The sequence below is a fragment of the Stenotrophomonas sp. YJH_SMC_12-1 genome (assembly GCF_059370935.1).
Window position 1 is genome coordinate 224,373 of the sequence record NZ_JCAFUD010000006.1, and the last position, 55,579, is coordinate 279,951.

Annotated in this window: 49 protein-coding genes and 1 other RNA gene (1 of these 50 running past the window's edge); 24 read left to right on the top strand and 26 right to left on the bottom strand. The window is 66.8% G+C overall.

All coding sequences use genetic code 11. The features are described 5' to 3' along the window. Nucleotides 1–365: 365 nt before the first annotated feature. Entirely contained in the window at nt 366–1,241 is an 876-nt protein-coding gene (locus tag AC5P8Y_RS12980) for a LysR family transcriptional regulator (protein WP_038645894.1), read from the bottom strand. 102 nt (nt 1,242–1,343) lie between these two features. Here AC5P8Y_RS12980 and AC5P8Y_RS12985 point away from each other — a divergent pair, with 102 nt between their 5' ends. Together AC5P8Y_RS12985 and dbpA are read left to right on the top strand one after the other, a co-directional pair. After that, nucleotides 1,344–2,423: a YeiH family protein gene (locus AC5P8Y_RS12985; RefSeq protein ID WP_111108667.1), complete on the top strand. Its 1,080-nt coding sequence runs from the start codon at nt 1,344–1,346 to the stop codon at nt 2,421–2,423. 85 nt (nt 2,424–2,508) lie between these two features. Next, on the top strand, nt 2,509–3,885 hold the full coding sequence (dbpA, locus tag AC5P8Y_RS12990; protein WP_005409269.1) for an ATP-dependent RNA helicase DbpA: 1,377 nt from the start codon (nt 2,509–2,511) through the stop codon (nt 3,883–3,885). 174 nt (nt 3,886–4,059) lie between these two features. On the opposite strand, the gene AC5P8Y_RS12995 is transcribed toward dbpA, so the two are convergent. From AC5P8Y_RS12995 to AC5P8Y_RS13010, 4 genes are all read right to left on the bottom strand, one after another. After that, nucleotides 4,060–4,596 (bottom strand): adenine phosphoribosyltransferase, encoded by a 537-nt coding sequence (locus tag AC5P8Y_RS12995; RefSeq protein ID WP_005413028.1) that lies wholly within the window; start codon nt 4,594–4,596, stop codon nt 4,060–4,062. Between the two features lie 515 nt (nt 4,597–5,111). Next, a complete protein-coding gene (locus AC5P8Y_RS13000; RefSeq protein WP_049433255.1) occupies nt 5,112–6,677 on the bottom strand; it encodes a protein adenylyltransferase SelO in 1,566 nt (521 codons plus the stop codon). 32 nt (nt 6,678–6,709) lie between these two features. Next, nucleotides 6,710–7,399 carry a glutathione S-transferase family protein gene (locus tag AC5P8Y_RS13005; protein ID WP_005409266.1) on the bottom strand — a complete coding sequence of 230 codons (690 nt, stop codon included), beginning with the start codon at nt 7,397–7,399 and terminating at the stop codon, nt 6,710–6,712. A 183-nt stretch (nt 7,400–7,582) separates the two neighbouring features. Further along, a complete protein-coding gene (locus tag AC5P8Y_RS13010) occupies nt 7,583–7,792 on the bottom strand; it encodes a cold-shock protein (protein WP_004153307.1) in 210 nt (69 codons plus the stop codon). 301 nt (nt 7,793–8,093) lie between these two features. On the opposite strand from AC5P8Y_RS13010, the gene AC5P8Y_RS13015 reads away from it, so the two are divergent. After that, a complete protein-coding gene (locus AC5P8Y_RS13015) occupies nt 8,094–8,582 on the top strand; it encodes a YaiI/YqxD family protein (RefSeq protein WP_033834916.1) in 489 nt (162 codons plus the stop codon). Between the two features lie 6 nt (nt 8,583–8,588). On the opposite strand, the gene AC5P8Y_RS13020 is transcribed toward AC5P8Y_RS13015, so the two are convergent. Then, nucleotides 8,589–9,467, bottom strand: coding sequence for a pseudouridine synthase (locus AC5P8Y_RS13020; protein WP_049433256.1), 879 nt, complete (start codon nt 9,465–9,467; stop codon nt 8,589–8,591). Nucleotides 9,468–9,592: 125 nt separating this feature from the next. On the opposite strand from AC5P8Y_RS13020, the gene AC5P8Y_RS13025 reads away from it, so the two are divergent. The 3 genes from AC5P8Y_RS13025 (at nt 9,593) to AC5P8Y_RS13035 (ending at nt 13,483) form a co-directional block, all read left to right on the top strand. After that, nucleotides 9,593–10,141: a YaeQ family protein gene (locus AC5P8Y_RS13025; protein ID WP_005409263.1), complete on the top strand. Its 549-nt coding sequence runs from the start codon at nt 9,593–9,595 to the stop codon at nt 10,139–10,141. Further along, complete coding sequence (locus AC5P8Y_RS13030) at nt 10,138–11,322, top strand: BaiN/RdsA family NAD(P)/FAD-dependent oxidoreductase (RefSeq protein ID WP_033834918.1); 1,185 nt, start codon at nt 10,138–10,140, stop codon at nt 11,320–11,322. Before AC5P8Y_RS13025 ends, AC5P8Y_RS13030 begins: the two co-directional genes overlap by 4 nt. Before the next feature lie 91 nt (nt 11,323–11,413). After that, the gene (locus AC5P8Y_RS13035; protein ID WP_005413024.1) at nt 11,414–13,483 is read left to right on the top strand and encodes an EAL domain-containing response regulator; all 2,070 of its coding nucleotides are present in this window, start codon (nt 11,414–11,416) and stop codon (nt 13,481–13,483) included. Nucleotides 13,484–13,589: 106 nt separating this feature from the next. Here AC5P8Y_RS13035 and fabV read toward each other — a convergent pair whose 3' ends face one another. The 5 genes from fabV to tgt all read right to left on the bottom strand — a co-directional run bounded on the left by fabV (nt 13,590) and on the right by tgt (nt 20,143). Continuing rightward, complete coding sequence (fabV, locus tag AC5P8Y_RS13040) at nt 13,590–14,849, bottom strand: enoyl-ACP reductase FabV (RefSeq protein ID WP_049402540.1); 1,260 nt, start codon at nt 14,847–14,849, stop codon at nt 13,590–13,592. A gap of 770 nt (nt 14,850–15,619) precedes the next feature. Continuing rightward, nucleotides 15,620–16,600 carry a protein translocase subunit SecF gene (secF, locus tag AC5P8Y_RS13045; RefSeq protein WP_005409259.1) on the bottom strand — a complete coding sequence of 327 codons (981 nt, stop codon included), beginning with the start codon at nt 16,598–16,600 and terminating at the stop codon, nt 15,620–15,622. 16 nt (nt 16,601–16,616) lie between these two features. Next, nucleotides 16,617–18,473, bottom strand: coding sequence for a protein translocase subunit SecD (gene secD, locus AC5P8Y_RS13050; RefSeq protein ID WP_495202004.1), 1,857 nt, complete (start codon nt 18,471–18,473; stop codon nt 16,617–16,619). A gap of 61 nt (nt 18,474–18,534) precedes the next feature. Next, entirely contained in the window at nt 18,535–18,879 is a 345-nt protein-coding gene (gene yajC / locus AC5P8Y_RS13055) for a preprotein translocase subunit YajC (protein WP_005409257.1), read from the bottom strand. Between the two features lie 133 nt (nt 18,880–19,012). Continuing rightward, nucleotides 19,013–20,143 carry a tRNA guanosine(34) transglycosylase Tgt gene (gene tgt / locus AC5P8Y_RS13060; protein WP_111188651.1) on the bottom strand — a complete coding sequence of 377 codons (1,131 nt, stop codon included), beginning with the start codon at nt 20,141–20,143 and terminating at the stop codon, nt 19,013–19,015. A 166-nt stretch (nt 20,144–20,309) separates the two neighbouring features. Here tgt and AC5P8Y_RS13065 point away from each other — a divergent pair, with 166 nt between their 5' ends. Next, nucleotides 20,310–21,383 (top strand): type VI immunity family protein, encoded by a 1,074-nt coding sequence (locus tag AC5P8Y_RS13065; RefSeq protein WP_111188650.1) that lies wholly within the window; start codon nt 20,310–20,312, stop codon nt 21,381–21,383. A 174-nt stretch (nt 21,384–21,557) separates the two neighbouring features. Here AC5P8Y_RS13065 and queA read toward each other — a convergent pair whose 3' ends face one another. Beyond that, the gene (gene queA, locus AC5P8Y_RS13070) at nt 21,558–22,625 is read right to left on the bottom strand and encodes a tRNA preQ1(34) S-adenosylmethionine ribosyltransferase-isomerase QueA (protein WP_088497658.1); all 1,068 of its coding nucleotides are present in this window, start codon (nt 22,623–22,625) and stop codon (nt 21,558–21,560) included. A 210-nt stretch (nt 22,626–22,835) separates the two neighbouring features. On the opposite strand from queA, the gene AC5P8Y_RS13075 reads away from it, so the two are divergent. Next, entirely contained in the window at nt 22,836–24,332 is a 1,497-nt protein-coding gene (locus AC5P8Y_RS13075; protein ID WP_005409254.1) for an aminotransferase class III-fold pyridoxal phosphate-dependent enzyme, read from the top strand. A 183-nt stretch (nt 24,333–24,515) separates the two neighbouring features. Further along, nucleotides 24,516–25,109 carry an LOG family protein gene (locus AC5P8Y_RS13080; protein WP_033834411.1) on the top strand — a complete coding sequence of 198 codons (594 nt, stop codon included), beginning with the start codon at nt 24,516–24,518 and terminating at the stop codon, nt 25,107–25,109. A 19-nt stretch (nt 25,110–25,128) separates the two neighbouring features. Here AC5P8Y_RS13080 and AC5P8Y_RS13085 read toward each other — a convergent pair whose 3' ends face one another. After that, nucleotides 25,129–27,927, bottom strand: coding sequence for an EAL domain-containing protein (locus AC5P8Y_RS13085; protein ID WP_495202009.1), 2,799 nt, complete (start codon nt 27,925–27,927; stop codon nt 25,129–25,131). Between the two features lie 292 nt (nt 27,928–28,219). On the opposite strand from AC5P8Y_RS13085, the gene AC5P8Y_RS13090 reads away from it, so the two are divergent. The 5 genes from AC5P8Y_RS13090 to AC5P8Y_RS13110 all read left to right on the top strand — a co-directional run bounded on the left by AC5P8Y_RS13090 (nt 28,220) and on the right by AC5P8Y_RS13110 (nt 32,421). Next, complete coding sequence (locus AC5P8Y_RS13090; protein WP_495202010.1) at nt 28,220–28,738, top strand: RNA polymerase sigma factor; 519 nt, start codon at nt 28,220–28,222, stop codon at nt 28,736–28,738. Beyond that, nucleotides 28,735–29,754 (top strand): hypothetical protein, encoded by a 1,020-nt coding sequence (locus AC5P8Y_RS13095; RefSeq protein ID WP_111173267.1) that lies wholly within the window; start codon nt 28,735–28,737, stop codon nt 29,752–29,754. Before AC5P8Y_RS13090 ends, AC5P8Y_RS13095 begins: the two co-directional genes overlap by 4 nt. Before the next feature lie 40 nt (nt 29,755–29,794). Next, nucleotides 29,795–30,391, top strand: coding sequence for an IMPACT family protein (locus AC5P8Y_RS13100; protein ID WP_005409249.1), 597 nt, complete (start codon nt 29,795–29,797; stop codon nt 30,389–30,391). Continuing rightward, nucleotides 30,384–32,156, top strand: a complete 1,773-nt coding sequence (locus AC5P8Y_RS13105; RefSeq protein WP_033834408.1) for an ABC transporter transmembrane domain-containing protein — start codon at nt 30,384–30,386, stop codon at nt 32,154–32,156. The genes AC5P8Y_RS13100 and AC5P8Y_RS13105 overlap by 8 nt, the downstream gene beginning before the upstream one ends. 70 nt (nt 32,157–32,226) lie before the next feature. Further along, nucleotides 32,227–32,421, top strand: a complete 195-nt coding sequence (locus tag AC5P8Y_RS13110; RefSeq protein WP_005409247.1) for a hypothetical protein — start codon at nt 32,227–32,229, stop codon at nt 32,419–32,421. Between the two features lie 230 nt (nt 32,422–32,651). On the opposite strand, the gene AC5P8Y_RS13115 is transcribed toward AC5P8Y_RS13110, so the two are convergent. The 3 genes from AC5P8Y_RS13115 to AC5P8Y_RS13125 all read right to left on the bottom strand — a co-directional run bounded on the left by AC5P8Y_RS13115 (nt 32,652) and on the right by AC5P8Y_RS13125 (nt 36,468). After that, the gene (locus AC5P8Y_RS13115) at nt 32,652–33,776 is read right to left on the bottom strand and encodes a prephenate dehydrogenase (RefSeq protein ID WP_495202005.1); all 1,125 of its coding nucleotides are present in this window, start codon (nt 33,774–33,776) and stop codon (nt 32,652–32,654) included. Beyond that, nucleotides 33,773–34,681, bottom strand: coding sequence for a pyridoxal kinase (gene pdxY / locus AC5P8Y_RS13120; RefSeq protein ID WP_495202006.1), 909 nt, complete (start codon nt 34,679–34,681; stop codon nt 33,773–33,775). Before pdxY ends, AC5P8Y_RS13115 begins: the two co-directional genes overlap by 4 nt. Nucleotides 34,682–35,268: 587 nt before the next feature. Beyond that, nucleotides 35,269–36,468 carry an MFS transporter gene (locus AC5P8Y_RS13125; RefSeq protein ID WP_032966631.1) on the bottom strand — a complete coding sequence of 400 codons (1,200 nt, stop codon included), beginning with the start codon at nt 36,466–36,468 and terminating at the stop codon, nt 35,269–35,271. 72 nt (nt 36,469–36,540) lie between these two features. Between AC5P8Y_RS13125 and AC5P8Y_RS13130 the strand changes: the two genes are divergently transcribed. Next, nucleotides 36,541–37,338, top strand: coding sequence for an AraC family transcriptional regulator (locus AC5P8Y_RS13130; protein ID WP_049453731.1), 798 nt, complete (start codon nt 36,541–36,543; stop codon nt 37,336–37,338). A 60-nt stretch (nt 37,339–37,398) separates the two neighbouring features. On the opposite strand, the gene dnaJ is transcribed toward AC5P8Y_RS13130, so the two are convergent. From dnaJ to hrcA, 4 genes are all read right to left on the bottom strand, one after another. Further along, entirely contained in the window at nt 37,399–38,523 is a 1,125-nt protein-coding gene (gene dnaJ, locus AC5P8Y_RS13135; protein ID WP_005409242.1) for a molecular chaperone DnaJ, read from the bottom strand. Between the two features lie 154 nt (nt 38,524–38,677). Continuing rightward, the gene (dnaK, locus tag AC5P8Y_RS13140) at nt 38,678–40,600 is read right to left on the bottom strand and encodes a molecular chaperone DnaK (RefSeq protein ID WP_005409241.1); all 1,923 of its coding nucleotides are present in this window, start codon (nt 40,598–40,600) and stop codon (nt 38,678–38,680) included. A gap of 182 nt (nt 40,601–40,782) precedes the next feature. Continuing rightward, nucleotides 40,783–41,298, bottom strand: a complete 516-nt coding sequence (grpE, locus tag AC5P8Y_RS13145) for a nucleotide exchange factor GrpE (RefSeq protein ID WP_005409240.1) — start codon at nt 41,296–41,298, stop codon at nt 40,783–40,785. Between the two features lie 63 nt (nt 41,299–41,361). Beyond that, complete coding sequence (gene hrcA, locus AC5P8Y_RS13150; RefSeq protein ID WP_005409239.1) at nt 41,362–42,426, bottom strand: heat-inducible transcriptional repressor HrcA; 1,065 nt, start codon at nt 42,424–42,426, stop codon at nt 41,362–41,364. Nucleotides 42,427–42,542: 116 nt separating this feature from the next. On the opposite strand from hrcA, the gene recN reads away from it, so the two are divergent. Then, nucleotides 42,543–44,204, top strand: a complete 1,662-nt coding sequence (gene recN, locus AC5P8Y_RS13155) for a DNA repair protein RecN (RefSeq protein ID WP_164133492.1) — start codon at nt 42,543–42,545, stop codon at nt 44,202–44,204. Between the two features lie 110 nt (nt 44,205–44,314). On the opposite strand, the gene AC5P8Y_RS13160 is transcribed toward recN, so the two are convergent. Continuing rightward, nucleotides 44,315–45,232 (bottom strand): LysR family transcriptional regulator, encoded by a 918-nt coding sequence (locus tag AC5P8Y_RS13160; protein ID WP_033834401.1) that lies wholly within the window; start codon nt 45,230–45,232, stop codon nt 44,315–44,317. A gap of 97 nt (nt 45,233–45,329) precedes the next feature. On the opposite strand from AC5P8Y_RS13160, the gene AC5P8Y_RS13165 reads away from it, so the two are divergent. Further along, nucleotides 45,330–46,646: an SGNH/GDSL hydrolase family protein gene (locus AC5P8Y_RS13165; RefSeq protein ID WP_111188705.1), complete on the top strand. Its 1,317-nt coding sequence runs from the start codon at nt 45,330–45,332 to the stop codon at nt 46,644–46,646. Nucleotides 46,647–46,709: 63 nt separating this feature from the next. Here AC5P8Y_RS13165 and fur read toward each other — a convergent pair whose 3' ends face one another. Continuing rightward, nucleotides 46,710–47,117 (bottom strand): ferric iron uptake transcriptional regulator, encoded by a 408-nt coding sequence (fur, locus tag AC5P8Y_RS13170; protein ID WP_005409235.1) that lies wholly within the window; start codon nt 47,115–47,117, stop codon nt 46,710–46,712. Nucleotides 47,118–47,220: 103 nt separating this feature from the next. Between fur and AC5P8Y_RS13175 the strand changes: the two genes are divergently transcribed. Continuing rightward, a complete protein-coding gene (locus AC5P8Y_RS13175) occupies nt 47,221–47,613 on the top strand; it encodes an outer membrane protein assembly factor BamE (RefSeq protein ID WP_005409234.1) in 393 nt (130 codons plus the stop codon). A gap of 34 nt (nt 47,614–47,647) precedes the next feature. Here the strand turns inward: AC5P8Y_RS13175 and AC5P8Y_RS13180 are convergent, their stop codons facing one another. Further along, nucleotides 47,648–47,905: an RnfH family protein gene (locus tag AC5P8Y_RS13180; protein WP_005409233.1), complete on the bottom strand. Its 258-nt coding sequence runs from the start codon at nt 47,903–47,905 to the stop codon at nt 47,648–47,650. A gap of 3 nt (nt 47,906–47,908) precedes the next feature. Continuing rightward, entirely contained in the window at nt 47,909–48,334 is a 426-nt protein-coding gene (locus tag AC5P8Y_RS13185; protein WP_005409232.1) for a type II toxin-antitoxin system RatA family toxin, read from the bottom strand. Nucleotides 48,335–48,391: 57 nt separating this feature from the next. Here AC5P8Y_RS13185 and smpB point away from each other — a divergent pair, with 57 nt between their 5' ends. Next, nucleotides 48,392–48,895, top strand: coding sequence for an SsrA-binding protein SmpB (gene smpB, locus AC5P8Y_RS13190; protein ID WP_005409231.1), 504 nt, complete (start codon nt 48,392–48,394; stop codon nt 48,893–48,895). A 125-nt stretch (nt 48,896–49,020) separates the two neighbouring features. On the opposite strand, the gene AC5P8Y_RS13195 is transcribed toward smpB, so the two are convergent. Beyond that, a complete protein-coding gene (locus AC5P8Y_RS13195) occupies nt 49,021–49,593 on the bottom strand; it encodes a hypothetical protein (RefSeq protein WP_033834399.1) in 573 nt (190 codons plus the stop codon). Between the two features lie 219 nt (nt 49,594–49,812). On the opposite strand from AC5P8Y_RS13195, the gene ssrA reads away from it, so the two are divergent. The 3 genes from ssrA (at nt 49,813) to AC5P8Y_RS13210 (ending at nt 52,282) form a co-directional block, all read left to right on the top strand. Continuing rightward, nucleotides 49,813–50,166, top strand: a transfer-messenger RNA (tmRNA) gene (gene ssrA, locus AC5P8Y_RS13200). Between the two features lie 61 nt (nt 50,167–50,227). After that, the gene (locus AC5P8Y_RS13205; protein WP_180855062.1) at nt 50,228–51,718 is read left to right on the top strand and encodes a hypothetical protein; all 1,491 of its coding nucleotides are present in this window, start codon (nt 50,228–50,230) and stop codon (nt 51,716–51,718) included. 81 nt (nt 51,719–51,799) lie between these two features. Continuing rightward, the gene (locus tag AC5P8Y_RS13210) at nt 51,800–52,282 is read left to right on the top strand and encodes a hypothetical protein (RefSeq protein ID WP_049404576.1); all 483 of its coding nucleotides are present in this window, start codon (nt 51,800–51,802) and stop codon (nt 52,280–52,282) included. Between the two features lie 13 nt (nt 52,283–52,295). Here the strand turns inward: AC5P8Y_RS13210 and AC5P8Y_RS13215 are convergent, their stop codons facing one another. Then, nucleotides 52,296–52,757 (bottom strand): methyltransferase family protein, encoded by a 462-nt coding sequence (locus tag AC5P8Y_RS13215; RefSeq protein WP_049404577.1) that lies wholly within the window; start codon nt 52,755–52,757, stop codon nt 52,296–52,298. Between the two features lie 153 nt (nt 52,758–52,910). On the opposite strand from AC5P8Y_RS13215, the gene AC5P8Y_RS13220 reads away from it, so the two are divergent. Continuing rightward, on the top strand, nt 52,911–54,932 hold the full coding sequence (locus AC5P8Y_RS13220; protein ID WP_049397840.1) for an esterase/lipase family protein: 2,022 nt from the start codon (nt 52,911–52,913) through the stop codon (nt 54,930–54,932). A gap of 84 nt (nt 54,933–55,016) precedes the next feature. Further along, nucleotides 55,017–55,579 carry the 5' portion of a glyoxalase III HchA gene (hchA, locus tag AC5P8Y_RS13225; protein ID WP_033833105.1) on the top strand. It continues 310 nt past the right edge of the window, so the window shows 563 of its 873 coding nt (coding positions 1–563); its start codon is at nt 55,017–55,019; its stop codon lies off the right edge, out of view.

Sequence of the window (55,579 nt, forward strand, 5' to 3'; positions counted from 1 at the left end):
GTGGGTCTGCAGGACACGCCGTAACCCCCCCTCCGGGGTCCGGCCCAGCCGCTGGCGGCTGTGCGTTCGGGCACTTGCGAAGCAGTGCTTCGCAAGCAAAGCGCCCTCACCCTTGGGGGCTCGATGGCGCCATCCATGGCGCCAACGGTCCTGCAGACCCACACCGCCCCGCCCCTGACAGTTTCCCGCGATCTGTCGGAACGGCATTCTGCTCTGGTGGGTGTCGACCTTGGTCGACACAGCAGATCCAGGCCATGCGTGGATGAGCGCTGCAAGGCCTGTCGATCTGTCGGGGTCGCATCCCATTGCTGCGCAACGGGCTCTGACCCCTTCGTGGAATTCGCGCAGTGCAAGACCGATCCCTGCTACTCCACGTCCCCCAGCAGCGCCTGCAACCCCGGCAGCCACTGCTTGCCGGGATGCCGTACCAGCCACAGCGTGCGCTGCAGGGCCGGCAGCGGGGTTTCGAGCACGCGCAGGCGGCCCAGGGCCAATGGCTCTTCCAGCGCGTGACGCGAAAGACAGGCCAGGCCGAGGCCGGCGATGGCGGCCTGCTTGATTGCTTCGGTATTGCCCAGCTGCAGGGTCTGGGCGAAGCCACGCAGGTGCGGCAGCAGCGCCTGTTCGACGGCTTCGCGGGTGCCGGAGCCTGGCTCGCGCAGCAGCCAGCGTGCGCGGCGCAGTTCGTCCAGCGACCAGCTGGCGGGGGCATCGGCGGCAGCCACGATCACCAGCGGGTCCTGCTGCCAGGCGGTCACCTGCAGGCCGCGCTCGTGGCACGGGCCTTCGATCAGGCCGGCGTCCACGTCCAGGCGCTGCACGGCAGCGACCACGCCGGCACTGTTGTCGATGCGCAGGTCGACCTCGGCCTGCGGCGCCTGCCGCAGCAGTTCGGCGATGCGTGGCGGCAGCAGGTAATTGCCGATGGTGGTACTGGCGGCCAGCACCAGCCGCAGCGGTGCCCCCTGCGATGGGTCGCCGCCGGCGGCCAGCTGACGCTCCAGGTCGGCGGCGTTGACCAGCAAGGTGCGCGCCGGCTCCAGCAGTGCGCGGCCATGCCCGTTCAGCGCCAGACGGCGGCCGATGCGGTCGAACAGCGGGGTGCCGAAGTGCGCCTCCAGCTCCTGCAGGGCGGCGCTGCTGGCCGACTGCGAGAGCGCAATGGCCTGGCCGGCAGCGGTGGTGCTGCCATGGTCGGCTATGGCGACGAAGACCTGCAGCTGGCGCAAGGTCAGGCGCATGGCACTTACCTTCTTGATGGGTAGGTTTCACCAATATTATTCGTTTTACAGGTCAGCGACAGACGCGCACGCTTGCCCCATCACTCCAGCCTTGCCCCTGCCATGAATGCCCCTGCCCTCTCCCCCTGGTCCCTGCCCGCCTTGCGCCAACGCTGGCAGCCGCGTCTGCCCGGTCTCGTGCTGGTAGGCCTGATCGCGGCGGCGTCGCTGTATCTGGCCGAGCTTCCGTGGCTGCAGGCACATGGCTTGAGCGCGCTGACCGTGGCGATCGTCGCCGGCATCGTGGTTGGCAACACCTTCTACCCGCGGCTGGCACCGGGCAGCGCGGCCGGTGTCGGCTTCTCCAAGCACTGGCTGCTGCGCGCCGGCATCGTGCTGTACGGGCTGCGCCTGACCTTCCAGGACATCGGCCATGTCGGCGTCACTGGCGTGCTGATGGACGTGCTGGTGGTTGCCAGCACCTTCGGCCTGGCTTGCTGGCTGGGCGTGCGCGTGTTCAAGATGGAGCGCGAGGCAGCGATGCTGATCGGCGCTGGCAGCGCGATCTGCGGTGCGGCAGCGGTGATGGCCGCCGAGCCGGTGGTGCGTGGCCGCGCTGCGCATGTCACCGTCGCGGTCTCGACGGTGGTGGTGTTCGGCACGCTGGCGATGTTCCTGTACCCGGTGCTGTATGCGCTTGTGCAGTCGCACGGCTGGCTGCCAATGGACGCGCGGCAGTACGGCCTGTTCACCGGTGCGACGGTGCACGAAGTGGCACAGGTGGTGGCGGCCGGCCGTGCGGTCAACGAAGCGGCAGCTGACACGGCGGTGATCACCAAGATGGTGCGGGTGATGCTGCTGGCGCCGTTCCTGATCGCGCTGTCACTGTGGCTGGCCCGTGGCGGCAAGGCCAGCGCCGATGGCAGCAAGGCGCGCATCGTGGTGCCGTGGTTCGCGTTCGGTTTCGTGGCCGTGGCCGGTTTCAACTCGCTGCATCTGCTGCCGGCCGGCCTGCAGGCCGGGCTGGTGCAGCTGGACACGGTGCTGTTGGCGATGGCGATGGCCGCGCTGGGCCTGACCACCCACGTCTCGGCGCTGCGCCAGGCAGGCCTGAAGCCGCTGCTGCTGGCGCTGATTCTGTTCGCCTGGCTGCTGTTCGGTGGCCTGGCGATTCATCAGGGCGTGCTGGCGTTCCTGGGCTGAGGAAGAGCGTGCCGACCAAGGTCGGCACCCACATGGATGAAGGCCCTGTGGCAGGGACCTGCCGCGCGGACGGGTACAATGCGCCATGACTGACTTCTCGACCCTGCCACTGAGCCCGGCCCTGCAGCCCGGCCTGGATGCCCTCGGCTATACCACCCTCACCCCCGTGCAGGCGCAGAGCCTGCCGGCCATCCTGGATGGCCGCGATGTAATCGCACAGGCACCCACCGGCAGCGGCAAGACCGCCGCCTTCGGCCTGGGCCTGCTGCAGTCCATCGACCCCAGCCTGATCCGCGTGCAGGCGCTGGTGCTGTGCCCGACCCGCGAACTGGCCGACCAGGTCGGCAAGCAGATCCGCAAGCTGGCCACCGGCATCCCCAACCTGAAGCTGTTGCTGCTGGTCGGCGGCGTGCCGCTGGGCCCGCAGCTGGCCTCGCTGGAAGGCCATGACCCGCACGTTGTGGTCGGCACGCCCGGCCGCGTGCAGGAGCTGGCACGCAAGCGCGCGCTGAATCTTGGCGCGGTGCGCACGCTGGTGCTGGACGAGGCCGACCGCATGCTCGACATGGGCTTCGAGGAGCCGATCCGCGAGATCGCCGGCCGCACCCACAAGGACCGCCAGAGCCTGCTGTTCTCGGCCACCTTCCCCGACAGCATCCGCGCCATGGCGCGTGACCTGCTGCGCGATGCGGTGGAAGTGACCGTGGAAGGCGCCGACCAGGCACCGGCCATCCGCCACCTGTTCTGCGAGGTGGAACCGGCGCATCGCCAGAAGGCGCTGGCCGGCCTGCTGCTGAAGTACACGCCGGAATCGGCGGTGGTGTTCTGCAACACCCGCAAAGACGTGGACGAAGTAGCCAACTCACTGCAGCAGTTCGGCTTCTCCGCGCTGGCCCTGCATGGCGACATGGAACAGCGCGACCGCGAGGAAGTGCTGTTGCTGCTGGCCAACCGCAGCTGCAACGTGCTGGTGGCCAGCGACGTGGCCGCACGTGGCCTCGATGTGGAAGATCTGGCGGCAGTGATCAATTACGAGCTTCCGACCGACGTGGAAAGCTACCAGCACCGCGTCGGCCGTACCGGCCGTGCCGGTGCCAGCGGCCTGGCGATCAGCCTGGTGGCCGGCCGCGAGAAGACCCGCGCCGAAGCCATCGAAGCGCAGATGGGGCAGCCGCTGGACTGGCAGAAGACGCCGCTGGCAACCTCGCGCCCGGCCGAACTGCCGCAGGCCGCGATGCGCACGCTGCGGATCGACGGTGGCAAGACCGACAAGCTGCGCCCAGGCGACATCCTCGGTGCGCTGACCGGTGATGCCGGCCTGTCGAGCAAGTTCATCGGCAAGATCGCGATCTTCCCGACCCGCTCCTACGTGGCGATCGCCCGTGAGCAGGCCAACAAGGCAGTGGCCAAGCTGGAAGCCGGCAAGATCAAGGGCCGTCGTTTCCGCGTGCGGATGATGTGATTGAAGCAGCGTTGCCAACCACGGTTGGCAATGATCTGACCTGGTAGTGGCCAACCTTGGTTGGCCCATCCGTGGCGTCAATCGCGAAAAGCGCTGCCAACCAAGGTTGGCAACTACCGGTTCCCGGCCATTCGCTCTGGTAGATGCCAACCTTGGTTGGCACCTGCCCTTCGATCAGAACACCAGTTCGGTGTGCAGCGGCAGATCCGATTCCCAGCGGGCGCGACCACCCAGGCCGTCCAGTTCGACCAGTACGCCTGCACCGACCACATCAACGCCCAGGCGGCGCACCAGCGACAGCGCAGCGACCAGCGTGCCGCCAGTGGCCAGCACGTCGTCGATGATCGCCACGCGGGCCCCGGCCGGCAGCGCGTCGGCGTGCACTTCGATGCAGTCACTGCGGTATTCCAGCGTGTATTCCTCGCGCAGCACCTGGCCCGGCAGCTTGCCCGGCTTGCGCACCGGCACGAAGCCCACGCCCAGCTCCAGCGCCATCGCGGCACCGAGGATGAAGCCACGCGATTCGATACCGATCACCGCGTCCAGCTTCTGGTCGCGCCAACGGTCGGCCATCGCGGTGATGGCACCGCGGAAGTCCTCGCCATGGGCGAGCAGCGGCATGATGTCCTTGAAGAGGATGCCGGGCTTGGGGAAGTCGGCGATGTCGCGCAGGCGGGAGGCCCACTGCGGAGCGACGAGGGCGTCGGTCATGTCACGTTGGCTATCTGATGGCGGCATAGGGTACCTGTTCCGGGCGCCGGCTGCCTGTTGGGGGTGTTCGGCCGGGCTGCGCCCGGCACCTGCGGTAGTGCCGGCCGCTGGCCGGCAACCTCAACGGCAACAGCAAAGGCAACAGCGGGTTTCCTGTGGGATGGCGGGCATTGCTTTCTGTAGATCCACGCCATGCGTGGATGAATCTTCATCGAAATCTATTATTTCGAAGATTGAACGAAGAGCATCCACGCATGGCGTGGATCTACCGTGTCGACCAAGGTCGACACCTACCCACAGCCGCGGGAATCTGCCGGAGGTGGGGCGGTGTGGGGCTGCAGGACCGTTGGCGCCATGGATGGCGCCATCGAGCCCCCATGGACGGGTTTACGGCGTGTCCTGCAGCCCCGCACCGTCCCGCCAGACCATCAGCAATCCAGAGCCGCTTTGGCTTTGGCCGTTGCTTGCGCGGTGGCCTCTGCAGGTGCAGGGCGCAGCCCTCCCGCCCCCCCCCCTCAGGAACTGCAGGACAGCATCGAGCAGCCGGCGCGGTTGTCGGCCCACGCCGGGCGCTTGCCGGCGAAGTGTTCCAGCCCTGCACGCTCGGTGTATGGATCGCGCAGCACGTCCTGCAGTGCGTGAACACCGCCGAGGTCACCCTGCTCTGCGCGGTCGATCGCCTCCTGGGCCAGCCAGTTGCGCAGCACGTACAGCGGATTGGCCGCGACCATCTTCGCCGCGCGCTCACTGGCCGAAAGTGGATCGGCCTGCAACCGCGCCGCGTAGTCCTGCAGCCACTGCTGCAACGGCGCCTGCACCGCCTGCTGGCGCGACTCGTCGTAGTACACCGCATCCAGCACGCCCACGTCTGGCGCCGCTGGATCAACCCGCATCAGTGCACGCCAGGCCAGGGTCATATCCATGCCGCCGTCCTGCATCAGCTGCTGCCAGCGCTGGTAGAGCCCCAGGTCGTCATCGTCGGCGGCGGCCAGGCCCAGCTTGGCTGCGGCATCGCGTCGGGTGCAGGCCACGAAGGTGGACTGGTAGGCCGCCAGACCGGCCTGCAGCGGCGCCACATCGGCAAACAACGGCGACAGCGCCTGCGCCAACCGGCTCAGGTTCCAGTACGCCACCTGCGGCTGGGTACCGAAACGATAACGGCGGCCCTGTGCGTCGGTGGTGTTCGGCGTCCAGTCCGGGTCGAAGTCCTCGACCCAGCCATAAGGACCGTAGTCGAGCGTGAGGCCGAGCACGGACAGGTTGTCGGTGTTCATCACGCCATGCACGAAACCGACGCGCATCCAGTGCGCGATCATCTCGGCAGTGCGCACCGCGATCTGCGCGAACCAGTCGCCGTACAGCGCCTCACCCTGCCCTTCAAGCTCCGGAAAGTCGCGGGCGATGCACGCGTCGACCAGCTGCCGCAACAAGGCAGTTTCGCCGCGTGATGCTGGCAGTTCGAATGAACCAAAGCGCAGGAACGAGGGCGATACCCGGCACACGATGGCGCCGGGCTCGGCACGCGGGTGGCCGTCGTAGAACATGTCGCGTACCACGTCTTCGCCGGTGCCGACCAGCGACAGCGCGCGCGTGGTCGGTACGCCCAGGTGATGCATCGCTTCGCTGCACAGGAATTCACGGATGGATGAGCGCAGCACTGCGCGGCCATCAGCACCCCGCGAATACGGCGTGGGACCGGCACCCTTCAGCTGCAGTTCCCAATGACGGCCATCCGGTGCGACCAGTTCGCCCAGCGAGATCGCGCGGCCGTCGCCGAGCTGGCCCGCCCAGTGGCCGAACTGATGGCCACCGTAATTGGCCGCCCACGGCTGCATGCCGGCGTACAGCGCATTGCCGCCGAACACCTGCGCGAAGCCTTCGCTTTCGACTTCAGCCGTATCGAAGCCAAGCATCGCGGCGACGTCCGGCGCCCAGGCCAGCAGCGTGGGCGCCGCCACTGGAGTCGGCATCACCGGCGACCAGGCCGCGCCCATCACTTCGCGGCGGCGCGGGCCGGATTCGGGGTCGCCCGGCAGGGTGTGCAGCAGGCGGTTGTCGAAACGGGGACTGTCGGTATCCATGGTGCTGAAGATGGGGACGACCGCCGCCCGCCTCAATTGCCGCTGAGCGCCTGCAGATGACCGCCGTGGGCCTCTGCACGCTGGTAGGCCGGGCGCTCGCCGATACGCTTGAGGAAGCCACGCAGCGCCGGCTTGTCGTCGAGGCCACCGCCGCGCGCGGCGGCCGCCTGGATCGGGAAGCTCATCTGGATGTCGGCCGCACTGAAGCGTTCGCCGGCGAACCATGGGCTTTCAGACAGGCGGCGCTCCATCCAGTCCAGGTGCAGTCGTCGCTGCGGGCCGATGAAGCCACGCTCGGCCTTGTCGGCGATGCTGCGCGCAATCGGGCGGGCGAAGAACGGCATCGGCGCGTTGCGGATGCGGCCCATCACCAGGGTCAGCAGCAGCGGGGGCATCGCCGAGCCTTCGGCGTAGTGCAGCCAGTAGCGGTAGGCGATGCGCTCGGCGCCATCGGCCGGCATCGGTGACGGCGACAGCTGGCGTTGGGTGTCGTAGCGGTCTGCGAGGTAGTCGAGGATCGCGCCGGACTCGGCCAGTACCAGCTCGCCATCCTGCAGCACCGGCGACTTGCCCAGCGGATGCACGTTGCGCAGTTCGGGCGGTGCCAGCAGCGTCTTCGGATCGCGGGGATAACGGCGCAGTTCGTAGTCCAGCCCCAGCTCCTCCAGCATCCACAGCACACGCAGGGAACGGGAGTTTTCCAGGTGGTGGACGATGCGCATGGGGATGATCCTTGGGGAGGCCTGCATCGTACCGCGCCAGCTGCATGCCCCTTGTAGAGTCGAGCGTGCTCGACTGCTTTCCAGAGACAGTCGAGCACGCTCGACTCTACAAAGCAGCAGGCAATAAAAAACGCCGGAAGCTTTCGCTTCCGGCGTTCTGGCTACCAAACGGTAGCAGACGGATTAGACCGCCTGCACCTGGTCAGCCTGCATACCCTTCTGGCCCTGGACGGCGATGAAGGTAACCTTCTGGCCTTCCTGCAGGGTCTTGAAGCCGGTGCCCTGGATGGCACGGAAGTGCACAAACAGGTCCGGGCCGCTTTCCGGGGTAATGAAGCCGAAGCCCTTGGCGTCGTTGAACCACTTGACGGTGCCGGTCTGACGATCAGACATTTGACTAACTCCTGAAACACATGTTGAAAAAATCGCAGCCACCGGGTATCGGGGCCGAGACTGAGTTGCAGGCGTTGGTAAAGCGGATCGATGAGCGGATCGTGAGATCAACTGCACCAGGCCACGATTCACGGTGACCCTAGCAAACACAGTGGGACGAACGATACGCGTGTTTTCTGCAAAAAGCGATAGCCCGGACGTTCATCGGCTGGCCCCGCCCGCTAGACGTGACAAGGGCTGGCAGCCGATCGAGGCTAACCCCGAGTCCCCATTCAGGATTTTCCTACCCTACACTGGGTAAATGACTGAAGCTGAAACCCAAGCTGAACCCGCCCTCCCCCGCATCTGGGTGGACGCGGACGCCTGCCCCACTGTCATCCGCGACATCCTGTTCCGGGCCGCTGAACGCGTTGGCATCGAGCTGACCCTGGTCGCCAACCAGTGGATCCGGACCCCGCCGTCGCGTTGGCTGCGTTCGATCCAGGTGCCCCAGGGCCTGGACGTGGCCGACAGCGCCATCGTCGAACGGGTCGCTGCCGGAGACCTGGTCGTCACCCAGGACATCCCGCTGGCCGCGCTGGTGCTGGAGAAGAAGGCCGTGGCGCTGAATCCGCGCGGCCAGCTGTACACGCCGAACAACATCGCCGAGCGGCTGTCGATGCGCAATTTCATGGAAGAACTGCGCGGCGCCGGGGTCCAGACCGGCGGCCCGCCGCCGCTGGGCCAGCGCGACCGGCAGCTGTTCGCCGCCGAGCTGGACCGCTGGCTGGCCCGACGCCCGGTTCGCTGAACGGCCCTACACGCTCTGGCCGGGCAGGCACAGGCGGCGCTGGCTGCTGAACCGCCGTGGCTCCCCGCTCAATGGGTCATCGAAGGCCAGCCTCTGCGCCAGCAGCTGCAGGGGCGACTCGAACGTGTCACCCCGGCGCGGCCCCAGCTGCGGATACAGGTCATCGCCCTCGATGGGTGCGCCCAACATCGCCATGTGCACGCGCAGCTGGTGCTTGCGACCGGTTTCCGGCTTCAGCCGGTAGCGCCAGATCGGACCCTCGGCCTCGATCGGCTCGATCAGGCTGCGCACATTGGGCTCGCCCGGCACTTCGGCCATGCGGAAGAACGGCTCCCCCGGCACCAGACGGCTGTCCCGCTGCAACGGAAACGCCAGCCCGGGCAGCGCCGGTGCCAGCGCCTCATAGGTCTTCTCGATGCGCCGCTCGCGGAACAGCCGCTGATAGGCATCGCGCGTGGCTGCCTGGGTCGAGAACAGCACCAGGCCGGCGGTCAGCCGGTCCAGGCGGTGCAACGGCGCCAGTTCGGTGTTGCCGGTGCGTGCGACCAGGCGCGACAGCAGGGTTTCGCGCACATACCCACCGGCCGGCGTTACCGGCAGGAAGTGCGGCTTGTCGGCCACCAGCAGGTGCGCATCCAGATGCAGGATGGTCTCGGCGAAGGGAATCACCGGCTCGTCGGCAACCTCGCGGAAGTACTGGATCTCAAGCCCCACCTGCCACGGCATGTCCGGCGCCAGTGCCCTGCCCTGCGCATCCTGCACACGGCCTCGGGCGAAGCGGTCCTGCCATTGCGCGCGACCGATGCGCGGGAAACGCGCGCACAGGCCATCGAGCAGGCTGGGCCAGTGGCCGGGTGGCAGCTGCAGGTGGCTGGGCAGGGTCATGGCGTCCATTCCGGCCACGGGAAAGAGCGCCAAGAGTGCCACCGTTGACGCTGCGCAGACAGCCCGGCAACGGACACCCTTGCAGCAAACCTCTATCATTGACGTCTTTAGTCCACGGATCCCCCATGGCTCTTACCGCCACCATCCGCAAGGCCGAACTGCAGATCAGCGACATGGATCGCGGCTACTACGCGACCCACAACCTGACCCTGGCCCAGCACCCGTCCGAGACCGACGAACGATTGATGGTGCGCCTGCTCGCCTTCGCGCTGAACGCCGGCGACCGCCTGGAATTCGGCCGCGGCCTGAGTACCGACGATGAGCCGGACCTGTGGGAACACGACTACACCGGCGACATCCTGCAATGGATCGACCTGGGCCATCCCGACGAATCCCGCATCCGCAAGGCCAGCAACCGCAGCCGGCAGGTGCAGGTGGTCAATTACGGCGGCAACGCCTCGGAGATCTGGTGGGGCAAGCAGGGCAAGGGCCTGGCGCGCTTCGACAACCTGTCGGTGGTTGATCTCGATGGTGCCTTCGTCGAACTGTGGGGCCAGCAGATCCAGCGCGCGATGCGCTGGAGCGTGCTGATCCAGGACGGTGAAGTGCAGCTGCTCAACGATCAGATGCAACTCGACGTGGTCCCGAACTGGCGCAAGCGCGCCAAGGCATGAGCACGATCCGTTGCGACGTGGTGGTCATCGGCGCTGGCGCGGCCGGGCTGATGACCGCGATCACGGCTGGCCAGCGCGGCCGCCAGGTGCAGGTGATCGACCATGCCAACAAGGTCGGCAAGAAGATCCTGATGTCCGGCGGTGGCCGCTGCAACTTCACCAACACCGGCACCACCCCGGCCAACTTCCTGTCGGCCAACCCGCACTTCTGCAAATCGGCGCTGGCGCGCTACACGCCCTGGCACTTCATCGAGCTGGTCAGCAAGCACGGCATCGCCTATCACGAAAAGGAGCTGGGCCAGCTGTTCTGCGACATCTCGTCCAAGCAGATCGTGAAGATGCTGGTGGACGAATGCCAGGCGGCCGGCGCCCAGATCCGCACCGAATGCAGCGTGCAGCGCATCGAGCACGGCAGCGACGGGTTCCGCGTGCACACCACGCAGGGCCTGTTCCACTGCGCCTCGCTGGTGGTTGCCACCGGCGGCCTGTCGATTCCGAGCATGGGCGCCACCGGCTTTGGCTACGAGATTGCTCGCCAGTTCGGCCATCAGGTGCTGCCGACCCGCGCCGGGCTGGTGCCGCTGACACTCAGCGGCAAGCACCAGGAACGGCTGGCTGATCTGAGTGGTGTCGCCCTGCCGATCGAGGCGCGCTGCAACGGAAAGAGCTTCCAGAACTTCATGCTGCTGACCCATCGCGGCGTGAGCGGCCCGGCGATCCTGCAGATCTCCTCGTTCTGGCAACCCGGCGATGCGCTGGAGCTGGACCTGCTGCCCGGCCAGGATGCCGGCGAGTGGCTGCGCCAGATGAAGCGCGAGCGCCCGGCCGCCGAGCTGCGCACGGTGCTGGCCGAGGTACTGCCGAAGCGGCTGGCGCAGCGCCTGTGCGAGCACTGGCTGCCTGACCGGCCCGTGCGCCAGCTGGACGAGCCGGTGCTGCGCCAGGCCGCGCAGCTGCTGGGCGCGTTCCCGCTGGTGGCCAGCGGCACCGAGGGCTATCGCACCGCCGAAGTCACCCTGGGCGGCGTGGATACCGCCGACGTGTCGTCCTCGACAATGGAATCCAAGCGCGTGCCCGGCCTGCATTTCGTCGGCGAGGTGCTGGATGTGACCGGCTGGCTGGGCGGCTACAACTTCCAGTGGGCCTGGGCCAGCGGCCACGCGGCCGGTGGCGTGGTGTGAACCAGATCGCCGTTCGATGCGTGCAGGGGGCGCGCGCATGGACGGTTCGGCGCGCATCGTGTATCTAGATTCGCAGATTGGGGAGCAGTGCATGCAGAACGCGAACGACATCACCATCCGCCTGCTGATCGTCGATGACAGCGGCGAGAATGCCGAAGCCATCGTCAGTACGCTGCGCAACAGCGGCATCGCGGTGCGCCCTTGGCGTCCGCAGGATGCGGCCGAGCTGTCCCAGGTGCTGTCCAGCCAGGCCATCGACCTGGTGCTGGCGTCCCCCTCGCAGGGCATCCCGCTGCCGCTGGTGGCCCAGCACATCGCCGCCAGCGGCAAGGACATTCCGCTGGTGCTGCTGGCCGATCGCATCGACGAGGACGAGCTGGTGCAGGCCAGCAGCCACGGCATCCGTGCCCTCGCCCTGCGCCAGCGCTCCGAGCATCTGTTGGCCGTGGTCCGCGACCAATGGGTGGACCTGCAGGCCCGTCGCGGCCTGCGCCGCATCGAAGCGCAGATGCGCGAGACCGAGCGCCGCTGCGATGCGCTGATCGCCTCTTCGCGCGATCCCATCGCCTACGTGCACGAAGGCATGCACATCCGCGCCAACGATGCCTACCTGGAAATGTTCGGCTACGAGCAGTTCGACGACATCGAAGGCATCTCGCTGCTGGACATGGTCGCCGCGCAGCATGTGGAAGGCTTCAAGCAGCTGCTGAAGGGCCTGAGCCGTGGCGAGGCGCCGCCGCCGCAGTACCAGCTCGATGCCCGCCACGAGGATGGCAGTACGTTCGCGGCAACCATGGAATTCACCGCCGCCACCTACGAAGGCGAATCCTGCCTGCAGGTGGTGCTTCGCCGCCGCATGGAGTTCGATCCGGAGCTGGCCCGCGAGGTCGAGGACCTGCGCCAGCGCGATCAGGTCACGGGCCTGCTCAACCGCCCGACCTTCATGCTGCAGCTGGAAAGCGCGGTGGCACAGGCCGGCCGCAGCGAAGGCCAGTTCGGCCTGCTGCTGATCGAGCCGGACCACTACGCGCGCCTGCTGCCGGACATCGGCCTGGCCTCGGCCGACGCGCTGATCGGCGCCCTTGCCGGCCTGCTGGCCGAGGTCGTTGGCGAGGACGCGCAGCTGGCCCGCTTCGGCGAACACAATTTCGCAGTGCTGCAGGCCGGGCCCTACGCGCAGACCGTGGCACTGGCCGAGCGCATCCGCGAAGCGTATGCAGCGCATGTGTTCAGCATCGGCGCGCGCTCGGCCACGGTGACGGTCAGCATCGGTGGCGTACAGGTGGGCGAGAAGATCGCCAGCATCGGCCAGGTGCTCGCACGCGCCAGCGAGTGCACGCATGCCGCCGCCGAACTGGGCAATACCTGCCGCATCTTCGACCCGGCTGCGGCCGACCGCGTCGAGGAAGAACGCGTGCTGCGCTGGGTCACCCGTATCCGTGAAGCACTGGCCGGCGACGGCTTCCAGCTGCACTACCAACCGGTGCTGAACCTGCAGGGCGAGCCGCTGGAGCTGTACGAGGCCTACCTGCGCCTGGAGCACAACGGCGAACTGCTGAGCCCGACCGCGTTCCTGGGCATCGCCGAGGAGTACGGCCTGCTGGCGGAGATCAACCGCTGGGTGGTTTCGCAGGCCATCGCCGTACTGGGTCAGCGCGCACGCCAGGGCCACGCCACCCAGGTACTGGTGAAGGTGACGCCGGAATCGTTCGACGACCCCGAGATGATCGCCACCCTGCGGCGCGAGCTGCAGGCGCAGGGCGTGCCCGGCGAACGGCTGTGGCTGCATGCGCCGGAAGCGAAGGTGTTCACCCACCTGCGCAGTGCGCAACAGTTCCTTGCCGAAGTGGCGCCACTGGGCTGCCGCATCGGCCTGGAGCAGTTCGGTTCGGGATTGGACTCGTTCCAGCTGCTCGCCCACTTCCAGCCGCAGTTCCTCAAGCTGGACCGCGGTTTCACCAGCGATCTGGCGGCCACCCGCGAGAACATCGACCGCATCAGCCAGATCACCGCACGCGCGCAGGAGGCCGGCATCCGCACCATCGCCGAGTTCGTCAGCGACGCCAATTCGATGACCCTGCTGTTCAGTGCCGGCGTGGATTACGTGCAGGGCGACTTCGTCGGCCCGGCGCTGCCGGAGATGGGGTTCGAGTTCGGGTGACCGCGGTAGTGCCGGCCGCTGGCCGGCGTCCTTGGTCCCCAGGGTTGCCGGCCAGCGGCCGGCCCCACCAAAAGAGAAGGCCGGCTTTCGCCGGCCTTTTCATTGATCAGGTCATGTCGACCAGATTGTCGATCTTCACGTCCGGATTGACGTCGGCCTCGTAGTCGACACCCTCCACGCCAAAACCGAACAGGCGCAGGAAGTCGGCCTTGTAGCCGGCCAGGTCGCTGATCTCGTACAGGTTCTCATTGGTGACCTGCGGCCACAGCGCGACCACCTTGCCCTGCACGTCTGCCGCCATTTCCTTGTAGTCGGCACGCAGGCGGCCTTCCTCGTCGACCAGCGCGACGGTATGGCCATCGCCATCGACCAGATCGTGGCGCAGGCGATCGATCGCCACGCCGTCGGCCTTGCCGCCGTAGAGGATGTCGTACAGCACGTCCAGCTGCTCGATGCAGCCTTCGTGGGTGCCCTTTTCCTTCATCACCTTGAACAGCAGCGACAGGTAGAGCGGCATGGTCGGAATGGCCGAGCTGGCCTGGGTGACCACGGCCTTCAGCACCGACACGCGCGCGTCGCCGCCGATTTTCGCCAGCTTTTCGCGCAGGCCCAGCACCTTGGTGTCCAGGTCCTTCTTGGCCGCACCGATCGAGCCGTTCCAGTAGATTGCCTGGGTGATCTCTTCGCCCACGTAGGTGAAGGCCGTGGTGGTGCAGCCGTTGGCCAGCACGCCGGCGTCGGCCAGCGCGTCGATCCACATCTGCCAGTCTTCGCCACCCATCACCGCGACGGTGCCAGCGATCTCTTCCGGGGTAGCCGGCTGCAGGGTGGTTTCCGTGATTACTTCCTTGTCGGTATCCAGGCCGCGCAGGGTGATCGGCTCGCCGATCGGCTTCAGCGTGGAGCTGATGACTTCACCGGTCTTGGGGTGCTTGCGACGCGGCGCCGCCAGGCTGTAGACGACCTGGTCGACCTGGCCGAGATCGGCCTTGATCATTTCGATGGTCTTCGCCTTCACTTCATCGGAGAAGGCATCGCCGTTGATGCTCTTGGCGTACAGGCCGGCTTCGTCGGCGTACTTGTGGAACGCGGCCGAGTTGTACCAGCCCGCGGTGCCCGGCTTGGATTCGGTACCCGGGCGCTCGAAGAAGATGCCCAGGGTCGCGGCGCCGCTGCCGAAGGCAGCGGTGATGCGCGCAGCCAGGCCGTAGCCGGTGGAGGCGCCGATCACCAGCACGCGCTTGGGGCCGTTCTGGATCGGCGGACGCGCGCGGATGTAGTCGATCTGCTGCCTGACCGCGGCTTCGCAGCCGGTCGGGTGGGTGGTGACGCAGATGAAGCCGCGGACGCGCGGTTTGATGACCATGGATACCTCGGGTTGGCAGATGCGGCGCACGGGGCGCTCAGCAGGAATACGGGTGCGCGCCTGCGCGCGCGAACCGCAGGATCGTAGTGCGCGGGGGCCGAATGCACAACCGACGCTGGCGTAGGGTGGTGTTTGTTTTGCAGGGTTGCACCCTGCACCCGCAGAGGCAACGTCAACGGCAGAAGCTGGGTTCCTGTGGGTTGGCGGGGTGGGCCCGGTTGCGGGGGACGCCGTTAACCCATCCTTGGGGGCTTGGCCGCGGCATCCATGCCGCGGACACCCCCGCAACCGGCCCCACCCCGCCTTCGACAGATTTCCGCGATCTGTCGGAACGGTGTCCACCTCTGGTAGGTGTCGACCTTGGTCGACACGGATGAGTTCATTCGATATCTGACAGATGTGTCGACCAAGGTCGACACCTACCAACAGCCGCCGGAATCTGTCAGAGGTGGGGCGGTGTCGGAGTGCGGGGTGTCAGCCGCATGGGCTCGAGGCATGCCTCGGGCGGGTTGGGCAGGACGCCCAACCCCGGTCTCGCCGTGTGCGCAGGAAAGCGCACACGAGCAAGCAGCTGCCAAGCCTACACGGACGTACTTGCGGCGTCCCCGCACTCCGACGCCGCCCCGCCCACCCACGGAATGCACGCTGTTGCTGTTGCTGTTGCTGTTGCCGGCCAGCGGCCGGCACTACCGCGGGTGCAGGGCTGCAAGCCCTGCACACAAAAAACCCCGCTTGCGCGGGGTTCTCTGTGTGCTGCGTGCAGCAGGCGCTTACGGGCGACGGGCCAGGGCCTCGACGTCCTTCGCCTTCGGCAGCAGGTCCTGCTTGCTGACGCGCAGGAAGCCGATCGTCAGCATCGGCACCGCCACCAGGATCGAAGACAGCACCACGATCACCGCACCGATCATGTGCGTCTCGGCCAGGCCTTCCATCGAGCTGCCGCCGTACATGTACAGCGCCAGCGCCGACAGGAAGAACATCACCGCGGTGATCACCGTACGCGACAGCGTCTGGTTGATCGAACGGTTCAGCACTTCCATCGAGTCCACGCGCAGGCTGCGGAAGTTCTCGCGGACGCGGTCGAAGACCACGATGATGTCGTTGATCGCAAAGCCCATCACCGACAGCAGGCCGGCCAGCACGGTCAGGTCGAACTCACGACCCAGCAAGGACACGTAAGCGACCGTCACGATCAGGTCGAACATCGCCACGATGCTGGCGGTGACCGCGAACTTCCACTCGAAGCGCACCGCGATGTAGATCAGGAAGCCGGCCAGCATGAAGATGGTCGCGTACAGGCCATTCATCGCCAGGTCCTTGCCGATCTGCGGGCCGACGAACTCGTTGCGCAGCACGGTGGCCTGGTTGTCGGCAGAAGACAGCGCCTTCACCACGGCGGCAGCGGTGGCCTTGTCCTCGGCGGCGGCGTCACCGGTACCCGGCGCATGCTCACCGTGCGGGGCCAGGCGGATCAGCAGGTCGGTGTTGCCACCGACGCTCTGGACCTGGGCGCCTTCGAAGCCACTCTGCTCGAGCTTGTTGCGGACCTGCTCGACGTCCACCGGCTTGTCGAAGCGGGCTTCGATCAGGGTGCCGCCGGTGAAGTCCAGCGCGTAGTTGAAGCCCTTGATGCCGATGATGGCGACCGAGGCCAGGAACACCACGATGGTGACTGCCATGGCGACATGGCGCCAGCGCATGAAGTCGATCTTGGTGTCGTTCGGGAGGATGTGCAGCGGAAACAGTTTCATTGTGCGTGTCGTCCCGTCAGATGGCCACGTTCTGGAGCTTCTTGCGACGGCCGTAGATCAGCGTCGCCAGCGCACGCGACACGGTGATCGCGGTGAACATGGAGGCGAAAATACCGATGATCATGGTCAGTGCGAAGCCCTTCAGCGGACCGGTACCGAATGCGAACAGCGCCACACCGACGATCAGGCCGGTCAGGTTGGCGTCGAGAATGGTGCCCGAGGCACGCTCGTAACCGGTCACGATCGCGGTCTTGCCCGGCACACCGGCACGCAGCTCTTCACGGATACGCTCGTTGATCAGCACGTTGGCGTCCACCGACAGGCCCACCGACAACGCCAGGCCGGCGAAGCCCGGCAGGGTCATGGTCGCGCCAAACAGCGACATCACCGCCACCACGATCAGCAGGTTGAACAGCATCGCTGCCGAGGTGATCACGCCGAACATGCGGTAGTACACGCTGAAGAACACCAGGGTGAACAGGAACGCGAACACCACTGCGCGCATGCCGTTCTTGACGTTCTCGGCGCCGAGGCTCGGGCCGACCACACGCTCTTCGACGAAGTCCATCGGCGCGGCCAGCGAGCCGGACTTCAGCAGCTTGGCCAGGTCGTCGGCTTCCTTCTTCTGCAGGCCGGTGGTCTGGAAGTTCTTGCCGAACACGCCGTTGATGTTGGCCACCGAGATCACTTCCTCATTGACCTTGAAGCCACGCACTTCCTGGCCGTCAACCAGGGTCACGGTCGGCACGCGTTCGGTATACACCACCGCCATCGGCTTGTTCACGTTGGCGCTGGTGAAGTCGAACATGCGCTGGCCGCCGACGTTGTTCAGCGTCACGCTGACCGCCGGGGCACCACTGGTGGAGTCGGTCACCGCCTGCGCGCCGACCATCTGGTCGCCGGTGACGATCACGCGCTTGTTCAGCAGGATCGGACCGCCGCCGTCACGGCGCTGATAGACCTTCGCTTCCGGCGGGATGCGGCCGGAGTCGATGGCGTCCTGGGCATTGCCCTCGACCACCGCGCGGTATTCCAGGGTGGCGGTGGCGCCGATCATGCGCTTGGCTTCGGCAGTGTCCTGCACGCCGGGCAGCTGCACGACCACGCGGTCGGCACCCTGGCGCTGGATGATCGGCTCGGCGACGCCGAGCTGGTTCACGCGGTTGCGCAGGGTGTTGATGTTCTGCTCGATGGCGCCATTGGCGATCTGCGCGATCTCGGTCTCCGGCACGGTCACCGTGATTCGGTTGCCGCTGACGTCGTAGCCGAGCGTCGGCTGCGCCTTCACCAGTGCCGCACGGGCACGCTGTGCGGCGTCATCACCGGCGGACGGGCTCAGGTTGGCCACGATGCTGTTGTCCGCGCGACGCTCAACCGACTGGTACGCGATGCGCGCGTCACGCAGGGTGCTGCGCACGTCTTCGGTGTAGGCGTCCAGGCGCTTGCCGAGGGCGGCCTTCTGGTCGACCTGCAGCACGAAGTGCACACCACCCTGCAGGTCCAGGCCCAGCACCATCGGGCGACCGCCGAGGTTGGCCAGCCAGTCCGGCACGGTCGAGGCCAGGTTCAGGGCCACGGTGTACTTTTCGCCGACGGTGTCGCGCAGGGCGTCGCTGGCAGCGGACTGCGCCTTCAGGTCCGGCAGGCGGACAATCAGGCTTTCCCCTTCCTTCTCGACACCGACGGGGGTGACTCCGGCCGTCTTCAGGTCGGCCAGCACACGGTCGCGCAGCGCATCGTCGATCTGCCCGCCACGGTTGGCGGTGATCTGGAGGGCCGGGTCCTTCTGGTAGATGTTGGGCAGCGCGTACAGCGCGCTGAGCGCCAGTACGATCAGGATGACGACGTACTTCCAGCGTGGAAATTCGAGCATTGCTTGGGTCCCGCGCGGCGCCATCCCCGGCGCCGCGGTTGTGCATCGGAAAGGGAGTGGCTTACTGGGCCGACTTCAGGGTACCGGCCGGCAGCACGTTGCCGACAGCGCCCTTCTGCACGCGGATGCGCACGTTGTCAGCCACTTCAATGGTGATGAAGTTGTCGCCGATGTCGGTGACGATGCCGGCGATGCCGCCGTTGGTCAGCACTTCATCGCCACGCTTGATCTTCTCCAGCATGGCCTTGTGCTCCTTCTGCCGCTTCATCTGCGGGCGGATCATCAGGAAGTACATGATGGCGATCAGGATGACCGGGAACAGCAGCGTGGTCAGGCCCATGCCCTGCGGTTGGCCGCCGGCGGCCTGGGCGTGGGCGGCGGGAATCAGGAAAGCAAGCAGGTTCATCGTTGGTCCTTTGGTTGGGCGGCGCTTCGGCCCTTTCACGGGCACGAGGTGTCGACCGCGGATCTGGGTCAGCCTTGAAGTATGCCACGGCCCCGAGCGTTCGTCCTTGGGCCGTTTGGCAGGGGCATTCGGGTTACAGGGGCGGGGCCACCGCCCCGCGTGCCGCGTAGAAGGACTCGCGGAAGGCCAGGAAGGTTCCCGCCTCGATGGCCGCGCGGATGTCGGCCATCAGCTTTTCGTAATAGAACAGGTTGTGCAGGGTACCGAGCATCGGCGCCAGCATCTCGTTGCAGCGGTCCAGGTGGCGCAGGTAGGAACGCGTGTAACCGCCGGTGCAGGCCACGCAGCCGCAGCCCGGCTCGATCGGGTCCATGTCCCGCGCGTACTGGGAATTTCGGATGCGAACGGTGCCGAACGAGGTGAAATAGTGGCCGTTGCGCGCATTACGGGTCGGCATCACGCAGTCGAACATGTCCACGCCGCGTGCCACGCCCTCGACCAGGTCCTCCGGCCGGCCCACGCCCATCAGGTAACGCGGGCGGTCGCCCGGCAGCTCCGGATCCAGGTGGTCGAGCATGGCATTGCGCTCGTGCTCCGGCTCGCCCACGGCCAGGCCGCCGATGGCGTAGCCGTCGAAGCCGATCGCCTGCAGGGCGTCGGCCGAGCGGCTGCGCAGGTCGGTGTGCACGCCCCCCTGGACGATGCCGAACAAGGCCGCGTCGTTGCCCAGCTCGTCATGCGCGTTGCGGCTGCGCTGGGCCCAGCGCAGGCTCAGCTCCATGGAACGGCGGGCAACGTCTTCGGTGGCCGGGTACGGGGTGCACTCGTCGAAGATCATCACGATGTCCGAATCGAGCACCTTCTGGATCTTCATGCTCTCCTCGGGACCGACGAACACCCGGGCGCCGTCGGTGGGCGAGGCAAAGGTCACGCCCTGCTCGGTGATCTTGCGTCGATGGGCCAGCGAGAACACCTGGAAACCGCCGGAGTCGGTCAGGATCGGGCCATCCCAGCGGCAGAAGCCGTGCAGCCCGCCGTGGTCGGCGATGATGTCCAGGCCGGGGCGCAGGTACAGGTGGAAGGTGTTGCCGAGGATGATCTCGGCGCCCAGCGCCCGCACCTGGTCCGGCAGGATGCCCTTGACCGAGCCATAGGTCCCCACCGGCATGAAGGCCGGCGTTTCCACCGTGCCACGCGGGAAGGTCAGGCGGCCACGGCGGGCACGGCCATCGCGGGTCTGGAGCTGGAACTGCAGTCGGGACATGGAGCGGTCGTTCAGGCAAATAGTCGCCCATTGTCTCCCAAAACCGGGGCGGCCGCCCATTCAGGCCTGAACAGGCTCCATCTGACACTTTACCTGTCGCAATTGGCCTTGGCGGCGGAACGTCTTCCTCCTAGGGTGACCAGCCCCACATGCTGGCACTCCACTCATGCCCACCCTGCGCGACCTTCCTCTGGAAACTGAATGGTTTCCGGACGCACAGGAGTCGCTGGAGTTTCCAGGCGACCTGCTTCTTCCGAGCGGCCCAGCGAACTACGTAGGCGCAGTGATGTGTCTACGCCTGACGCTGTACTTCAAGGACGCACATCTGGCCTGCACGAGAGAAAACCTGTGCCTTTGCTTCGACGCGTTCCGCGAGCACGCGGGAGGCGAATTGTCATGGCTCTGGCGCGAGAAACCAACGGATGGACGATCCCGGCAGCGCGTCAAGGACAGCAAAGCTCTGCGAGAAATGATCGAGCCCATGTTGGAAGACGACCATCTCAGCTTCTGCTACACCAGCGGTCCCAATGCTGAAGACGCCGGAGCCTGGCAGTTCCGTGTTTACGGCAAGCGCGGCTGGCAATCCCGAATGGGCAACGACATGAGTGTCCTTGAACTGTCGGTCCCGACTGGCCATTTCTCAGGAAAGGAATGCCAGTTCATTAAACTGGCGATCAAATGTGCACACTGGTTGAGGGCCGCACATGGGCATGCCGGCTACGCATTGAATCTGAGCGCAGTACGCCGAGAGCGCAATGAGCCCATTGAAGCAGTGCTGGCCCAGCGCCTTCCCGGCCTGGATGTGGGGGACGCCGCGCTCCTGGCGAACCGGGCGGAACTCAAGCATCTCAAGATCAAGACGGTGAGCTGGTTGACCCTACTGGATGACGCCCGGCTGGCAGCGGCTGGAGGGCTTGATCAGCTCCGCAGCGCTCTCCCCGAGCAGTATTTCAGGCTCCAAGGGTATGGCGGCGGCGTCTTGATCCAGGCTGGAGCGCGACCCCTCGCCTACGCTGATGCAGAAGATCCTCGCGCCCCTGAATATGTACTGCTCGACCATCAACTCCGGGGTCTGCGACCTGCGTCGGTCGGCAATCTCCATTCCAACCCAAAGTCCACAGAACCGAGACTGGTCGGCCGGATCGCCGATCAGTGGATGCGTCGATTTGAAGTCGATCCTTCAGAGATCTCGATTCACGAAGCAAGGCTTGCGCAGCAGCATCCATGCACAATCGAATGAGCCAAGGCGAGCAAATGAACAAAATCCCTGGTGGAAAAATTGAGCAGAAAGCCGATCGAATCGCCCCGGGTACCAGCCCCGTAGCCGGACACGCATGGCGTGGATTCCACCTTCAGGCACAAGCGGTGCGCACCAACGGTGCGCACCCAGCACTATCAGGCAGAGGTCAGCCCCCTACTCCGCCTGCGGGAACAGCAGCATCGCGTCGCCGTAGCTGAAGAAGCGGTAGCGCTGCTCGATCGCGTGCCGGTAGGCCTCGAACACGCGGTCCTTGCCTGCAAACGCCGAGATCATCATCAGCAGCGTGCTTTCGGGCAGGTGGAAATTGGTCACCATCGCGTCGACGCTGCGTATGCGGTAGCCCGGGGTGATGAAGATCTGGGTCTCGCCGGCGAACGGCAGCAGTTCGCCATCGCGCATCGCGCTTTCCAGCGCGCGCACCACGGTGGTGCCGACGCCGATCACCCGGCCACCGGCCGCGCGCGTGCGCCGCACCTGCTGCACCAGCTCGGCGCCGACGTTCAGCCACTCGCGGTGCATCACGTGGTCCTTCAGGTCATCGGCGCGCACCGGCTGGAAGGTGCCCGCACCCACGTGCAGGGTGACGTGGCCGAACTCCACGCCCTTGTCCTTCAGCGCCGCCAGCAGCGGTTCGTCGAAATGCAGGCCGGCGGTCGGTGCCGCCACCGCGCCCACTTCGCGCGCGAACACGGTCTGGTAGCGCTCGCGGTCGTCCACGCCCGGTTCGCGCTGGATGTAGGGCGGCAACGGCAGGCGGCCGGCATGCAGCAGCCACTGCTCCAGCGACTCCGGCACATGGAACTGCAGCACGTAGAACTCGCCATCGCGGCCCAGCACCTCGGCTTCGCCACCGGCATCCAGCGCGATGCGGCTGCCGGCCTTCGGCGACTTGCTGGCGCCGACCTGCGCACGCGCCTGCTGAGCGCCGAGCAGGCGCTCGATCAGGATCTCCACGCGGCCGCCGCTGGCCTTCTGCCCGAACAGGCGCGCCGGAATCACCCGGGTGTCGTTGAACACCAGCAGGTCGCCCGGCTGCAGCAGCGACGGCAGGTCGCGCACCTGCAGGTCGGTGAAGGCACCGGGCGCCGGCGGTACCACCAGGAGGCGGCTGGCGGAACGTTCGGCCAGGGGAGCCTGCGCGATCAGTTCAGCCGGCAGGTCGTAATGGAAATCGGACTTCTTCAAGGCGGTGGGCGGCAACAGGTCGACAATGGCGCGCATTGTACGTCCAGCGTCTGCGAGCCGGCGCACTTCGCGGCGAACGTCGCGCAAAATGCTGCTATGCAGCAGGTTTCTGCGGGGTTATCGCGCAAAAAAACAAGTGCTAGCATCGAACCGGAAGTCCGCTGCACGAGCCTGCCCCAAGCGCGCGTGATGACGCGCGTTTTGCTTTTGATGGCCCGTGCGACCCATTGTTTCAGGAGATCTGCAATGAGCTTCATCGAACGCCTCGCCCCCCTGCGCAGCCAGCCCGGCACCCGTCTCACCACCGGGCTGGACGATGCCACCCTGACCGCCCTGTCCGCCAACCACCCGCAGCTGATCGCCGCGGTGGACGCCGCTGCCGAGGAATTCGCGCGCGTGCAGGCCGACCTGGGGCCGCTGCTGGCGCAGGACGAACAGGCGCAGATCGACGCGATGCAGGACGGTTTCGTCAATTTCTATGCCGATGACGCGGTGACCCCGTACGTGGCACTGGCTGCGCGCGGCCCATGGGTGGTCACCCTGAAGGGCGCCGTGCTGTACGACGCCGGCGGCTACGGCATGCTCGGCTTCGGGCACACCCCGGACGCCGTGCTGGAGGCGATGGCCCGCCCGCAGGTGATGGCCAACATCATGACCCCCAGCCTGTCGCAGCAGCGCTTCATCACCGCCCTGCGCGCCGAGATCGGCCACCGCCGTGGCGGCTGCCCGTTCGCCCGTTTCATGTGCCTGAATTCCGGTTCCGAAGCGGTCGGCCTGGCCGCCCGCATCGCCGATGTCAACGCCAAGCTGCAGACCGACCCGGGTGCGCGCCACGCTGGCGCTGCGATCAAGCGCGTGGTGGTCAAGGGCAGCTTCCATGGCCGTACCGACCGCCCTGCCCTGTATTCCGATTCCAGCCGCAAGAGCTACATGCAGCACCTGGCCAGCTACCGCGGTGAGGACTCGGTGATCACCGTGGCGCCGTACGACGAAGCCGGCCTGCGCAAGGTGTTCGAGGACGCCGCACGCAACCAGTGGTTCATCGAGGCGGTGTTCCTGGAACCGGTGATGGGCGAAGGCGACCCGGGGCGTTCGGTGCCGCCGTCGTTCTATGCCGTTGCCCGCGAACTGACCCGTGCCCACGGCAGCCTGCTGCTGCTCGACTCGATCCAGGCCGGCCTGCGCGCGCATGGCGTGCTGTCGGTGGTCGATTACCCGGGCTTCGAAGGCCTCGACCCGCCGGACATGGAGACCTATTCCAAGGCCCTCAACGCCGCGCAGTACCCGCTGTCGGTGCTGGCGGTGACCGAGCATGCCGCGCAGCTGTACCGCAAGGGCATCTATGGCAATACCATGACCAGCAACCCGCGTGCGCTGGACGTGGCCTGCGCCACCCTGGCCCAGCTGACCCCGCAGGTGCGCGCCAACATCGCCGAACGCGGTGCCGAGGCCGTGCGCAAGCTGGAACAGCTGAAGAACGAGCTGGGCGGGCTGATCACCAAGGTGCAGGGCACCGGTCTGCTGTTCTCCTGCGAGCTGGCCCCGCAGTTCAAGTGCTACGGCGCCAACTCGACCGAGGAATGGCTGCGCCAGCACGGCATCAACGTGATCCACGGCGGCGAGAACTCGCTGCGCTTCACCCCGCACTTCGGCATGGACAGCGAGGAGCTGGACCTGCTGGTGGGCATGGTCGGCCGCGCCCTGCGTGAAGGCCCGCGCCGCGAGCAGGCCGCTGCCGCGTAGGCCTGCTTGGCGTTTGTAGAGTCGAGCCGTGCTCGACTCGGCCTTTGCCGCGATCTGAACGAAGAGCGGCCGAGCATGGCTCGGCTCTACAGAAGGGCTCATAATCCAAGGACACCCCGTCCCCGACCGCCCTGCGGTTGGCGACGGGGCGTTTTCGTTTCCGGCCAAGAGACAGGAAGATCCATGAAATCGATCTGTGTGTACTGTGGTTCCAACGCTGGCAGCAAACCGGCCTACACCGAGCGCGCCATTGCCCTGGGTGACCGCATCGCCCGCGACGGCCTGCGCCTGGTGTATGGCGGCGGCAACGTCGGCCTGATGGGAACCGTGGCCAATGCCGTGCTCGCCGCTGGCGGCGAGGTGACCGGCGTGATCCCGCGCCAGCTGGCCGACTGGGAAGTGGCCCACCGTGGCCTGACCGAACTGGAGATCGTCGGTTCGATGCATGAGCGCAAGTCGCGCATGTTCGATCTTGCCGACGGTTTCGTCGCCCTGCCCGGCGGCTTCGGCACCATGGAAGAGATCTTCGAGATGCTGACCTGGCGCCAGCTGGGCATCGGCAACAAGCCATGCGCTTTCCTCGATGTGGACGGCTTCTACGCCCCGCTGATCGGCATGATCGATCGCATGGTGGAAGAACGCTTCCTGCATCCGGACCAGCGCCAGGACCTGTGGTACGGCTCGGACATCGAAGAGATGCTGCAGTGGATGAAGAACTACCAGCCGGCCCAGGCCTCGAAGTGGATCGACGAGAAGCGCCGCGCCGCCCTGCGATGATCCAGCTGCACGCGGTGGCTCAGGCCGCCGCGTGCGCCCAGGGCGCGGGCCGCCCCAGCAGGTAGCCCTGGCCGTAGTCGCAGCCCAGTTCACGCAGGGTCTGCCGCTGCGCGTCGGTCTCGATGCCTTCGCCGATGGTCTCAATGCCCAGCGTGCGCGCCAGCGACAGCACGCCTTCCACCAGCGCCCGCGTACTCTGCACTTCCGGACCGTGCAGGCCAGCGATGAAGCTCTGGTCGATCTTCAGCGTGCTGATCGGGAAACGGTGGAGGTAGGACAGCGCGGAGAACCCGGTACCGAAATCGTCCAGCTGCACCTGGATGCCGCGCTCGCGCAGGCCCTGCAGGATACGCAGCGTGTGCGGGCCGTCGTCCAGCAACGCCACCTCGGTGATTTCCAGGCGCAGCCGGCGCGGATCGGCACCACAGCTGTCGAGCAGGCCGAACAGGCGATCACTGAACTCTGCCGAGCGGAAATGCCGGGGCGATACGTTCACCGAGACGTAGCCTTCGCCTCCCCGTGCCAGCCCCGCGATGACCTGCTCGTAGATCAGCCAGTCCACCTGTTCGATCAGGCCGCTCTCTTCACCCAGCTCCAGGAACGCGCCGGGCAGCAGCAGGCCACGGCGCTCATGCTGCCAGCGCAGCAGCGCTTCGTGACCGACCACTTCGCCGTCGGACAAGCGCACGATCGGCTGATAGAACGGCACGAAATCGCGGTTGTTGATCGCACGGCGCAGGTCGGCTTCCAGGTCCAGGCTGCGCATGGCTTCTTCGCGCATGTCCTCGTCGAAGATCGCACAGCGGTCATGGCCCTGCGCCTTGGCCCGGTACATGGCCGCATCCGCATCGCGCAGCAGCTCTTCTCCGGTGCGGTAGCGCGGATTCCACAGGGCAATGCCCAGGCTGCCGGACGGAAACAGTTCGCGCCCGGCGATCCACATCGATTCCTGCAACCCCAGCAGCAGCCGCTGGCCGAAATCCAGTGCCTGCGCCAGGCCCTGCGGGCACTGCAGCAGCACAGCAAACTCATCACCGCCGAGCCGGGCCACCACATCTTCGGCACCTGCCATCGACACGATGCGCTTGGCCACTTCCACCAGCATGCGGTCGCCGGCGGCATGGCCGATGCTGTCGTTGACCAGCTTGAAGCGGTCCAGATCGAGGAACAGCACGGCGAACACCGGTCCGCCCTCGCGCTTGGCCAGCGCCAGTGAATCCTGCAGGCGATCCAGCAGGTGCAGGCGGTTGGGCAGGCCGGTCAGCGCATCGTGCATGGCCTGGTGGGTCAGGCGCTGCTCGGCACGCAGGCGCTCACCGATCTGCCCAAGCAGCTTTTCGTTGACCTCGGCCAGTTCGCGGGTGCGTTCCTCAACGCGCTTTTCCAGCTCGGCATGTGCCGAACGCAGCCGCTGCTGGTCGCGCTGGCGCGCAAGCCCGGTTCCGATGTTCTGCGCAACGAAGGTCAGCAGCCGCTGATCGTGCACGCTGAACGTGCTGTTCTCGCTGTAGCTCTGCACCACGATCGCACCCACCACCTCATCGTCGCGCAGCAACGGCACGCCCAGCCAGCAATGCGAGCGCGCGCCGGACTCGCGCACTTCACCACTGGCCAGCAGCGCATCGATCTGCGCGCGTGACGCCAGCAGCGGGCGCCGGTTGCGCACCACGTATTCGGTCAGGCCCCGGCTGAACGGCCGTGGCGCGCGGCTGGCATTGTGCTCGTCCACCGAATACACGAAGTCCAGGCCGTTGCCGGCCGGGTTGACCAGGGCGATGTAGAAATTGCGTGCGTCGAGCAGGCGCCCGACCACCCCATGCACCTGTCCATAGAACTGGTCCAGGCTGTCGGCCGACATCGCCATCTCGGCGATGTTGTACAGCGCGGTCTGCAACTGTTCGGCACGGCGACGCTCTGCCACCTCATCCTGCAGGCTGCGGTTGGCGCGCTGCAGTTCCTGGGTGCGCCGCGCCACCTGCTGCTCCAGCCGCACCTGCGCCTGGCGCCGGTCCATCGCGGTCTGTACGTGCTGCGCAACGAAGCCCAGCAATGCGCGCTCGGCCTCGCCATAGCGGGCTGCCTGTTCATAGCTCTGAACCACGATGGCCCCGCAGACGCGGCCGTCGCGCAGCATCGGCACGCCCAGCCAGTCCAGGCTTTCGGGACCGCGCTGCGGGTCATGCTCCTGTTCCATCACCTGCGCCAGCAGTTTGCGCGAAGGGCCACTGAGCGGCTTGCCATGGCGCAGCCGCGCCACGGTCAGGCTGCGCGGCATCTCGCTGGCGTCATGGCTCTGCGTGGGATCGGCGACGAAGTCATCGACCTGATCGGCGAAGTACAGGAAGCGGATCTGGTCGCGCACATCGTCGTATTCCACGATGTAGCAGTTCTCGGCATACATCAGCGTGCCCAGCACACCATGCACGTGGCGCAGCATCTCGGGCATTTCCAGGTCGGCACCGGCCAGATCTGCAATCTGGAACAGGGCCTGCTGCAGCCGTTCGGCCTCTTCCAGTGCCTTGATCTGGCCGGCCTGGCGGCCGCGCTGCAGCGCCAGCTCCATCGCCTGCCGGGCCAGCCCCCACCACGCGGGTGAAGGCACCGCGCCCGCAACCGACAGCAGCAGCCGCGCACCGTCATACTCCCAGCCGTGCTGGCCATCGCCGGCGGCGGGCTCCACGGACGCAGCGCTGTCAATCGCAAGCAAGGGCCAGCCCCCTCGGCCATTCCCCAGCTGCGGGTCGTCCCAGCCAACGCGGACCACGGCCGTTTCCGGCAAAAGCGCATGCAACGCGCGCACCAGCGCCGTGCTCAACACGGCCTCGTGTAGTGGCTCTTCCGCCGATTCAGCATGCGTGGACAAATGACAATCTCTTGGCGCCGTCTGTGCGTCGCCTCCCCTGAGCCGCCGAGCATAGCGCGCCACCCGGGGGGCAATGGAAGCCCGTAAACCCCGAATCGTGCGCCCGTACGTTTTTCGTGCTGTCCGTAGCTGCTTCCATGCCATGAACCTCGCCCTGCCCGCCCCTGCCACCGGCTATGCGCCACCGCCTGCAGGCCTTACCCTGTACGCCGTGGAAGCCAGCGCACTGCCAACCGATGAAGCCTTGATGCTGGCCTGGGCCGGTGGCGACCTGCGCGCGTTCGAAAGCCTGTATGGGCGCCACCGCAAGCGCCTGTTCGGCTTCCTGCTGCGGCAACTGCGCGACACCGCGCTGGCCGAGGAGATCTTCCAGGACGTCTGGCAGCGGGTGATCAGCGCCCGTGCCGGGTGGCAACCGGACGCGGCCTTCAGCACCTGGCTGTTCCGCATTGCCCACAACCGCCTGAACGACCATTGGCGCGCCGCCCGCCACCGCCCGGCTGCCCCGGCCGATTCCGATCTGCGCCTGGCCGCGATCGAGGATGGGCAGACCCCGGAAGGCGAGCTTTCCGAATTCGAACAACGTCGCCGCATCCAGCTGGCGATGGAACAACTGCCGCCTGAGCAGCGCGAAGTGCTGCAACTGCGGCTGGATCAGGAACTGAGCCTGGAGGAGATCGGCCAGATCACCGGCGTAGGCCGGGAAACCGTGAAATCGCGGCTGCGCTATGCGATGGACAAGCTGCGTGCGGGATTGAACGCATGAACCGAGACGAACCGCTGACGCCGGAAGAACGCGAGCTGGCCAGGCTGCTCGGCCGTCGCGCCGAGCAGGCTCCGCCCGCCGCACTGGACGCCGCCATCCTGGCCGCGGCCCGCGCTGCCGTGGACGCGCCGGCCGCCGATGCGGTCGCCTCTCCCGAGGCGCCGCGCACGCAGCGCACACGCCCGCGTTGGCCGGCGGTGTTCGGCATCGCCGCCTCGATGGTGTTTGCCATCGGCATCGCCTGGCAGCTGCGTCCGGAACCGCCGCCGGTTCCGGCCGGTGAGGCCGCTGTTGCTGCGGCACCGGCAGCGGCAGAAGACGTTGCGGCTGCCGATCAGGCCGCTGACCACAGTGCAGCCGACAGCGCTGTGGCGGGCGCCCAACCAAGCGCTGCGCCCGCAGCACCCGAGGCCGCCCCTGTTGCCGCTGCCCCGGCACCGTCCATCGCACGCGCGCCCGAGCCGGCGCCGGCCGAAACCGCTGAAGCGCCGGCCCAGGCTGCACGATCGATGGCTGCGGATGCGGCCGCCGATACCGCCTTTGCGGCCCTCCCGCCAGCGCCGACGGCAGCACCGGCAGCAGCGCCGCCTGCGCCACCGGCACCCGCCGCCTACTCGGCACCGGCACCTGCACCGGCATTCGCGCCGGCAGCGTCCGGGGCACTGAAAGCACGCACGGCCGCGGCACCTGCACCGGCACCAGCAGCCAATGCCGCCGAGGTCGAGCGGGCGGAGGCGCTGGATCGGGTGGAGATCACCTCGATGAAGCGTGAGGCTCCCACCCGTTCGGCTCCGGGCATCATGCGCCGCGGCAGCGATGCGGGCCTGAGCGCGGATACCGTGCAGGCCGAGGTGGACGCCGACGCGCGCCTGCCACGCCGGCAGTGGCTGCAGAAAATCCGCGAGCGCCGTGACCAGGACCAGCGCGACCTCGCCCGCGCCAGCCTGGAGCGCTACATCCAGCAATATCCGGAAGCGCGCCTGCCGCGCGACCTGCGCCCGCTGCTGGACGACTGAAACGGGCGGGGGTACCCGGCAACACCGTAGAATGGCGGGAATGCTCGATACCCTCGCCCAGCCCGTCAGCCACACGCTGGAAGTCAAACACAGCCGCTTCATCGCCCATGCCGCGCCGATCGACGGCGCCCCCGCAGCGCTGGCGTTCCTGCAACAGGTTGCCGTGGCCGACGCCACACACAACTGCTGGGCCTACCGGCATGGCCAGGACTACCGCTCCAGCGATGATGGCGAGCCGGCAGGCACCGCCGGGCGGCCGATCCTGGCCGCGATCGACGGGCAGGGCTTCGACCGGGTGATGGTGGTGGTGACGCGCTGGTTCGGTGGCATCAAGCTCGGCGCCGGCGGCCTGGTCCGGGCGTACGGTGGCGCCGCCGCAGAATGCCTGCGCACCGCGCCGCGGCTGGCGCTGGTCGCCATGGCACGGCTGCAGCTGCAGGCCGGCTTCGAAGACCTGGGCACCCTGCATGCGGCCCTTCCGGGGTTCGGCGCGGAAAAGCGCGATGAACAGTTCGACGCGAACGGGGTGTGCCTGCGGGTCGAATTGCCGGCCGATCAGGTCGACGCATTGAAAATCCGCCTGCGCGACGCCACTCGTGACCGTATCCGCATAGAAGACGACCACCAGGATGACTGACAAGGACGGCGCCCCCGCCTCGCCCCCGCCGCTGCGCCGCCTTGGCAGCCTGCGCACGCTATGGCCGTTCGTGCGCCGCCACAGTGGCCTGTTCACCGCCTGGCTGATGGCCCTCGCGGTGTCTTCGGCGGCCACGCTGAGCCTGCCGCCGGCGGTCAAGCAGATGATCGACCACGGCTTCAGCAGCGGCGGCCAGATCAACCGTGCCTTCGCCCTGCTGATGCTGGTGGCCGTGGTGCTGGCCCTGGCCACCGCCGCGCGCTTCTACTTCGTGTCGCTGCTGGGCGAAAAGGTCGTGGCTGACCTGCGCAGCCGCCTCTACGCACACCTCATCCAGCTCGGTGCCGGCTTCCATGACCGCAGCCGCAGCGGTGAGCTGGTCTCGCGCCTGACCGCCGACAGTGAGCTGCTGCGCAGCGTGGTCGGCTCGACCATGTCGGTGGCATTGCGTAGCAGCGTCACGGTGGTCGGCAGCCTGGCGATGCTGTTCGTCACCAGCCCGCGGCTGGCGGCGTGGTCGCTGCTGGGCATTCCGCTTGCGGTACTGCCGATCATCATCGGTGCGCGCAAGCTGCGCACCGTCGCGCGCAGCAGCCAGGACCGCATCGCCGATGCGAACAGCCTGGCCAGCGAGACCCTGGGCGCCGTAAGGACGGTGCAGGCGCATGCACGCGAACCCTACGAGCGCGGCCGCTTCGACCATGCACTGGGCGATGCCATCAAGGCCGCCCGCCGCCGCATCGGTGCGCAGTCGCTGGTCACCGCCAGCGCCATCCTGCTGGTGTTCGGCGCCATCGTCGGCGTGCTGTGGCTGGGCGCGCACGATGTCATCGATGGCCGCCTCAGCGCAGGCACCCTTGGCCAGTTCGTGCTGTACGCGCTGATCGGTGGTGGTTCGGTCGGTGCCCTGGCCGAAGTCTGGAACGAACTGCAGCGCGCGGCCGGCGGCATGGGCCGCATCGGCGAACTGCTCCAGGAAGACATCGAGATCCGCGCGCCGGCGCAGCCGCACGTGCTGCCGCAGCCGCTGCGTGGCGAGATCCGGTTCGACGACGTGGTGTTCCATTACCCGCAGCGGCCAGACCAGGCGGCGCTGGACCATTTCAACCTGCACGTGCGCCCGGGCGAGACCGTGGCCCTGGTTGGCCCGTCCGGCGCAGGCAAGAGCACGGTGCTGTCGATGCTGCTGCGCTTCCACGATCCGGCCAGTGGCCGCATCTGCGTGGATGGCATCGACGTGCGCCAGGTCGACCCGGCCGAGCTGCGCGGACAGCTGGCGCTGGTTCCGCAGCAGCCGACGCTGTTTGCCGCCAGCGCGCGCGACAACATCCGCTATGGCCGCCTGCAGGCCAGCGACAGCGAGGTGGAAGATGCCGCACGCGCCGCCGAGGCGGACGGATTCCTGCGCGCGTTGCCGCAGGGCTATGACAGTGAGCTGGGCGAGCGCGGCGCCCGCCTGTCCGGTGGCCAGCAGCAGCGTGTGGCGATTGCCCGCGCACTGCTGAAGGATGCGCCGATCCTGCTGCTGGACGAAGCCACCAGCGCGTTGGACGCGCAGAGCGAGCACGGCGTGCAGCAAGCGCTGGAACGCCTGATGGCGGGCCGCACCACGCTGGTCATTGCCCACCGTCTGGCCACCGTGCTCAAGGCCGACCGCATCGTGGTGATGGACCAGGGCCGCATCGTCGCCGAGGGCACGCACGCGCAACTGCTGGCCGAAGGCGGACTGTACGCTGAACTTGCACGCCTGCAGTTCATCGATTGATGACGTCCGCCTAACATCGGCGCGGCCAAGCTGGCCGCGCAACAGCAGCATCCGCTGAAGGAGGTGCACGATGTCGTTCCGTCAGTTCCCCGCCGTCGACAGCAACGGCGAAAGCCACATCATCATCGAGTTCAAGCCCGAGGCGAATGGCAGCGGGCACCATTCCGAAGCCACGCCACGCTACGAACTGGATGATGGACGGCCGCTGGTACGCGACGGCCGCGAGTTCACCACCAGTGGCGGTGAGCTGAGGCTGACGATCTGAGGTTCGCCGGGCACGGCCCGGCGCCACCGGATTTCGTACCGCTCCGCTCTGGTGGGTGTGGACCTTTGTCGACACGCCTTTTGCCAAAGGCGGTCGAGCATGGCTCGACCCTACAAAAAGCGTGATCAATTTTTGACCAACCATCTTGACAGCCTTTACTACCAAGGGCTGAGCGAGGTTATCCACACCTTTGCTCAGAAACCATCCACACCGCCTGTGGATGAATGTGCTCAGCCCAGCACCCGCCCGATGCCGCTGGCGTCCACTTCGGCGGCCGCGCGACTGATCGCCCCCGGATCGCTGCCGGCCACGAACCCGATCCGGAAATGCACTTCGCCGCCAGGCGTGCGCGAGGAATGGATCGAGGCCAGGCTGATGCGGTGCTGCTCGAACACGTTCAGCAGCTCACGCAGTGAGCCCGGCCGGTCTTCCGGCAGGTGCACCGACAACGCATTGCGCTCGGTCAGGTCAGCCAGCAGATAGCCCACGCGTTCGAAGGTGTAGTTGCCCGCGGCCAGTGCCTGCTCGCCGAAGGCACTGCGGTTGGCCGACAGCAGCTGCTCACGGAATGCACTGCGTGCAGTGTCGTCGCCCTGTCCGACCTGGGCCTGCAGGGCCTGCAGCTGGCCGACCAAGCGCTCCAGCATCGGCGCCACGTACGGGTTGCCGAACTGGATGTCCTCGTAGATCGCGGGGTTCAGCGACAGGATGCGCGAGATGATCGCCGTATCCAGTTCGAACGATGCCGACCGGTACGGCATCATCGCGGCCAGGTCGCCCAGCTGCGGCTGGTACTGGCGCAGCACGCCGGCCTGGGCCAGGTGGGTGGCATGCACCATCGCCTGTACCAGCGCCATCATCTGGTCTTGATGCTGTGGCGTGGCCCGCACGCACTCAGCCTGCAGCGCCGTGCACAGCGAATCGACCCATGGCTGCCAGTGCCGCAGCCGCGCTTCGCAGACCACCATCACCCGACCCTTCAGGGTCGGCGCTTTCGGTGGCGCGGTCATCGGGTGCAGCCCGACCACCTCGGCCTGCGAGGCCAGCATCGCCTGCACCGGTGCCTCCTTCACCGAGGTCACGTCCAGCCACAGCCGGTCCTGCTCGCGGCCGGCCGACTGCCGCACGTACTCGGCGATCAACGCCGGCGTATGCCGGATCGGCGCCGAGAACACCAGCACATCGGCCTGCGCGAGCAACTGTTCCGGCGTATGCGAGCCCGGATCAGCCGGATCATGGCCGATTACCCGCAGCTGCATGTGCTGCTGGAAGAAGCGGGTCAGCCAGCGCCCGTAGGCGCCGGCACTGCCGACGATGCCGACCGTGCGCGGCGTGCGTTCGAGCAGGCCGCTCATGCCACGCGTTCGGCGCGGAAGCGCGTCCCCTCGGCCAGCGCGGCAGGCGCTGCAGCGATCACGTCGAATTCTTCGAAGCCGTTGTCCAGGGTCGCCTCCAGGGCCGCGTGGGTGCCGGCAATCGCACGCGAGATCGCCTGCTGCATCGATTCGCCGCGCTGCAGGAGCGACACCACCAGCGACATCAGCACATCACCCGTACCGGCCACGTCCACCGGCAGCAGGGGCGAGGTCCAGCGCCAGGTCTCCTCGCGGCCGACAGCCAGGGTCACTAGTTCACCCGGGGTGCCGCCCACGCTGTGCGCGATCACCCAGTGCGGGCCACGATCCAGCAGCGTGCGTGCGGCGGCGATGGCATCGGCCTCGGCGAGCGCCGGCATGCCGGTGAGGCGATTGAGTTCAAAGGCGTTCGGGGTCACCAGCCAGGCATGCGGCAGCAGGCGCTCGGCGAAGATCGCTTCCAGGCCCGGTTCCACGTAGGGGCCGGTATGGGTATCACCAATCACCGGATCCAGGCAGTAACGCAGCTGCGGGCAGGCCGGCAGGATGTCGTCCAGCCAGTCGGCGAAGGCGGCACCGTTGGCGGTGCTGCCGAAGTAGCCGGACACCAGCATCTTCGCCCGCTGCGGCAGGCCGCGCTCGTGGGTGCCCAGCAGCAGGTCGGCGAACCAGTCGGCGGGCAGCACGCGACCGCGCGTGGTGTCGTAGAACGGCGCGTTGCTGAGCAACACGGTCGGAATTTCGGCTACGCGCACGCCGAGAGCGCGCATCGGCGGCACGGCGGCGCTGTTGCCGGCGTGGCCGTAGACAAGTTGCGACTGGACCGAGATGACATCGATCGGCGACGGGCCGTCGGGCCGCTGGCGGCGGCCGTGGACCAGGTGGTTATCAAGGGATTCGCTCATGGCCGCATTCTACGCCCAAGGGGGTTTTCGGCAGGGCTTGCAGCCCTGCACCTGCTCAATGCAACGGCAACTGCAACGGCCGAAGCCGAAGCCAAAGCGGCATTTCGTGGGGTGGCGGGGCGGTGTCGGAGTGCGGGGACGCCGCAAGTACGTCCTTGTAGGCTTGGCAGCGGCATCCATGCCGCTGACACCCCGCACTCCGACACCGCCCCGCCTTCGACAGGTTCACGCGGCTGTTGGCAACTGCGGCTGTTGTTCCGCGCTGTTGGTAGGTGTCGACCTTGGTCGACACATCTGTCAGATATCGAATGAGTCATCCACGCATGGCGTGGATCTACCGTGTCGACCAAGGTCGACACCTACCAGAGCAGTAAGCCGTTCCGTCAGATCACGGAAAACTGTCGAAGGCGGGGTGGGTCCGGTTGCAGGGGTGTCCGCGGCATGGATGCCGCGGCCAAGCCCCCAGGGATGGGTTTACGGCGTCCCCTGCAGCCGGACCCACCCCGCCCACCCACGGATAGCCCGCTTCTGCTGTTGACGTTGCCTCTGCGGGTGCAGGGCTGCAAGCCCTGCAAACCGAAAACCCCTCAGTGAACAGCAGGGCGCGACGGCGGCAGCCACGCCGCCACGATGCCGAGCAGCGGCAGGAACGCAGTCAACTGGTAGACGTACTCGATGCTGGTCTTGTCCGCCAGCAGGCCGAGCACGGCAGCACCCAGTCCACCCATGCCGAACGCAAAGCCGAAGAACAGGCCGGACACCATGCCGATGCGGTGCGGCATCATCTCCTGGGCATAGACCACGATGGCCGAGAACGCCGACGACAACACGAAACCGATCAGCACCGCCAGCACCGTGGTCCAGAACAGATCGGCATGCGGCAGCATCAGTGCGAACGGTGCAACGCCCAGGATCGAGGTCCAGATGATCGGCTTGCGGCCGATGCGATCGCCCAGCGGGCCACCGAGGAAGCCGCCGGCCGCGGACGCCACCAGGAATGCGAACAGGTGCAGCTGCGCCTGTGCCACCGGAATGCCGAAATGGTGGATCAGGTAGAAGGTAAAGTAGCTGCCGATGCTGGCCATGTAGAAGTATTTGCTGAAGATCAGCACCAGCAGGATCGCCAGCACCTTGGCCACGGTGCGCGGCGGATGGCGCGGCGCCATCGAGGCGGTGCTGGCCGGGCGCGGGGTGCCCAGGTGCAGCGCGTACCAGCGGCCGACATAGGTCAGCAGTGCAATGCCGATCAGCGCGGCGCCGGCAAACCACGAGGCGGCATGCTGGCCATGCGGCACGATCACGGCTGCAGCAATCAGTGGACCGAGCGCGGTGCCGAAATTGCCACCCACCTGGAACACCGACTGCGCGAAGCCATGACGGCCACCCGAGGCCAGCCGCGCAATGCGCGATGCTTCCGGATGGAAAATGGCCGAACCAATGCCGACCATCGCCGCAGCCATCAGCACCACCGCATAGTTCGGCGCGAAGCCGAGCAGCAGCATGCCGCACAGGGTCGAGGCCATGCCGATCGGCAGCGAGTACGGCGCCGGGCGACGGTCGGTGGCGGCGCCAACCAGTGGCTGGAAGATCGAAGCGGTCAGCTGGTAGGTCAGCGTGATCAGGCCGATCTGGGTGAAGCTCAGGTTGAAGCCGCCCTTGATCACTGGATAGATGGCCAGGATCAGCGACTGCATCATGTCGTTGACGACATGCGAGGTGGAAATAGCTGCCAGCACACCGGGAGCCACCGGACGTGAGGTCGTTGCGGGAGAAGCCAAGGCGGACATGGACGCAGTCAGGTTGGGGGCGAGCCACGCATGCTACGGTTGCCCTCCCCTCCCTTCTGCCGCGTTCGGGTCATGGCCTATCGCAAAAAGGACATCCCCTGCCAGGTCCGCGAGAGTGCGCCGTGGAACGAGGTTCCGGTGCACCGCCCAGTGACCTGCCGCGCCCGCCATTACAAGCCCGGGACCCACATCGCGCCCCACCGGCACCGCCGTCACCAGCTGGTGTTCGCCATGTCCGGACTGATGGTGGTGCGTGCAGACGGCGGCCGCTGGGTAGTGCCTTCAACCCGCGCGATCTGGGTCCCGGCCGGCATGGCCCATGCGGTGGACTGCATCGCCGAAGTACACATGCGCAGCCTGTACGTGGAGCCGGACTTCGCGCCGCAGCTGCCGGACGAGGCGTTCGCGGTACAGGTGGCGCCGCTGCTGCGCGAGCTGCTGCTGGCCGCCAGCCTGATCGAGACCGCGCATGTGGACGACAGCCGCGACGGCCGCGTGGTCCGCCTCCTGCTGGACGAGCTGCACCGCATGGACGCGCTGCCGCTGCACCTGCCCTCACCAACCGACCCACGCCTGCAGCGGATCTGCCAGCACATCCAGAAGCACCCCGGCGATGACGCGACGCTGCAGGACTGGGCACAGGCGCTGGAAGTGGACGTGAAAACCATCCAGCGTCATTTCGCCAGCGAACTGGGCATGACCTTCGGCCAGTGGCGACAGCAGGCGCGACTGCTGGCCGCATTGGAGCGGCTGGCGGTCGGCGACAAGGTCATCGATGTCGCGCTGGCGATGGGCTACGACAGCCCCAGCGCGTTCACCAGCATGTTCAAGCGCCAGCTGGGGCAGACGCCGGCGGCGTTTTTCCGCTGATCGCAAACGAAAACGCCGGGCATGGCCCGGCGCTACCGCTCAACGCTTCGGTTGAAAAACTCAGGACGTCATCCGGTCCCAGAAGCCCTTCACGCCATCCATGAAGGTGGCCGACTTCGGCGAATGCTTGCGCGCCTCCTCGCCGACGAAGGTGGCTTCGAACTGTTCCAGCAGCTTGCGCTGCTCAGGGGTGAGGTTGACCGGAGTCTCCACCACCACGCGGCAGTACAGGTCGCCCTCGCTGCGGCTGCGCACCGAACGCACGCCCTTGCCGCGCAGGCGGAACAGCTTGCCGGTCTGGGTCTCGGCCGGAATGCGGATCTCCGCTTCGCCGCCGAGGGTGGCCACGCGCACGGTGTCACCCAGTGCCGCCTGCGAGATGCGGATCGGCACTTCGCAGTGCAGGTCGTCGCCATCGCGCTGGAAGATCGCATGCTCGCGCACGCGCACTTCCACGTACAGGTCGCCCGGTGGCGTACCGGCCGGACCGGCTTCGCCCTCGCCCTGCAGGCGGATGCGGTCGCCGGTATCGACGCCGGCCGGCACCTTCACCGACAGCACCTTGTCTTCCTCGACACGGCCGTTGCCGTGGCAGGTCTTGCAGGGCTTGGCGATGATCTGGCCACGGCCGCCGCAGTTGTGGCACGCCTGCTGCATGGCGAAGATGCCGCGCTGGATGCGCACCTGGCCGCGGCCATGGCACACATTGCAGGTTTCGACCTTGCCATCTTCCGAGCCACTGCCATCGCAGTCGCCGCACTCGGCCAGGGTCGGAATCTCGATGCGGCGCTCGACGCCGCGCACGGCTTCTTCCAGGTCCAGCTCCATCACGTAGCCGATGTCGGCGCCGCGACGCGCCTGGCGCGGACCACCGCCACCGCCGCCAAAGATGTTGCCGAAGATATCGCCGAAGATATCGTTCATGTCCGGGCCGCCCGGCCCGCCGCCGCCCATGCCGTGCTCGAACGCCGCGTGGCCATGGCTGTCGTACATGCGGCGCTTGTTGCCGTCGGACAGCACTTCGTAGGCTTCCTTGCACTCCTTGAAGGAGGCTTCGGCCGCCGCATCACCCGGGTTGCGGTCCGGGTGGAACTTCATCGCGCAGCGACGGTACGCCTTCTTCAGCTCGTCGTCGGTGGCGGTGCGGGCAACGCCCAGCACTTCGTAATAATCGCGCTTGCTCATATCGTGGATCTGGTTCCGGAAAGTCGGGATTCGTCAAAGCGGAAGAGCGGAACCAGGTCCGCTCTTGCGTCGGGCGCCCCGACACGCCGGTGGGCGGTCAGGACCCTGATGCGACAACGGGACGCTGGTGGCCAGCGTCCCGTGTCGGTCCGGATCAGGACTTCTTGTCGTCCTTGACTTCGGTGAACTCGGCGTCGACCACGTCGTCCTGCGCCTTGCCGGCATTGCCGGCGTCGGCACCCGGGGCACCGCCCTGGTCGGCCGAAGCAGCGGCGAACAGCGACTGGCCAGCTTCTTCCAGTGCCTTCGACTTGGCTTCGATCTGTGCCTTGTCGTCACCCTTCATCGCGGTTTCCAGGTCGGCCAGGGCCGCCTCGACCTTGCCGATGACATCGCCACCGACCTTGCTGCCGTGCTCGGTGATGGCGCTGCGGGTACCGTGGATCAGGGCGTCGGCCTGGTTGCGGGCCTGCACGAGTTCCTGGAACTTCTTGTCTTCTTCGCGGTTGGCTTCCGCGTCGGCGACCATGCGCGCGATCTCTTCCTCGGACAGACCCGAACCGGCCTTGATCTCGACCTTCTGTTCCTTGTTGGTCTTCTTGTCCTTGGCCGACACGTGCAGGATGCCGTTGGCGTCGATGTCGAAGGACACTTCCACCTGCGGCAGGCCACGCGGGGCCGGCTCGATGCCGGACAGGTCGAACTTGGCCAGCGACTTGTTGAAGCGGGCCTGTTCGCGCTCACCCTGCAGCACGTGCACGGTCACGGCCGACTGGTTGTCCTCGGCGGTGGAGAACACCTGCGAGGCCTTGGTCGGGATGGTGGTGTTCTTCTCGATGATCTTGGTGAACACGCCGCCCATGGTCTCGATGCCCAGCGACAGCGGGGTCACGTCCAGCAGCAGCACGTCCTTGACGTCGCCGCCCAGCACGCCGCCCTGGATCGCCGCACCCAGTGCCACGGCTTCGTCCGGGTTGACGTCCTTGCGCGGTTCCTTGCCGAAGAACTCGGTCACCGCCTGCTGCACCTTCGGCATGCGGGTCTGGCCGCCGACCAGGATCACTTCGCTGATGTCGCTCGAACGCAGGCCGGCATCGTTCAGGGCGACGCGGCACGGCTCGATCGACTTCTTGATCAGGTCGTCCACCAGGGCTTCCAGCTTGGCGCGGGTCAGCTTGATGTTCAGGTGCTTCGGACCCGACGCGTCAGCGGTGACGTACGGCAGGTTCACTTCGGTCTGCTGGGCGCTGGACAGCTCGATCTTGGCGCGCTCGGCAGCATCCTTCAGGCGCTGCAGGGCCAGCGGATCCTTGCGCAGGTCGATGCCCTGGTCCTTGTTGAACTCTTCAACCAGGTACTCGATGACGCGGTTGTCGAAGTCTTCGCCACCCAGGAAGGTGTCGCCGTTGGTGGCCAGCACTTCGAACTGCTTTTCACCGTCGACGTTGGCGATCTCGATCACCGAGACGTCGAAGGTGCCGCCGCCCAGGTCGTACACCACGATCTTGCGATCCTTGTTGTCGCCCTTGTCCAGGCCATAGGCCAGCGCGGCCGCGGTCGGCTCGTTGATGATGCGCTTGACGTCCAGGCCGGCGATGCGGCCGGCGTCCTTGGTTGCCTGGCGCTGGCTGTCGTTGAAGTAGGCCGGCACGGTGATGACCGCTTCGGTGACCTTCTCACCGAGGAAGTCCTCGGCGGTCTTCTTCATCTTTTCCAGCACCTTGGCCGAGATTTCCTGCGGGGCCATCTTCTTGCCGTCGCTGGTGGCCACCCAGGCGTCGCCATTGTCATGGGCCAGGATGCTGTACGGGACGTGCGCGATGTCCTTCTGCACTTCGGCGTCGGTGAACTTGCGGCCGATCAGGCGCTTCACCGCGTAGAAGGTGTTCTTCGGGTTGGTCACGGCCTGGCGCTTGGCCGAGGCACCGACCAGGACTTCGCCGTCCTTGGTGTAGGCGACGATCGACGGGGTGGTGCGATCGCCTTCCGAATTCTCGATGACGCGGGCCTTGCCGCCGTCCATGATCGCCACGCACGAGTTGGTGGTGCCGAGGTCGATACCAATGATCTTGCCCATGGGGGAGACTCCTGAGGATGCTTGTTGGTGTCAGTCCGGCCGTTCGGCCGGTGGATGAATACGATGTGGGGGAGGCTCGTGGAACATTCAAGCCATCTCCCGAACGCTGTGTTCAGCGCCTGGAAAACCTTGCCAGGCATGGCCTGGCACAACCGGGACCGGGCAAAGCCCGGCCTGGTCCATCAATCGGCGGCCACCACCACCAGCGCCGGCCGCAGCAGGCGCTCGTTGAGCAGGTAGCCCTTCTGGAACACGGTCACCACGCTGCCCGGGGCGGCGCCCGGCGTCGGCACCTGGCTGATGGCCTGGTGGTGTTCCGGGTTGAACGGCTGGCCGATCGGGTCCAGCAGGACCAGTCCGTTGTCGGCGGCCACCTTCAGCAGCTGCTTGTAGGTCAGCTCCAGGCCTTCGCGCAGCGGGTGCGGGTCGTCGCCGGCGGCCTTCAGGCCGGCATCCAGGCTGTCGAACACGGGGAGCAGATCGCCCAGCAGCTTCTCGTTGGCGAACTTGCGGGCCTGTTCGATGTCACGGGCAACGCGCTTGCGCTGGTTCTCCAGGTCGGCGCGCTCACGCAGGGCATCGGCCTTGACCTGTTCGATTTCGGCGCGCAGGCGCTCGACTTCGTCGTTGACGCCGGCGGTGGCGGCCGCATCGGCGGCACTCTGCTGGGATTCGATATCTGGCTGTTCGTGGTTCATGTCTGGGTCCCTGGCGGTCAATCTCCGCCTCCACCCACCCTAGTGTGGGCGGGATGCTGCGTTTCAAGCGTCGGATGTTCCCGGCGGGCGGCCGGCTGGCGAAAACGCCGCGCCCAGTACATCGGCGGTAGCCTGGACCAGCGGGATCACGCGGTCGTAGGCCATCCGCTTGGGGCCGATCACCCCCAGCACGCCCAGCACCTGGCCATTGGCCGTGTAGGGGGCAGTGACCAGCGAGACGCCCTGCAGCGGCATCATCCCGGTCTCCTCGCCGATGAAGATGCGCACGCCGGGCGCCTGGATGGTCCGCTCCAGCAGCTGCAGGATCTCGCGCTTGCTGGAGAACAGCTCGAACAGCTCGCGCAGGCGCTCCAGGTCGGACAGGTCCTGCACCCCCATCAAGCGGGTCTGGCCCGCCACCAGCATGTCGTCGGCCGCCGGCTGCAGGGCCTGCTCGGCCAGCTCGATGCTGTGCGCCAGCAGCTGTTCCAGCTCGGAACGGGCATCGCGCAGTTCCAGCAGCAGGCGGGTGCGGATCTCGGCCATCGGCAGGCCGGCGAAATGGGCATTGAGGTAGTTCGCGACCTGCTCCAGCTGGCCCGGCGCGAACTCCTGCCGGGTCTCGATGACGCGGTTCTGCACCTCGTTGTCGGCAAACACCAGGATCGCCAGCACCCGGCGCCCGTCCAGCGCCACGAAGTCGATCTGGCGGAAGGCGAACTGCTCGCGTCGCGGCGCGCTGACCACGCCGACGAAGTGGCTCATCGCCGACAACAGCTCCGAGGCACTGCCGAGCAGGGCCTGGGTGCTGCCGCCGCCAGCCAGTTCCTGGCGCAGCCGGGCCAGTTCGCCCTCGCCCGGCGGCTGCATCTGCAGCAGGCTGTCGACGAAGACCCGGTAGCCATGTGCGGTCGGGACGCGCCCGGCGGAGGTGTGCGGCGAGGCCAGCAGCCCCAGGTCTTCCAGGTCACCCAGGATGTTGCGGATGGTGGCCGGACTGACCTCCAGCCCGGCCACGCGCGCCAGCGTCTGCGAGCCGACCGGCTCGCCGTCCTGGATGTAACGCGCGATCAGCGTGCGCAGCAGATGGCGCGCACGCGGGGCAAGCTGGTCGGGAGAACCGTGCATGGAATCAACCTGTGAGACACGGACACTAGATAATGGCGGCGCATCACCTTGGCAAGTCATTGGACCTCCCTCGCCCGCGTGCTAGCGTTGCGCGGCTGCTGATACCCCCCTTACCCATGCTCAGACATCTTTCGATCAAGGATTTCGCCGTCGTCCGCGCCACCGAACTGGAGTTCGGGCCAGGCATGACCGTGGTTTCAGGCGAGACCGGCGCCGGCAAGTCACTGATGGTCGACGCGCTGGGCTTCCTGTCCGGCCTGCGCGCCGACAGCGGCGTGGTCCGCCACGGCGCCGCGCGCGCCGAGCTTTCGGCCGAGTTTGCGCTGGAGCAGCTGCAGGCTGCACGCCAGTGGCTGGCCGACAACGAGCTGGACGACGAGGAGCAGTGCCAGCTGCGCCGGGTCATCCGCGCCGATGGCGGTTCGCGGGCCTGGATCAACGGCCGCCCGGTGACCCTGGCGCAGCTGGGCGACCTGGCCTCGCTGCTGGTGGAGATCCACGGACAGCACGAACAGCAGGCCCTGCTGACGCGCCCGTCGCAGCTGGCCCTGCTCGACGCCTATGCGCGCAACGAGAACGAACGCCGCCAGGTGCGACGCGCCGCCGCGGCCTGGCAGGCATTGGTCGATGAATCGCTGGCGCTGTCGCAACAGGGCGACGTCAGTGACCGGATCGGCTTCCTGGAGCACCAGCTGCGCGAGCTGGACCGTGAAGACCTGGAGCCGGAGTCGATTGCCGCACTCGGCGCCAGCCACCGCCGCCAGGCCCATGCCAGCGCCCTGCTGAGCGCCTGCCAGGTCGCCAGCAACCAGCTCAACGGCGACGACGGCAGCTCCGCGCTGGACCTGCTGCAGCAGGTGCGCCACGAGCTGTCGCGCCTGATCGAGCACGACCCGCGCCTGGGCGAGGTGGATGGCCTGATCGAGAACGCTTCGATCCAGCTGCACGAAGCCCTGTCGCTGCTGGATCGGGTGCATGACGACCTCGACGCCGACCCCGAACAGTTCGAGGAGAACGAGCGCCGCCTCGGCCGTCTGCACGACCTGGCCCGCAAGCACCGCGTGCCGATGGACGAGCTGGGTGCGCAGCGCGAGCGCATGCACGCCGAAGTGGAACAGCTGCGCGGCGCCGACGAACGCCTGCAGCGCCTGGCCGGCGAGATCGACAAGGCCGCCGCCGCCTGGCGCGCACAGGCCGAAGTGCTGACCGCCAGCCGTCGCAGCGCTGCTGCCGAGCTGTCGGCCACCACCACTGGCATCATCGCCGAGCTGGGCATGGGCGGCGGCCGGTTCCTGATCGAGCTGGAACCGCAGGACGCCGGCAAGCCCGACCCGCAGGGTGCCGAGCGCGTGGAATTCCTGGTCGCAGCCAATGCCGGCCAGCCGCCGCGCGCCCTGCGCAAGGTGGCCTCCGGCGGCGAACTGTCACGCATCTCGCTGGCCATCGAAGTGGCCGCGCTGGACCTGGATGCAGTACCGACCATGGTGTTCGACGAAGTCGACTCCGGCATCGGCGGCGCGGTAGCCGACATCGTCGGCCAGAAGCTGCGCGCGCTCGGCGAGAAGCGCCAGGTGCTGTGCGTGACCCACCTGCCGCAGGTTGCCTCCAAGGGCCATGCCCATTACCGGGTCAGCAAGGCCCCGGTGGAAGGCATGACCCAGAGCGCCGTGGAAAAGCTGGACAGCAAGGCGCGCGAGGAAGAGCTGGCGCGCATGCTCGGCGGCGTGGAAGTGAGCAAGGAAGCGCGCGCCGCCGCGCGCAAGCTGCTGCAGGTGTAACGCCGCCCGAGCCGGGCATAGGCCCGGCTTCCGCGCGGTAGTGCCGGCCGCTGGCCAGCAACCCAACACGGGTGGGCGAAGATCGTGAGGTTGCCGGCCAGCGGCCGGCACTACCCCCGTGGCTGCGTCAGGTCGACGTTCTCCACCAGGAAATCAAGAAACGCGCGCACCCGCAGCGGCAGGTAGCCGCCCTGCCCCAGGAACACCGCGTGCACCTCTTCCAGGTCACCGGGGTTGGCCTCTTCCAGCACCGGCAGCAGGCGCCCGGCGGCAATATCCTGCTGCACCTGGAATGCTGCCAGCCGCGCCATGCCCAACCCACCCAGCACCAGCTGGCGCAGCGCATCGCCGTTGCTGGCGCGCGCGTTGCCACTGGGCAGCAGCATGCGTTCGCGCCCGTCCTGCAGCAACGGCCAGCCCTGCATCGCGCGCGCATGGCCGATATCCAGCCGGTTGTGCGACTGCATCTCCTCGGCGTTGCGCGGCAGTCCATGCCGCTGCGCGTAGGCGGGCGCAGCCACGATCATCATCCGCGTCGCGCCCAGCCGCCGCGCCACCAGGCTCGAGCTCTTCAGCGGACCGGCCCGCACCGCCACGTCGGTGCGCTGCTCCAGCAGGTCGATCACCTCGTCGTTGAGGGTCAGGTCCACGCCTACCTGCGGATTGCGCTGCAGGAACGCCGGCAGCAACGGCAACAGGAAATGCTGGCCGAACGGCACGTTGGAATTGACCCGCAGGCGTCCACGCGGCTCGGCGTGAGCACTGGCGCAGCGCTCGGCCTCGTCCAGGTCGGCCAGCACGCGCAGGCCGCGCTCGTAGAACGCGCAGCCCTCGGGAGTCAGCTGCAGCTGGCGGGTGGAACGCTGCAGCAGGCGCGTCCCCAGCCGTTGTTCCAGCCTCGCCACCAGCTTGCTGACCGCCGACGGGGTCATCTCCAACGTTCGGGCGGCTGCGGAAAAGCCCCCGGTCTCGATCACCCGCACGAACACTTCCAGTTCGCCGGATCGGTTGATGTCGGAGCGCGCCATGGCAATGAATCCAGTTCATAGATGATTGTCCATGCGCAGTCTAGTTCACAGATGAGCACGGAATCACCATGGCCTTCCCTCCACCCGGGATTGCCCGATGAATCGTTTCAGCCAGTTCGTCACAACCGCATTGATCGGCCTGTCCAGTGCCGCCAGCGCCGCCAGCGACGCCCCTGCGCCACACTGGGTCGCCAGCTGGCAGGCCAGCCCGCAACCGGTCTGGGGCGCGGAATTCCTGTTTCCGACCCTGGTCCCAGCCGCTCTGCAGGACCAGACCTTCCGCCAGACGGCACGTATCAGCCTGGGCGGGCCCCGGCTGCGAGTGCGGCTGAGCAATGCCTACGGCACTCAACCACTGCGGATCGGGGCGGCGAGCGTGGCCGCCCGGGCGGGGGACACCCCGCAGCCGCTCAGTTTCGAAGGCCAGCCCGGGGTACTGATCGGCCCCGGGCAGGAACGGCTGAGCGATCCGCTGCCACTGGCCACGGCTGACCGGCAGGCGCTGCAGGTCAGCGTCTTCGTGCCGGGGCCGATGCCGGTACAGACGTTCCATTGGGAGGGCAGGCAGACCAGTTGGATTGCGCCTGGCGACCAGAGCCAGGCCCAGGCACTGAGCGGGGCCAGCAGCACCACGGCCCGCCTGTTCCTGGCCGGCATCGAGGTCGAGGCGCCGACCAGCGCACGCAGCGTGGTGGTGATCGGCGATTCGATCACCGACGGCGCCACCGCCAGCCTCGACCAGGACCAGCGCTGGACCGACCATCTGGCCGCGCGTTTGGCACCGCGGGGCATCGCCGTGGTCAATGCCGGCATCTCCGGTGGCCGCCTCTTGCGCGACGGCATGGGGGAATCCGCGCTCGCCCGCTTCCAACGCGATGCACTGGATCAGCCTGGCGTGTCCAGCGTGATCGTGCTGATCGGCATCAACGACATCAGCTGGCCCGGCACCGCCTTCGCCCGCAAGCAGGCGCGGCCCACGCTTGCCGAGCTGCAGGCAGGCTACCGCGCCCTGGCCGAACAGGCCCATCGGCGGGGTCTACGCATCCTCGGCGCCACCCTGATGCCGTTCGCCGGCGCCCTGCCCGGCACGCCGCTGGACGACTACTACCACCCGGACAAGGACGCCGTGCGCCGCCAGCTCAATGCCTGGCTGCGCACCGACGGGCCGTTCGACGCGGTGATCGACCTGGACGCGGCCCTGCGCGATCCGGCCGATCCATCACGGATGGCCGCTGCCTACGACTCCGGCGACCACCTGCATCCGGGTGATGCGGGGAACCGGGCGATGGCCGAGGCGGTGGATCTGAAGATCCTGCTGGGTCGCAAGGGGTCAGAGCCCTTTGCTCGTGCAAAGGGATCCGACTCCGCGGGGCGCCCGGGCTCAGAGCCCTTTCCTGAAGGGAACAGGCCCTGACCCCAGCAACGAAAAACCCCGGGCAGGCCCGGGGTTTCGTCGCATCTGGCTGGCCGGATCGGCTTACTTGCGCTTCTTGCGCACGTACAGCACCAGCGAGTGCTCTTCCAGTTCGTAGCCGTGGTCGGCTGCGATCTTGCGCTGCAGCTCCTCGATCTCATGGCTCTCGAACTCGATGATCTTGCCGCTGTCCACGTCGACCATGTGGTCGTGGTGGCCGCCACGGTCAAGCTCGTAGACCGCCTGGCCGCCCTCGAAATTGTGCTTGAGCACGAGGCCGGCGGCCTCGAACTGGGTCAGCACCCTGTACACCGTCGCCAGGCCGATCTCGTCGCCATGCTCCAGCAGCTGGCGGTAGATGTCTTCGGCGGTCATGTGGTGCTGGGCATTGCGCTGCTCGAGCAGCGCCAGGATCCGCATCCGCGGATGGGTCACCTTCAGGCCGACTTTACGCAGGTCGTGGGTTTCCATAGGTCTCCGTTCATTGGCGATTTAGCGCCAGCTGCCTCGGATTGGGTCGCGGTGGCACGCCGGGAGTGTATCATCGGTTTGATTTCCCCAACCGCCAGTCCCGATGCGCAATCTCCTGTTGGTCGCCGCCGTCGCCCTGTCCACCACCGGGTGCGGCATCATCTACAAGCAACCCATCTATCAGGGCAACCTGATCCGGGAAGATGCCGTGGCCAAGCTGCAGGTCGGGCAGAGCAAGCAGCAGGTCACCGCGCTGCTGGGCACCCCGTCCATTCCCGATCCGTTCCACGCCCAGCGCTGGGACTACACCTCCAGCCAGCGGGTGAACCGCCTGGGACGTACTGAAGTGAAGAACTTCGTGGTGTTCTTCGAGAATGACACCGTGACCCGTTGGGAAGGCGATTACTTCCCGGGCAACGACAAGGCCCTGGCCCAGCAGACCGTGCGCCAATTCGGCCGCAACCTGCCGAAGGACAAGAAGAAGAAGGGCCGCTGAGGCCCTGCCCGTCCCCACGGACGGGTTGCGGGCATCAACCGCCGAGCGCGCGTCGCCGGCGGTTGTCCTTGGGGTCGGCCAGCAACGGGCGTAGCAGCTCAATGCGGTCACCCTCCAGCAACACCTGCTGCGGGCGCGCCAGTACGCCATGCACGGCCACGGCCGGGCATCGGTCACTGCCTTCCAGCGCGGCGGCGGCAATGGCATCGGCCACGGTCGCGCCCTCGTCCAGCTGCAGCCGGCGCGACAGCACCTGCTGCGGCCAGGCCAGCACCACCTCGACCTCGATCATCGCTCAGGCCTCGTCGGCGACGCGGACGAAATCATTGACCATCCGATCGGCCAGACCCTGGAAGCCGATCGCCAGGGCCGGCCCCAGCAGGCGCGAGCTGGGCTCGAATTCCAGGGTCAGGGTGACCTTGCAGGCGTCCTCGGCCAGCGCATGGAATTCCCAGCGGCCGTGCAACTGCTTGAACGGGCCATCGCGCAGCTGCATGTCGATGCTGTGCGGGCGCTGCAGGGTGTTTTCGGTCTGGAACCAGGTGCTGAACGAACCCAGGCCCAGGTCCAGGCGCGCCACCAGCCGGTCCTCGCCCTGCTCCAGGATCTGGGCAGCCGAGCACCAGCGGAAGCGGCGCGGATAGGCCTGGACATCGTTGACCAGGTCGAACATGCGCGCGGACGAATGTTCGACCAGGGCGCTGCGGCGGATAGTAGGCATGAATACAGGACGTTTCGGCAATCGACCGGGCGGGCCCGAATCGGAGACAATACGGAAATGAGCAAGAACAGCGGCAAGGATAAAGCAAAGAGCGCGACGGCCAACAAGACCATCGCGTTGAACAAGCGTGCCCGCCACGAGTACCACATCGAAGAACGCTTCGAGGCCGGCCTGGCACTGCAGGGCTGGGAGGTGAAGTCGATCCGCGCTGGCCGCGGCAACATCATCGATGCCTACGCCTACGTGAAGCACGGCGAGATCTTCCTGATCGGCGCCCAGATCACCCCGTTGATCCAGGCCTCCACCCACGTGGTGGCCAACGACCGCCGCGAGCGCAAGCTGCTGCTGCACCGGAGCGAGATCGACAAGCTGGTCGGCAAGGTCGAGCGCGATGGCTACACGATCGTGCCCACCGCGATGTACTGGAGCAAGAACAAGATCAAGCTCGAAGTCGCGCTGGCCAAGGGCAAGCAGACCCACGACAAGCGCGATGCCGCCAAGGACCGCGACTGGGCGATCGAGAAGCAGCGCGTGATGCGTCGCGGCAACCGCGACGCGTAACGCCGCTGCGCATCACCCTGTAAAGCCGAGCCATGCTCGGCTGCCTTGGTCTTCTGTAGAGCCGAGCCATGCTCGGCTCCGGTAAGAAAAGCAGTCGAGCATGGCTCGACGCTACAAAAGGCGGGTCACCCTGCCAGCATGCCCTGCCCGCGCATGCGCGGCGCCAGTGCCGCGTGCATCACCGCCAGGTGCATCACCACCGCCAGTTCCGGCGCGTAGCGGTCATCGCCCTCCCGCCACTGCTGGGCCAGCTGCGCGGCATCATCGGGCAGCAACGACAGCAACTGGGCATCATCCAGCGCATCGGCGGCGCCCTGCAGCTGGCGCGCCAACTGCCGCGACTGCCACACGTGCACGCCAATACTGAGACTGGCCAGCGACATCAGGACCACGGCCAGCCCGTGCTCGAACCACTGCGACAGCACTTCCGGGCCCCACAGCAGGGCCGCCAGTACGGCCAGGCCCGGTAGGCGCCAGCCGAGCCAATGGATGCGCCCGCGCTGCGACCAGTGCACCACCACCGCGCTGGCGACCAGTGCCGCTGCGGCCGTGGCCGGCAACTCCGTCACCCAGGTGGCCGCCAGCAGCACCGCCAGCACGGCCCAGACCCAGCCGGGCGGCAACGCGCGCCGCCGATAGTCGGCACCGACCGGCCCGATCAGCTGTCGCAGGCTGCGTTGTTGGCTTGCCTCGGTCACCCACAGTCTCCGTGTCTGTCTTGGCCTGGATCGTGATGGCCAGTGTGTCGCAAATTCGTGCCCATGACGTTACCAATCCGCTATGACGGCGGCTCTACAACGTGTTGTGGATTGCAAAGGTGACTGTTCAGCTGCTTTGCCGTAGCATTGCAACCGTTGGGCAGGCCCTGACCGTGGCAACGCGGGATCGGCCCTGTACCTTGCAGCACTGTAGAAACCGGGGGTGCATTGGTTTCGACGGGGGTTGTGAAGTCGCCTGGCGCATGCCGAGGGGGTAGCTTTCCTCGTAAATCCAGCTGCAAAACTCTAGTTGCCAACGACGACAACTACGCTCTGGCCGCTTAAGGCCTAAGCCTCGAAACCGCTTGTGTCCATGCTCGCGGTGTAGAGTCACTATCATGGAATCGCGCTGGGTGGCTGCCTGTCAGTCCGGCACTAGAACACAACAGGCTGGTTCCCGGATGCGCTTTGCACGCCGTGCTGTTCGGGGACGAGATCCAACGGTGAGCTAAGCATGTAGTGCTGGGGATGGAGTGCCTTCGGACGGCGGTTCAATTCCGCCCACCTCCACCATCTGTATGGCCTGTCGAGGCCGCAAGAAGCCGGATCTCCCGTCAATGGAGTTCCGGCTTTTTTGTTTTCCGAGGATGGCGCTTCCTCTGCTGTCCCGACATTCCCCGATGCCACCCGCATCGGGAGCCAGTCACAGAAGCTGAGATCCGGATCCAGTAGAGTCCCTGCGTCACACGACGTGACCCGAAACCTGAAAGGACATCAGATGAAGCGCATCACACTGTTTGTGGGCTTGGCCGTGGCGTTGGCACTGGGGCAGGCTTCCGCTGCCACGCCAGGCTCCCGCTATCTGCAGCTGGCCGCTGACCAGCGCGTACAACCCGGCACGGCAACCCTGCTTTCGAGCACCATCGATCTGAACGCCCCTGGATGGGTATACGTGCAGTCGGATGGACGGTACTTCCCTGGCGGCCGCTCTGCCGCCAACGCCTACATCACCATCAACGGTGAGGTGGTCTCCAACGACAGCTACATCGACTGGCGGCAGTCGACATCGGCCCAACAGCACTCCTTCAATGTCATCGGTGCCAAGTACCTGCCCGCCGGACACCATACGGTCAGCCTGGCCGGACAGGCCATCGGTTCGGCCGTCAATTTCGGCTCCGCCAGCAACCTTTCCGTGCTCATCACATCTGCAGGCTCGGTAACCAACAGCAGCCTTCCGAGTGACACCGCGCAGCTGGACTTCAATACCGTCGGCAGCCCTGAAGGAATGGCGTTGCAGGCCAAGGACCGCAAGCTGCTGATGACTGCCCAGGCCGGCAATCCCGGTGGCCCCATCGTGGCCATGGCTTCCGGCCGCGCGTTCGCATGGGGCAACTACGGCGATGGCATGATGGGAATTTTCCTGAACGAGCAGGAGCCCGGCATCGAATCGATGACCTGGTCGATCAATGACATCTTCAGTGGCGCAGAAACGCAGGCTCCCTTCTATTCGCAAGGCCTGTTCGTCAATCCGCCGGCTTACAGCACTGTCAGCTTCGTCGCGTCCGAATCGCCGTACTACCAGCCGCAGGACGCCAACACCAACAACGTAAAGTACAAGTTCGGCGCCAACTCCCGACTGGTGACGCTGTCCAACGGCTTTGGCGTGGTCGGAAAGGGGTTGAATCCTGGATTCAACTACGCCGCCGCAGGCCCCTACCGCCGCTTCGCCTACGTCTGCGTCGGGACCAATGGCTTCGCGCCGGGCTGTCCGTCAGCGGGCTCGCAGGTGGTCATTGGCGAGGGCCAGGTCTGCATTCCGCAGGGGCACAACGGCGTGGTGCTTTTCTCGACAAAGTCCCGCGTGCAGGGTGACCCGAACGACGGTGGCGGAAGCGTGTTCCTGTTCCTGAAGATCGATGGCCAGCAGGTGGGCAGCCTCGGCACCCAGCAGTTGGGCTCCAGACCGGACTCGGTCAGCACCCGTACCATCTCCGCCAGCTACCTGAGCGCGGGATCGTCCGCGCTGGGAACGGGCTGCCACACCGTGCAGGCCGTGGCCCAGGTGCTAGGAGATTTCCGCCACATGTCGCTCAATGCCGACATGCCGCTGGTCTGGTTCGACTGACCCATCACGCCGAATGTGGCCGGTGGCCGGGATCTGTTCGCCCCGCCACCGGCTATCCCGCGACACATTAAAGGATCTGCCATGAAAGCTCCCGTCGCTCTCACCCTGTTCCTCGTCACCCTCGCCGCAACCCCAGCCACGCACGCCGCGGCACCGGCCATCGCGCCCCCAGGCACCGCCACGCTGGAAGTCCTGCTGGCCTGCAAGGCCGGCTCGGACTTCAGCGAAGCCGACGCCATCGATGCACTGCAGGCCGCTGGCCTGGCCAGGAAACCGGGTGGCACCTTCGAGCCGGAGGACAAGCCGGTCGCCCTGTTCGGCGGTACCGTCACCAGTGCCGATGTGAACGTGGCCGAGGGCGAGAAGAGCCTCTTCGTCTACTTGAACGGCGTTGATTCCAAGCGTCTGGCCAAGGCATGGTCAGTAACCACGGTCAACGAGCACGCCAACACGGAAGAGCCTTCATACGTGAAGGCCATCGACAAGCGCCACACCCTGCACGTGATCGCAGGCGACGACTACGAAGGCTATTCCGCTGCCGTCAAGTGCCAGATCTCTCGATAACGGGTGATGCCCGCTACAGCCAACGCCGCACACGTTGGCGGAACATCGGATACACGTCGGGGAAGCGGGCCAGCAACGCCCGCTCTTCCGGCATGATCTGCAACCAGGTGATGTAGAGCACGAACAACGGCACAGCCAGCAACGCGATCGTGTTCTGCAGGTACCACATTGCGCCAGTGAGGATCGTTGCCTGGCCCAGATACATCGGATTGCGCGTGTAACGGTACATGCCGCGCGTGACCAGCGCGCTTGATGCCGAAGGGCGCAGCGGATTGACCATGGTGCGCGCCCGCTGGAACGCAAGCTTCGGCAGCAGGTTCAGCGCCACACCGATCCCCATCACCCCGCCTGACATCAGCGCCCGCATCGGCAGTGGCAACACCGCCTCCGGCCACAGTCGGCTCCCAAGCCAGCCGATCCCCGCGCACAGCAGCATCACCAGCGGCGGCGGGATCCGGGTCTCAAGCCACCTCATCGCAGTCCCTGCATCGCTGCATTCACCCCAGTGTCACACGGAACCGGCTGAATCGCTTGGATGGCAGCGCCTGAGCCCCGCAAACCGACCGCCCGGTATCTTCCGCTTTGACATGCCGACCGCTAGAGTGGCGCCACCGCGCAGGAGGATCGTATGGCAACCACGGGCTTGGGCTTCATCGGCCGCACGACCCTCATCATCACTGTGCTGCTCACCCTGGGCGGCTGCGCCACGTTGCGCCAGTTCGGGCCGTCGGTGCAGGTGGCCTCGGTCACGCCCGGCCAGTACATCGCGCTCAAGCGCGGTGACATCCTCACTTCCGGCAAGCTCAGCGCGGCGACCACGGAGACCTTGCGGGTGGCCGGCCTCGATGAAGGCGTATGCGCCAAACCGGGCCTGCCCTGCATCGAGGCGATGGAAAGCAGCATCGTGGTGCGCGAGGAGGACAAACGCTCCAGCCTGGCCGAGTTGTGGCTGCAGTATGCGATGACCCTGCCGGCGCCGAAGCGTGAGTACTCGGCATCCGGCCGCGCCAAGAGCGCGATCACCGAGCTGGATGCCGATTTCCAACCGCGCCTGGATGCGTGGATGCAGGTCGCGCGCCAGGCCTATGCCTATCTTTTCTTCACTGAGCGCACCGCCAACCAGCGCGGCTTCGAAGATCGCCAGACCCAGGTGCGCGACTACTACAACCTGGCCGTGCAGGAAGCCTCGGTACAGCTGTACGACGCCTATGCCACGGGCCGCGTGCACGGCCAGGCCAGCCACTTCCAGCTGGGCCGCTGGACCTTCGTGCTGGCCCCTTCAGGCGAAGCATCACCGCTGGATACGCGTACCCCTACCGAACTGGTACCGGCGGCCTCGCTGTCGTTCACTGGCACGCTGCGCAGCGTGCATCGCCGCGATGGCTTCGGTGCCGAGCTGGTGGCGGTAATGAACGATCCGGCTGGCAGCACGGCCACCCCGCCTTCGGCAGCGACGCCCGCCGCGCAGGCAAGCACCTCGGCCGCGCAGAGCTGGAGCGAGATGCCCTCCCCTTCAATGACGGTGCTGCTGCGCTTCTCGGGAAAGAACCTGTGGGAAGTGCTGCACGACGACGAGCCGGAGCTGGAGATCCACGATCCCTACCAGGTCACGGAAGTCACCCTGCATGGCCAACAGGTTCCGCTGGCCGCGAACTTCACCGCCGGCTATGCGTTGTGGCTGGCTCGTTCCAACTTCAGCCACCAGTCGCTGCGCTCGCTGTTCGGTGGCAAGGGCGGCATCGACACGCCGCACCTGTACATGATGCAGCCCTACGATCCGAACCGTCGCGTGCTGCTGATGATCCATGGCCTGGCCAGCAGCCCGGAAGCCTGGGTGAACGTCGCCAACGAACTGATGCGCGACGACGAGATCCGCCAGGACTTCCAGGTCTGGCAGTTCTACTACCCGACCAACATGCCCATCGCGATGAGCCACGATGCGATGCGTCATACACTGTCCGAAGTGCTCAAGCATTTCGACCCCAGCGGCAAGGCGCAGGCTTCGCATGACATGGTGCTGGTCGGGCACAGCATGGGTGGCGTGATCGCGCGGCTGATGATCTCTTCTTCCGGCGATCATCTGGTCGACACCCTGCTGGAGACTGCGCAGATGACGCCGGCACAGCGTGAACTGCTGCGTACCAAGGGCGCACCGGTGCTGACTTTCCTGCCGGAACCGGAAGTGTCGCGCGTGGTATTCATCGCCACGCCACACCGCGGCACCGACGTGGCGGGCACCCGCCTGGGCCGCTGGATCGGTCGCCTGGTGCGATTGCCGCTGACCGTGCTGGAAGACGTGGCCACCATTGCCAACGATGGTCAGATCGACCGCAATGACGGCAAGCACGGCTACCAGATGAACAGCATCCAGAACCTGGACAAGGATGATCCCTTCGTCCGCGCGGTGGCCGACCTGCCGATGTCGCCGAAGGTGCACTACCACTCGATCATCGCGCGCGCCAAGGCCGATGGGCCGCTGGAAAAGACCGACGACGGGCTGGTGCCCTACTGGAGCTCGCACCTGCCGCACGCGGATTCGGAGAAGGTGATCGTATCCGGGCACAGCGTGCAGGAAGCCACGCCGGCCATCGTCGAACTGCGGCGGATCCTGCATGAAGACATGCAGCAGCATTCGGCCACGGTGAAGTAGCTGCGCGCGGCTGAGGGAAAACCCTCATCGCACGTACGCATCAGCCCTTCTATGCTGGATCCCACCACCCCACTGGAGGTCCGCATGAACACGCAAGAGCCCAGCCGCCAGCCCAGCCCCGACCCGGCCGAGCGCGATGCCTTCTTTCCGTCGCCCTACTCGCTGTCGCAGTTCACATCGCCCAAGAGCAACCTGTCCGGTGCCGACTATCCCGACGCACGCCGCGATGGCCGCTGGAAGGTGCTGATGATCGCTGCGGACGAACGCTATCTACCCACTGCCAACGGCCACCTGTTCTCCACCGGCAACCATCCGGTGGAAACCCTGCTGCCGATGTACCACCTGGACAAGGCCGGCTTCGACATCGATGTGGCCACGCTGTCCGGCAACGCCGCCAAATTCGAGTGGTGGGCGTTCCCGCGCGAGGACACGGAGATCGGCGGACTGTACGAACGTTACGAGTCGCGCTTCCGCCAGCCGCTGCCGCTGGACGAGGTGGTCGCCGGCCTTGATGCGGATTCGGACTATGCTGCGGTGTTCATCCCCGGCGGCCATGGCGCCCTGATCGGACTGCCGCAGAGCCGCGCGGTGAAGGCCGTCCTGCACTGGGCGATGGCCCAGAAACGCTACATCATCACCCTGTGCCA

Excerpts from the sequence above, each read along its gene's own strand:
- AC5P8Y_RS12980 (WP_038645894.1), bottom strand. The coding sequence starts at position 1,241 with ATGCGCCTGACCTTGCGCCAGCTGCAGGTCTTCGTCGCCATAGCCGAC.
- AC5P8Y_RS12985 (WP_111108667.1), top strand. The coding sequence starts at position 1,344 with ATGAATGCCCCTGCCCTCTCCCCCTGGTCCCTGCCCGCCTTGCGCCAA.
- dbpA (WP_005409269.1), top strand. The coding sequence starts at position 2,509 with ATGACTGACTTCTCGACCCTGCCACTGAGCCCGGCCCTGCAGCCCGGC.
- AC5P8Y_RS12995 (WP_005413028.1), bottom strand. The coding sequence starts at position 4,596 with ATGACCGACGCCCTCGTCGCTCCGCAGTGGGCCTCCCGCCTGCGCGAC.
- AC5P8Y_RS13000 (WP_049433255.1), bottom strand. The coding sequence starts at position 6,677 with ATGGATACCGACAGTCCCCGTTTCGACAACCGCCTGCTGCACACCCTG.
- AC5P8Y_RS13005 (WP_005409266.1), bottom strand. The coding sequence starts at position 7,399 with ATGCGCATCGTCCACCACCTGGAAAACTCCCGTTCCCTGCGTGTGCTG.
- AC5P8Y_RS13010 (WP_004153307.1), bottom strand. The coding sequence starts at position 7,792 with ATGTCTGATCGTCAGACCGGCACCGTCAAGTGGTTCAACGACGCCAAG.
- AC5P8Y_RS13015 (WP_033834916.1), top strand. The coding sequence starts at position 8,094 with ATGACTGAAGCTGAAACCCAAGCTGAACCCGCCCTCCCCCGCATCTGG.
- AC5P8Y_RS13020 (WP_049433256.1), bottom strand. The coding sequence starts at position 9,467 with ATGACCCTGCCCAGCCACCTGCAGCTGCCACCCGGCCACTGGCCCAGC.
- AC5P8Y_RS13025 (WP_005409263.1), top strand. The coding sequence starts at position 9,593 with ATGGCTCTTACCGCCACCATCCGCAAGGCCGAACTGCAGATCAGCGAC.
- AC5P8Y_RS13030 (WP_033834918.1), top strand. The coding sequence starts at position 10,138 with ATGAGCACGATCCGTTGCGACGTGGTGGTCATCGGCGCTGGCGCGGCC.
- AC5P8Y_RS13035 (WP_005413024.1), top strand. The coding sequence starts at position 11,414 with ATGCAGAACGCGAACGACATCACCATCCGCCTGCTGATCGTCGATGAC.
- fabV (WP_049402540.1), bottom strand. The coding sequence starts at position 14,849 with ATGGTCATCAAACCGCGCGTCCGCGGCTTCATCTGCGTCACCACCCAC.
- secF (WP_005409259.1), bottom strand. The coding sequence starts at position 16,600 with ATGAAACTGTTTCCGCTGCACATCCTCCCGAACGACACCAAGATCGAC.
- secD (WP_495202004.1), bottom strand. The coding sequence starts at position 18,473 with ATGCTCGAATTTCCACGCTGGAAGTACGTCGTCATCCTGATCGTACTG.
- yajC (WP_005409257.1), bottom strand. The coding sequence starts at position 18,879 with ATGAACCTGCTTGCTTTCCTGATTCCCGCCGCCCACGCCCAGGCCGCC.
- tgt (WP_111188651.1), bottom strand. The coding sequence starts at position 20,143 with ATGTCCCGACTGCAGTTCCAGCTCCAGACCCGCGATGGCCGTGCCCGC.
- AC5P8Y_RS13065 (WP_111188650.1), top strand. The coding sequence starts at position 20,310 with ATGCCCACCCTGCGCGACCTTCCTCTGGAAACTGAATGGTTTCCGGAC.
- queA (WP_088497658.1), bottom strand. The coding sequence starts at position 22,625 with ATGCGCGCCATTGTCGACCTGTTGCCGCCCACCGCCTTGAAGAAGTCC.
- AC5P8Y_RS13075 (WP_005409254.1), top strand. The coding sequence starts at position 22,836 with ATGAGCTTCATCGAACGCCTCGCCCCCCTGCGCAGCCAGCCCGGCACC.
- AC5P8Y_RS13080 (WP_033834411.1), top strand. The coding sequence starts at position 24,516 with ATGAAATCGATCTGTGTGTACTGTGGTTCCAACGCTGGCAGCAAACCG.
- AC5P8Y_RS13090 (WP_495202010.1), top strand. The coding sequence starts at position 28,220 with ATGCTGGCCTGGGCCGGTGGCGACCTGCGCGCGTTCGAAAGCCTGTAT.
- AC5P8Y_RS13095 (WP_111173267.1), top strand. The coding sequence starts at position 28,735 with ATGAACCGAGACGAACCGCTGACGCCGGAAGAACGCGAGCTGGCCAGG.
- AC5P8Y_RS13100 (WP_005409249.1), top strand. The coding sequence starts at position 29,795 with ATGCTCGATACCCTCGCCCAGCCCGTCAGCCACACGCTGGAAGTCAAA.
- AC5P8Y_RS13105 (WP_033834408.1), top strand. The coding sequence starts at position 30,384 with ATGACTGACAAGGACGGCGCCCCCGCCTCGCCCCCGCCGCTGCGCCGC.
- AC5P8Y_RS13110 (WP_005409247.1), top strand. The coding sequence starts at position 32,227 with ATGTCGTTCCGTCAGTTCCCCGCCGTCGACAGCAACGGCGAAAGCCAC.
- AC5P8Y_RS13115 (WP_495202005.1), bottom strand. The coding sequence starts at position 33,776 with ATGAGCGGCCTGCTCGAACGCACGCCGCGCACGGTCGGCATCGTCGGC.
- pdxY (WP_495202006.1), bottom strand. The coding sequence starts at position 34,681 with ATGAGCGAATCCCTTGATAACCACCTGGTCCACGGCCGCCGCCAGCGG.
- AC5P8Y_RS13125 (WP_032966631.1), bottom strand. The coding sequence starts at position 36,468 with ATGTCCGCCTTGGCTTCTCCCGCAACGACCTCACGTCCGGTGGCTCCC.
- AC5P8Y_RS13130 (WP_049453731.1), top strand. The coding sequence starts at position 36,541 with ATGGCCTATCGCAAAAAGGACATCCCCTGCCAGGTCCGCGAGAGTGCG.
- dnaJ (WP_005409242.1), bottom strand. The coding sequence starts at position 38,523 with ATGAGCAAGCGCGATTATTACGAAGTGCTGGGCGTTGCCCGCACCGCC.
- dnaK (WP_005409241.1), bottom strand. The coding sequence starts at position 40,600 with ATGGGCAAGATCATTGGTATCGACCTCGGCACCACCAACTCGTGCGTG.
- grpE (WP_005409240.1), bottom strand. The coding sequence starts at position 41,298 with ATGAACCACGAACAGCCAGATATCGAATCCCAGCAGAGTGCCGCCGAT.
- hrcA (WP_005409239.1), bottom strand. The coding sequence starts at position 42,426 with ATGCACGGTTCTCCCGACCAGCTTGCCCCGCGTGCGCGCCATCTGCTG.
- recN (WP_164133492.1), top strand. The coding sequence starts at position 42,543 with ATGCTCAGACATCTTTCGATCAAGGATTTCGCCGTCGTCCGCGCCACC.
- AC5P8Y_RS13160 (WP_033834401.1), bottom strand. The coding sequence starts at position 45,232 with ATGGCGCGCTCCGACATCAACCGATCCGGCGAACTGGAAGTGTTCGTG.
- AC5P8Y_RS13165 (WP_111188705.1), top strand. The coding sequence starts at position 45,330 with ATGAATCGTTTCAGCCAGTTCGTCACAACCGCATTGATCGGCCTGTCC.
- fur (WP_005409235.1), bottom strand. The coding sequence starts at position 47,117 with ATGGAAACCCACGACCTGCGTAAAGTCGGCCTGAAGGTGACCCATCCG.
- AC5P8Y_RS13175 (WP_005409234.1), top strand. The coding sequence starts at position 47,221 with ATGCGCAATCTCCTGTTGGTCGCCGCCGTCGCCCTGTCCACCACCGGG.
- AC5P8Y_RS13180 (WP_005409233.1), bottom strand. The coding sequence starts at position 47,905 with ATGATCGAGGTCGAGGTGGTGCTGGCCTGGCCGCAGCAGGTGCTGTCG.
- AC5P8Y_RS13185 (WP_005409232.1), bottom strand. The coding sequence starts at position 48,334 with ATGCCTACTATCCGCCGCAGCGCCCTGGTCGAACATTCGTCCGCGCGC.
- smpB (WP_005409231.1), top strand. The coding sequence starts at position 48,392 with ATGAGCAAGAACAGCGGCAAGGATAAAGCAAAGAGCGCGACGGCCAAC.
- AC5P8Y_RS13210 (WP_049404576.1), top strand. The coding sequence starts at position 51,800 with ATGAAAGCTCCCGTCGCTCTCACCCTGTTCCTCGTCACCCTCGCCGCA.
- AC5P8Y_RS13215 (WP_049404577.1), bottom strand. The coding sequence starts at position 52,757 with ATGAGGTGGCTTGAGACCCGGATCCCGCCGCCGCTGGTGATGCTGCTG.
- AC5P8Y_RS13220 (WP_049397840.1), top strand. The coding sequence starts at position 52,911 with ATGGCAACCACGGGCTTGGGCTTCATCGGCCGCACGACCCTCATCATC.